The sequence below is a fragment of the Paenibacillus sp. F411 genome (genome assembly GCF_017582705.1).
Classification (GTDB): domain Bacteria; phylum Bacillota; class Bacilli; order Paenibacillales; family Paenibacillaceae; genus Paenibacillus_AQ; species Paenibacillus_AQ algicola.
Genome location: NZ_JAGFIP010000001.1, coordinates 461,372 through 512,415, shown reverse-complemented (window position 1 = coordinate 512,415; position 51,044 = coordinate 461,372). Strand labels below are relative to the sequence as shown.

61 protein-coding genes and 1 pseudogene (1 of these 62 cut by a window edge) are annotated in these 51,044 nt (G+C 45.6%); 7 read left to right on the top strand and 55 right to left on the bottom strand.

Going from position 1 to position 51,044, the window contains the following annotated elements; all coding sequences use genetic code 11:
- The 31 genes from JJQ72_RS02365 to JJQ72_RS02215 all read right to left on the bottom strand — a co-directional run.
- Positions 1-475, bottom strand: a 475-nt coding sequence (locus JJQ72_RS02365) for an SMI1/KNR4 family protein (RefSeq protein WP_243895833.1), incomplete at its 3' end; no start/stop codon positions are given.
- A 36-nt stretch (positions 476-511) separates the two neighbouring features.
- Positions 512-1,357 (bottom strand): hypothetical protein, encoded by an 846-nt coding sequence (locus tag JJQ72_RS02360; RefSeq protein WP_208202613.1) that lies wholly within the window; start codon positions 1,355-1,357, stop codon positions 512-514.
- Positions 1,358-1,748: 391 nt separating this feature from the next.
- Positions 1,749-2,480, bottom strand: coding sequence for an N-acetylmuramoyl-L-alanine amidase (locus JJQ72_RS02355; protein WP_208202612.1), 732 nt, complete (start codon positions 2,478-2,480; stop codon positions 1,749-1,751).
- Positions 2,477-2,746 (bottom strand): phage holin family protein, encoded by a 270-nt coding sequence (locus tag JJQ72_RS02350; protein ID WP_208202611.1) that lies wholly within the window; start codon positions 2,744-2,746, stop codon positions 2,477-2,479. The genes JJQ72_RS02355 and JJQ72_RS02350 overlap by 4 nt, the downstream gene beginning before the upstream one ends.
- 22 nt (positions 2,747-2,768) lie before the next feature.
- Positions 2,769-3,080: a hypothetical protein gene (locus tag JJQ72_RS02345; protein WP_243895803.1), complete on the bottom strand. Its 312-nt coding sequence runs from the start codon at positions 3,078-3,080 to the stop codon at positions 2,769-2,771.
- Positions 3,081-3,093: 13 nt separating this feature from the next.
- Positions 3,094-3,315 (bottom strand): hypothetical protein, encoded by a 222-nt coding sequence (locus JJQ72_RS02340; RefSeq protein WP_208202610.1) that lies wholly within the window; start codon positions 3,313-3,315, stop codon positions 3,094-3,096.
- 63 nt (positions 3,316-3,378) lie between these two features.
- On the bottom strand, positions 3,379-3,948 hold the full coding sequence (locus JJQ72_RS02335; RefSeq protein WP_208202609.1) for a stalk domain-containing protein: 570 nt from the start codon (positions 3,946-3,948) through the stop codon (positions 3,379-3,381).
- A 47-nt stretch (positions 3,949-3,995) separates the two neighbouring features.
- On the bottom strand, positions 3,996-6,203 hold the full coding sequence (locus tag JJQ72_RS02330; protein WP_208202608.1) for a phage tail protein: 2,208 nt from the start codon (positions 6,201-6,203) through the stop codon (positions 3,996-3,998).
- 11 nt (positions 6,204-6,214) lie between these two features.
- Positions 6,215-6,733, bottom strand: coding sequence for a phage distal tail protein (locus tag JJQ72_RS02325; protein ID WP_208202607.1), 519 nt, complete (start codon positions 6,731-6,733; stop codon positions 6,215-6,217).
- A 24-nt stretch (positions 6,734-6,757) separates the two neighbouring features.
- Positions 6,758-6,901: an XkdX family protein gene (locus JJQ72_RS02320; protein ID WP_208202606.1), complete on the bottom strand. Its 144-nt coding sequence runs from the start codon at positions 6,899-6,901 to the stop codon at positions 6,758-6,760.
- The gene (locus JJQ72_RS02315) at positions 6,888-7,670 is read right to left on the bottom strand and encodes a hypothetical protein (protein WP_208202605.1); all 783 of its coding nucleotides are present in this window, start codon (positions 7,668-7,670) and stop codon (positions 6,888-6,890) included. The genes JJQ72_RS02320 and JJQ72_RS02315 overlap by 14 nt, the downstream gene beginning before the upstream one ends.
- Before the next feature lie 13 nt (positions 7,671-7,683).
- Positions 7,684-10,374: a hypothetical protein gene (locus tag JJQ72_RS02310; protein WP_208202604.1), complete on the bottom strand. Its 2,691-nt coding sequence runs from the start codon at positions 10,372-10,374 to the stop codon at positions 7,684-7,686.
- Positions 10,375-10,387: 13 nt separating this feature from the next.
- Positions 10,388-10,825, bottom strand: coding sequence for a phage tail fiber protein (locus JJQ72_RS02305; RefSeq protein WP_208202603.1), 438 nt, complete (start codon positions 10,823-10,825; stop codon positions 10,388-10,390).
- Positions 10,826-10,832: 7 nt separating this feature from the next.
- On the bottom strand, positions 10,833-11,369 hold the full coding sequence (locus JJQ72_RS02300; protein WP_208202602.1) for a phage tail domain-containing protein: 537 nt from the start codon (positions 11,367-11,369) through the stop codon (positions 10,833-10,835).
- Complete coding sequence (locus JJQ72_RS02295; RefSeq protein ID WP_208202601.1) at positions 11,370-15,869, bottom strand: hypothetical protein; 4,500 nt, start codon at positions 15,867-15,869, stop codon at positions 11,370-11,372. It lies immediately after the preceding gene.
- Between the two features lie 4 nt (positions 15,870-15,873).
- A complete protein-coding gene (locus tag JJQ72_RS02290) occupies positions 15,874-16,071 on the bottom strand; it encodes a hypothetical protein (protein ID WP_243895802.1) in 198 nt (65 codons plus the stop codon).
- Between the two features lie 101 nt (positions 16,072-16,172).
- Positions 16,173-16,580, bottom strand: a complete 408-nt coding sequence (locus tag JJQ72_RS02285) for a hypothetical protein (RefSeq protein WP_208202599.1) — start codon at positions 16,578-16,580, stop codon at positions 16,173-16,175.
- A 69-nt stretch (positions 16,581-16,649) separates the two neighbouring features.
- Positions 16,650-17,201, bottom strand: a complete 552-nt coding sequence (locus JJQ72_RS02280) for a hypothetical protein (RefSeq protein ID WP_208202598.1) — start codon at positions 17,199-17,201, stop codon at positions 16,650-16,652.
- A gap of 2 nt (positions 17,202-17,203) precedes the next feature.
- A complete protein-coding gene (locus JJQ72_RS02275; RefSeq protein ID WP_208202597.1) occupies positions 17,204-17,611 on the bottom strand; it encodes a minor capsid protein in 408 nt (135 codons plus the stop codon).
- Positions 17,612-18,064 (bottom strand): HK97 gp10 family phage protein, encoded by a 453-nt coding sequence (locus tag JJQ72_RS02270; RefSeq protein ID WP_208202596.1) that lies wholly within the window; start codon positions 18,062-18,064, stop codon positions 17,612-17,614.
- Complete coding sequence (locus JJQ72_RS02265) at positions 18,042-18,374, bottom strand: hypothetical protein (RefSeq protein WP_208202595.1); 333 nt, start codon at positions 18,372-18,374, stop codon at positions 18,042-18,044. Before JJQ72_RS02265 ends, JJQ72_RS02270 begins: the two co-directional genes overlap by 23 nt.
- A complete protein-coding gene (locus tag JJQ72_RS02260; protein ID WP_208202594.1) occupies positions 18,371-18,760 on the bottom strand; it encodes a hypothetical protein in 390 nt (129 codons plus the stop codon). Before JJQ72_RS02260 ends, JJQ72_RS02265 begins: the two co-directional genes overlap by 4 nt.
- 8 nt (positions 18,761-18,768) lie before the next feature.
- Entirely contained in the window at positions 18,769-19,131 is a 363-nt protein-coding gene (locus JJQ72_RS02255) for a hypothetical protein (RefSeq protein WP_208202593.1), read from the bottom strand.
- 51 nt (positions 19,132-19,182) lie between these two features.
- Positions 19,183-20,322, bottom strand: a complete 1,140-nt coding sequence (locus JJQ72_RS02250; protein WP_208202592.1) for a major capsid protein — start codon at positions 20,320-20,322, stop codon at positions 19,183-19,185.
- Positions 20,323-20,350: 28 nt separating this feature from the next.
- Positions 20,351-20,728, bottom strand: coding sequence for a head decoration protein (locus JJQ72_RS02245; protein WP_208202591.1), 378 nt, complete (start codon positions 20,726-20,728; stop codon positions 20,351-20,353).
- A 15-nt stretch (positions 20,729-20,743) separates the two neighbouring features.
- Positions 20,744-21,463: a scaffolding protein gene (locus tag JJQ72_RS02240; protein ID WP_208202590.1), complete on the bottom strand. Its 720-nt coding sequence runs from the start codon at positions 21,461-21,463 to the stop codon at positions 20,744-20,746.
- Positions 21,464-21,601: 138 nt separating this feature from the next.
- Positions 21,602-21,937 carry a hypothetical protein gene (locus JJQ72_RS02235; protein ID WP_208202589.1) on the bottom strand — a complete coding sequence of 112 codons (336 nt, stop codon included), beginning with the start codon at positions 21,935-21,937 and terminating at the stop codon, positions 21,602-21,604.
- Positions 21,927-23,390, bottom strand: coding sequence for a phage minor capsid protein (locus JJQ72_RS02230; RefSeq protein ID WP_243895801.1), 1,464 nt, complete (start codon positions 23,388-23,390; stop codon positions 21,927-21,929). Before JJQ72_RS02230 ends, JJQ72_RS02235 begins: the two co-directional genes overlap by 11 nt.
- A complete protein-coding gene (locus tag JJQ72_RS02225; protein WP_347880712.1) occupies positions 23,390-24,889 on the bottom strand; it encodes a phage portal protein in 1,500 nt (499 codons plus the stop codon). The genes JJQ72_RS02230 and JJQ72_RS02225 overlap by 1 nt, the downstream gene beginning before the upstream one ends.
- Before the next feature lie 16 nt (positions 24,890-24,905).
- On the bottom strand, positions 24,906-26,168 hold the full coding sequence (locus tag JJQ72_RS02220) for a PBSX family phage terminase large subunit (RefSeq protein WP_208202587.1): 1,263 nt from the start codon (positions 26,166-26,168) through the stop codon (positions 24,906-24,908).
- Positions 26,165-27,001 (bottom strand): phage terminase small subunit-related protein, encoded by an 837-nt coding sequence (locus JJQ72_RS02215; protein WP_347880715.1) that lies wholly within the window; start codon positions 26,999-27,001, stop codon positions 26,165-26,167. The genes JJQ72_RS02220 and JJQ72_RS02215 overlap by 4 nt, the downstream gene beginning before the upstream one ends.
- 88 nt (positions 27,002-27,089) lie before the next feature.
- On the opposite strand from JJQ72_RS02215, the gene JJQ72_RS02210 reads away from it, so the two are divergent.
- On the top strand, positions 27,090-27,521 hold the full coding sequence (locus JJQ72_RS02210) for a hypothetical protein (RefSeq protein WP_208202585.1): 432 nt from the start codon (positions 27,090-27,092) through the stop codon (positions 27,519-27,521).
- 6 nt (positions 27,522-27,527) lie between these two features.
- Here the strand turns inward: JJQ72_RS02210 and JJQ72_RS02205 are convergent, their stop codons facing one another.
- The 5 genes from JJQ72_RS02205 to JJQ72_RS02185 all read right to left on the bottom strand — a co-directional run bounded on the left by JJQ72_RS02205 (position 27,528) and on the right by JJQ72_RS02185 (position 32,612).
- Complete coding sequence (locus JJQ72_RS02205; protein WP_208202584.1) at positions 27,528-27,737, bottom strand: hypothetical protein; 210 nt, start codon at positions 27,735-27,737, stop codon at positions 27,528-27,530.
- A 156-nt stretch (positions 27,738-27,893) separates the two neighbouring features.
- A complete protein-coding gene (locus tag JJQ72_RS02200) occupies positions 27,894-28,814 on the bottom strand; it encodes an HNH endonuclease (protein WP_208202583.1) in 921 nt (306 codons plus the stop codon).
- A gap of 76 nt (positions 28,815-28,890) precedes the next feature.
- Positions 28,891-30,177, bottom strand: coding sequence for a site-specific DNA-methyltransferase (locus JJQ72_RS02195; protein ID WP_208202644.1), 1,287 nt, complete (start codon positions 30,175-30,177; stop codon positions 28,891-28,893).
- A gap of 609 nt (positions 30,178-30,786) precedes the next feature.
- A complete protein-coding gene (locus JJQ72_RS02190) occupies positions 30,787-31,272 on the bottom strand; it encodes a hypothetical protein (protein ID WP_208202582.1) in 486 nt (161 codons plus the stop codon).
- Between the two features lie 728 nt (positions 31,273-32,000).
- Positions 32,001-32,612 (bottom strand): restriction endonuclease, encoded by a 612-nt coding sequence (locus JJQ72_RS02185; protein WP_347880711.1) that lies wholly within the window; start codon positions 32,610-32,612, stop codon positions 32,001-32,003.
- A gap of 384 nt (positions 32,613-32,996) precedes the next feature.
- On the opposite strand from JJQ72_RS02185, the gene JJQ72_RS02180 reads away from it, so the two are divergent.
- On the top strand, positions 32,997-33,983 hold the full coding sequence (locus JJQ72_RS02180; RefSeq protein WP_208202581.1) for a DUF4238 domain-containing protein: 987 nt from the start codon (positions 32,997-32,999) through the stop codon (positions 33,981-33,983).
- A 154-nt stretch (positions 33,984-34,137) separates the two neighbouring features.
- The gene (locus tag JJQ72_RS02175) at positions 34,138-36,051 is read left to right on the top strand and encodes a hypothetical protein (RefSeq protein WP_208202580.1); all 1,914 of its coding nucleotides are present in this window, start codon (positions 34,138-34,140) and stop codon (positions 36,049-36,051) included.
- Between the two features lie 105 nt (positions 36,052-36,156).
- Here the strand turns inward: JJQ72_RS02175 and JJQ72_RS02170 are convergent, their stop codons facing one another.
- On the bottom strand, positions 36,157-36,648 hold the full coding sequence (locus tag JJQ72_RS02170) for a hypothetical protein (RefSeq protein WP_243895800.1): 492 nt from the start codon (positions 36,646-36,648) through the stop codon (positions 36,157-36,159).
- Between the two features lie 105 nt (positions 36,649-36,753).
- Between JJQ72_RS02170 and JJQ72_RS02165 the strand changes: the two genes are divergently transcribed.
- A complete protein-coding gene (locus JJQ72_RS02165; protein WP_208202579.1) occupies positions 36,754-37,497 on the top strand; it encodes a hypothetical protein in 744 nt (247 codons plus the stop codon).
- Between the two features lie 16 nt (positions 37,498-37,513).
- On the opposite strand, the gene JJQ72_RS02160 is transcribed toward JJQ72_RS02165, so the two are convergent.
- The 18 genes from JJQ72_RS02160 to JJQ72_RS02075 form a co-directional block, all read right to left on the bottom strand.
- On the bottom strand, positions 37,514-38,335 hold the full coding sequence (locus JJQ72_RS02160; RefSeq protein ID WP_208202578.1) for a hypothetical protein: 822 nt from the start codon (positions 38,333-38,335) through the stop codon (positions 37,514-37,516).
- 27 nt (positions 38,336-38,362) lie between these two features.
- Positions 38,363-38,776 carry a RusA family crossover junction endodeoxyribonuclease gene (locus tag JJQ72_RS02155; protein ID WP_208202577.1) on the bottom strand — a complete coding sequence of 138 codons (414 nt, stop codon included), beginning with the start codon at positions 38,774-38,776 and terminating at the stop codon, positions 38,363-38,365.
- A gap of 122 nt (positions 38,777-38,898) precedes the next feature.
- Positions 38,899-39,084 carry a hypothetical protein gene (locus tag JJQ72_RS02150; protein WP_208202646.1) on the bottom strand — a complete coding sequence of 62 codons (186 nt, stop codon included), beginning with the start codon at positions 39,082-39,084 and terminating at the stop codon, positions 38,899-38,901.
- 15 nt (positions 39,085-39,099) lie between these two features.
- On the bottom strand, positions 39,100-40,518 hold the full coding sequence (dnaB, locus tag JJQ72_RS02145; protein WP_208202576.1) for a replicative DNA helicase: 1,419 nt from the start codon (positions 40,516-40,518) through the stop codon (positions 39,100-39,102).
- Positions 40,496-40,831, bottom strand: a complete 336-nt coding sequence (locus JJQ72_RS02140; RefSeq protein WP_208202575.1) for a replicative helicase loader/inhibitor — start codon at positions 40,829-40,831, stop codon at positions 40,496-40,498. The genes dnaB and JJQ72_RS02140 overlap by 23 nt, the downstream gene beginning before the upstream one ends.
- Positions 40,809-41,702: a hypothetical protein gene (locus JJQ72_RS02135; protein ID WP_208202574.1), complete on the bottom strand. Its 894-nt coding sequence runs from the start codon at positions 41,700-41,702 to the stop codon at positions 40,809-40,811. Before JJQ72_RS02135 ends, JJQ72_RS02140 begins: the two co-directional genes overlap by 23 nt.
- A 22-nt stretch (positions 41,703-41,724) precedes the next feature.
- Positions 41,725-42,006 carry a hypothetical protein gene (locus JJQ72_RS02130; protein ID WP_208202573.1) on the bottom strand — a complete coding sequence of 94 codons (282 nt, stop codon included), beginning with the start codon at positions 42,004-42,006 and terminating at the stop codon, positions 41,725-41,727.
- Positions 42,003-42,203: a hypothetical protein gene (locus tag JJQ72_RS02125; RefSeq protein WP_208202572.1), complete on the bottom strand. Its 201-nt coding sequence runs from the start codon at positions 42,201-42,203 to the stop codon at positions 42,003-42,005. Before JJQ72_RS02125 ends, JJQ72_RS02130 begins: the two co-directional genes overlap by 4 nt.
- Before the next feature lie 181 nt (positions 42,204-42,384).
- The gene (locus tag JJQ72_RS02120) at positions 42,385-43,092 is read right to left on the bottom strand and encodes an MBL fold metallo-hydrolase (protein WP_208202571.1); all 708 of its coding nucleotides are present in this window, start codon (positions 43,090-43,092) and stop codon (positions 42,385-42,387) included.
- The gene (locus tag JJQ72_RS02115; protein ID WP_243895797.1) at positions 43,089-44,135 is read right to left on the bottom strand and encodes a recombinase RecT; all 1,047 of its coding nucleotides are present in this window, start codon (positions 44,133-44,135) and stop codon (positions 43,089-43,091) included. Before JJQ72_RS02115 ends, JJQ72_RS02120 begins: the two co-directional genes overlap by 4 nt.
- A 1-nt stretch (position 44,136) precedes the next feature.
- A complete protein-coding gene (locus tag JJQ72_RS02110) occupies positions 44,137-46,131 on the bottom strand; it encodes an ATP-binding protein (protein WP_208202570.1) in 1,995 nt (664 codons plus the stop codon).
- Positions 46,128-46,394, bottom strand: coding sequence for a hypothetical protein (locus tag JJQ72_RS02105; protein ID WP_208202569.1), 267 nt, complete (start codon positions 46,392-46,394; stop codon positions 46,128-46,130). The genes JJQ72_RS02110 and JJQ72_RS02105 overlap by 4 nt, the downstream gene beginning before the upstream one ends.
- 57 nt (positions 46,395-46,451) lie before the next feature.
- Positions 46,452-46,715, bottom strand: a complete 264-nt coding sequence (locus tag JJQ72_RS02100; RefSeq protein ID WP_208202568.1) for a hypothetical protein — start codon at positions 46,713-46,715, stop codon at positions 46,452-46,454.
- A gap of 141 nt (positions 46,716-46,856) precedes the next feature.
- Entirely contained in the window at positions 46,857-47,108 is a 252-nt protein-coding gene (locus JJQ72_RS02095; RefSeq protein WP_208202567.1) for a hypothetical protein, read from the bottom strand.
- Entirely contained in the window at positions 47,105-47,383 is a 279-nt protein-coding gene (locus JJQ72_RS02090) for a hypothetical protein (RefSeq protein WP_208202566.1), read from the bottom strand. Before JJQ72_RS02090 ends, JJQ72_RS02095 begins: the two co-directional genes overlap by 4 nt.
- A 9-nt stretch (positions 47,384-47,392) precedes the next feature.
- Complete coding sequence (locus JJQ72_RS02085; protein ID WP_208202565.1) at positions 47,393-47,908, bottom strand: XRE family transcriptional regulator; 516 nt, start codon at positions 47,906-47,908, stop codon at positions 47,393-47,395.
- Between the two features lie 338 nt (positions 47,909-48,246).
- Entirely contained in the window at positions 48,247-48,384 is a 138-nt protein-coding gene (locus JJQ72_RS02080; protein ID WP_208202564.1) for a hypothetical protein, read from the bottom strand.
- A 135-nt stretch (positions 48,385-48,519) separates the two neighbouring features.
- Positions 48,520-48,768, bottom strand: a complete 249-nt coding sequence (locus tag JJQ72_RS02075) for a helix-turn-helix domain-containing protein (RefSeq protein WP_208202563.1) — start codon at positions 48,766-48,768, stop codon at positions 48,520-48,522.
- A 173-nt stretch (positions 48,769-48,941) separates the two neighbouring features.
- Here JJQ72_RS02075 and JJQ72_RS02070 point away from each other — a divergent pair, with 173 nt between their 5' ends.
- From JJQ72_RS02070 to JJQ72_RS02060, 3 genes and pseudogenes are all read left to right on the top strand, one after another.
- The gene (locus tag JJQ72_RS02070; protein WP_243895796.1) at positions 48,942-49,295 is read left to right on the top strand and encodes a helix-turn-helix domain-containing protein; all 354 of its coding nucleotides are present in this window, start codon (positions 48,942-48,944) and stop codon (positions 49,293-49,295) included.
- Positions 49,296-49,414: 119 nt separating this feature from the next.
- On the top strand, positions 49,415-50,275 hold the full coding sequence (locus JJQ72_RS02065) for an ImmA/IrrE family metallo-endopeptidase (protein ID WP_208202561.1): 861 nt from the start codon (positions 49,415-49,417) through the stop codon (positions 50,273-50,275).
- 13 nt (positions 50,276-50,288) lie between these two features.
- Positions 50,289-51,044: pseudogene (locus JJQ72_RS02060) on the top strand (recombinase family protein); its annotated part runs 366 nt beyond the window's last position; the annotation flags it as partial.

Sequence of the window (51,044 nt, the reverse complement as noted above, 5' to 3'; positions counted from 1 at the left end):
TGTTCCAAAATACTGTTAACCATTCTTCAAAGTTTGGTAAAGTTTTGACAATGACATTAGTAGCCTGGCTAATGAACCCTAGTCTATACTCATGATTATAAATTCCATCCTCACAGATAAAGACCCAATGATGATTTGAACTTTCTCCAGCATCGAACATGGTTAAGGATATAAGACGATTTGAGTCGATCAGCTCACCCGTCTCACGAATCAAGATTTGATCAGGCAAATCAGGCAGAATCACTTTGGTTTGGCATAACCTCCCACAAGGTGATTCATTAGAAACCCCACCAATTGGTTCAATATCGAGTAGAAATATACCATTTGAAAACTCAGTTAGAAAAGTAAGTAATGAAGATGGTAAATTCACCCCTAAGCTGTCTTCTATAACTGAAATGTCTTCATAGTTTCTGAGCTCAAATCTATCAACATCGGGAAACTTTTTATTAAACTGATTTATAAACTCTCTAATCATAAACACAATCACGATCCCCTTATATCTTTTTGACATTTACTTTCTTGGTGCAAACTGCCCTACCTCAATAAAATCTGCCATGAATTTAAAAAAATAATCATTGGTTTCTAAGTACATCTGCTGGTACAAGTATTTAGTGTTATTCTTTACATATGTACTTGTATAACTAGAAGCTGGCCCTGGAAAAAATGAATTAAAACGTGCAGTAATCGCTGTGTGTGTTGTTGGGTCTACAGCAATAGAGAACATTTCACTAGGATTTACGTTGAAATTATTAGCAAATTTCTGAGGCATAATATGATGAGCATGTAACCCACTTCCTGAAAGTTCTCTACTTAGAGTATTGTATGGCTTTATTCCTTTTTCAACTGCAGTTGTCATTCTTGCACTTGATTTAATGGCACTTACAGTCAAATTTCCAACTGCTGGAACAAAAGGTAGTGCTAAAGCTAAACCATCCAATACTACAGATACACCACTCCAAAAGGAAGGATTACTAATGTATTCATTTATGGATATTGTGAAAGCTCCGATATCAAATAAGGTATCAACTGCGAAGATTGAATAATCGGACTCAACTTTCACATAGTTAGGATTAATTTCCACATCAAAATCTAATATTTCTAAATTTCCAGGTAGATTTGTCCTGAATAATTCCTCGTTTACATCACTACTATTTATAGCCGGTATATGTAATTGTATTTCAGCTCCAGTGCTATTATCAAATATTTTTAAATTAATTTTTTTCTCCCAACCATCTCCATTCAATACCTCTTCATATTTGCTCGAAATCCAGCGCTTTTCACTAGTATTAATTGTATCATCTGCTGCAAATACCCCAGGTGTAAGAACAGAAAAAACCAAAGCTACTGATAAAATCAACGATAAAATCCTCTTCAAACTGACCATCTCCATTTCATATAATATGTATTTCATAAATATTTTATTAAATTATTAATAATTTGTAAAGTTATAATTTACCATTATTATTATTATTTAAGAAATAACCTTAAGTTACCAAGTTTGTTTCTGTGAGCGGATTGAGTAATAAGTAATACTCTACTCACAAAGGATTTAGGCTTCGTAATTGATGGATGTTAGTTTTGTTTCTACAAGCTAGCTGGTTATCGTACAAAAAAAGGAACCCCTTTAACTTTAATCGGTGAGGTTCCTTCTATAAATGCTAGTATTACATCAGGATGTTACCATTAATCTTAGTTTTGAGTATGATCTATTTGGATTGATTAGTGGACTGTACTAGCAATTTTCAGCTTTATTTCTGCAAGTTTTTCTTAAGACGACCTATAATTACGGCCATCTCCTCACGTGTGATTGGCGCACCTGGACGGCTACCATCCACGTAACCCTGCTCAGTCATTGCCTTCCATACTGATGCAGCCCATGGGCTCACGACATTGATATTACGTTCTGTCTTGGCCACTGCTGATCCCTCCTTTTTCTTGAGATCCAAATGCTTCGCTATCCCTACGACATGCCCTGCAATCAATGCGACAATAATTTCCTGTCGTTCCATCAGGCCTGCATCCTTGGCAACATCAACAAACAGGTTTTCGGTCAGGACAGCCGGCATCTTACTTTCTCGGACCATGTGCAGGTTCTTAGACTTCTGCCCACGATCAGTGATGCCATACGGCTTTAGTGCCGCCATGATCTCCTGATGAAGTAAACTCTGGAAGCTTACAGATTCAGAGAGGGCATTCGTGTATCTGAAGCTTTCAAAGCCACCGGCTCCTCCACCTGCATTACAGTGGATAGATACCAGAATATCAGCTCCAGCCTTATTAGCTGCTGCTGTCCGTTCTGAAAGCTCGAGGAAGACATCACTCCCTCGTGACATCAGCACCTGAACTCCTTCATACTCAGCTTCCAGCTGCTTTTTGACGCCCAATGCAATTTTTAACACGATGTCTTTTTCTCGCAATCCATTTGCCACTGCCCCTGGGTCTTTACCGCCATGACCTGCATCGATCCATACCTTCTTCATTCGTGGTCAACTCCGATCTTGGTTTGTTTAACGACCTGATGACCAAACACGGCAAAGGCACCTGCAAGAATGCCTTGAATCACTGATTCCACGCTCCAGCCAATGACACCAATGGTAAAAAGGACAGCCAAACCCAAAACAATATAAACAATGGACCAGTCCGGTACCTTCGGGGTTTTCTTTAAAATAGCTCCAATCACCCAGCATGCGGCGACAACAATCAGCAGCCGTGGATCAATCAATTCAAAAATCATACTCCATTCCATTTTCAATCATCCTCTCATTGTTCTATTCTTCAATTCGGTCAATCCGCTTGTGTGCTTGCTTTGTCGACTCTTCGACTCGAGTCAGGCGCTCAGAGAAGTCATCCATACGTCTACCTAAGTCTCTCAGATCCACACGAATGTCCAGAATTCCCGTCTTGATATAAGCTACATCCGAATGCAGCGAAGCATCGGCTGTTGCCTCTTGAGCAACTTCATCTTTGAAGGCCTTGGTCCTACCGATCCACCCGAGCAGCATGCCGCTGATCGCACAGATGGCACCAATTAGTGTCACCATCACATTCATATCCACCCTTCTTCCCCCTTGAATTAGCATGTTATAGACCCCATTAAGATTCTGAATTTTTGTCCAGACCCGCTGCATCTTGATCGTCCTTCACCGCTTCGCGTTCCAACTTCGCAAGTGCCGCTCCGATCTCCTCATCGACTTGTTTTAAAATCGCCAGTTGTTGTCCTGGATGTGAGTTAATAATTAAGGAAATTACATCTGCGATCTCGCGAACGGGTTGATTCAAATCAAGTGAAACATCAATTCTTGTAACGATGGCCAAGTGCTCACCTCCTTTCAGGGAATAAAAAAGAGCCCAGGGTTACCGGACTCTTTTGAATGATAGTTATCTAATTGCTGCAAGGGCTTCCTCGACCAGACCTAGTTCCTCTGTGGCTTTTCTGATAATCTCGTCGTACTCAGCCAGTTGTTTTTGTTTAACCTCAAGATTGGGTGCTGATTGACCGAAAGCATCAGGTTTTTTAAGTATTTCAATTTCCTGAAGAATATGTTCTCTTTCTTCAACTGCTGGTTTAATCCTGTTTTTTTCAATACTTTGCTTCAATTCTTCTAGACTTTCTTTAGAACTACCAGCATACTTATTCCCGCTGCTTGATGTTGGTTTGGCGGGCGAGATGTCCGTAGTTTTTGCTTTTGATGTTGTTACCGTGATCGTCTTTCCTTTCACTGTAATATCCGCCTCCAATGCTTCGGAGATGCCTCGAATCGGAACGTTAGCACGACCATCAATGATCCCACCTTTGTCCGCAATCATTTCCCCGTTAACTATAACCGTGTACTCACCTGTTACTTTCTTTCCTATAAGAGACTTTACTGAATCGGCGAATGCCCCCGTAGACGTTGCGAATACGAACCCAATCAATATACCTCCAATCACGTATGCTGACTTTTTCATAGACATTACCTCCATGTATTTACTGGTATGATATTCCTATCCTATCATCATGGAGCTGATGTCGTAAACGATCTGTCACCCCAATTCTGGTTCTGAGGATTGCCGTGGTTGTGACTTGGAATGTATACGGAATGCGAATGGGAGTTGTAGGAGTTTCGTAAGTAATCGATTTGCGATTGAAGTAAATCCAATTGCAATCTAAGGCTTGAAATATCACTAATTCCAAGAGAAAGACCGCTGACAATACTCCTAAATTGAACTGGACCCGCAAAAGTAGCCGCGCCCTGCATCCTGATTGGGTTAGCTGTATTATTAGAGCCGATGGTAATATTATTGCTGAAGACAGTCAATCCACCATCTTGGTACGAGTTGATCTCACCGGCGTAACCACCACTTGCTCCATTGAACACAATAGCAGCTACACCGCTGTCAGACCCAGTGTTTATCAATATCCGATTACGTCCATTACCATCGTAAGTTCTCAGCCCCCCGGCATCTTGCTCTATGCGCCGACCACTTACGGCTGTACGAATTAGTGCGCCTGTAATTGTTCCTCCATCAAAAGTAGATGCTCTAATGTTGCCTCTGAATTCACCGCTCTCTGAAACCATGTGTCCACCTGAGCTAACCGTGAACATCCCGTTCCCCACATTTATAGATGACCCTAAGATGGCCCCATTCATAAAGTTCGAGGAATAGATATTCGCCGAATTTGCAGTCAGCCGATTTGCTACCACATTCCCCTGCATGTCCACACGAAAAGGAGCGCTGTTAAAGTTTGCATGCCCTGCAGCAATGCCATTGGTATTAATCTGAGTTATGTTATTGCCGCTGCCAATCAACATGGATACGAAGCTTCCGAGCTGGCCGATAATTGTTTCCGCCAGGATGCCGCGGGCCGTTATAGCTGATCGCACCGTTCGCCAGCCGTCTGTGGAGATCCCTAAACCTTTAGATGTAAGGCGGACCTGCTCCAGTGGATTTGTCTTCTCCTGAGCCAGAATGCCACCTTCTGGCGGATAAATCAGTTCCGTCTTGCTGTTATTGATGTCCACGATCGCCTGCCTGGCTGCAGCTTCAAAAGCTTCTGTCCGAATCCGGCCTCCGGAAAGCAGGTTATCCATGACCTTCCGGGATCGCTCAAGGTCCGCAATCAGATCGATGTCATCTTTCAGTGCAAAGTTAGCCAGCGTCACTTTGGAATGCTGATCAATCGAATACGGATATTCCGACAGCTCCACGATACGGACAGCAATCCGCTGCAAGCCCAACTGTGGATCAAATACGGTTGCGGCATCTCCAAGGTCCGGCGAAGACTCCTCACGGTCGATCTTATGCAGGTCCGCCGCAGTTAAGTTTACCTCAAGCTCCGGCATTTCCTTCTTCCGCAGCTCTTCCCGCGTGGACTTTAACAACTCCACCGGATCCTCAATGTTCTGCTGGATGTTTTCCCCATCGAAGTACGGTACCGAATTACTGCCCCAATAATTGACGTATGGGGACAGCAGGTAATTGACCATGACCTTCCCATTCTGGATAGCATCGGGTACTGACTGCAGGAGGCTTCGTTCATCTGCAGTCAGGTTATCTGCAGACATTCCAATCCAGGTTCGACCATCTTTCATGTGAGCATACATCCGGGTTACAAGGTTGGTACTATCGTCTTTAAATGAATCGGCGATGATATTTTTCTTCGTTCGATATTCGTAGCGATCACTTTGATAACCGATCTTCTTATGGATATGAATCACAAAGTTATCCGGCCGGATCTCCGCTTTATATGTGTTGATTACCTGATTAAGTGCAGCAAGAGCTGTCGTCCGGCCGAAGTCTTTTATATCCCAGAGGTCGAAGGTATCATGCAGTTGGAATGTGAAACGGCCACCGGTCCACATACTGATCTTGTTCAGCAGCATCGAGATGTGGATCCCGTAAGCCTCATCGATATATTCATTATAAGGCACCTTATAATCGTTCAGTTTGAACATGACATGCGTGCAAGTGATTTGCGCCGTCAGCTTCTTCTTATCCCGCTGCCGCTGACTTGTGTTAATCACGTAATATTGCCCTTGCTCATCTTTGATATGGCCCTTAATTTGAATCTTTTCAACATAATCCTCGCTGCTCATAGGCACAAAAAAAGACAGCTCATAATCGGAATTGAGCCGTCTTCGACGTTCGATACCATAAGCGTCAATCAATGTGCCGGTTCGCTGCAGGTTCTTGTCAAACACTTGTAATGTTGGGTTAGGCAATAGATCGCCTCCTAATACAAAAACTTGTCCCGGTGAGTGATTCGAAATAGGATGGTCCGTCCCGTCGCCGGATCCGTCCAGGTGAGATTGTTCGTCCCCAGGTTCAGATCGAAGAAATTACCATTATATAAATGAGAGGCATTTTCCCCGTTCTTTGTGATCTTGAACTTCTGGCTGTCGATGACTATGATGTCACCGGGAACGAAAAGACCAGTAAATTCGATTTCATCAACATGGTACCGGCTTGCCTTTCCATGTAGAGACGAAATACCGTGCATGATGGCTTGCTGCAGTCGCTCCCGGACAAAACCGATGCTCATCCCGCTGTCCGCGTCCATCTGAGCTCCAAAGGAAATTTCACGAGTGAAGTCGGCGGCCATCCTTCCTTCTCCATTCATCAGTGCTTGACCGGTGATCTCGACTGAGGAAGTAACCATAATCTCCGCGCACCCACTGAGGACAGCCCGACCAAATACAAACATTGTCACGGGACGATTAAACGGCAGCCGGTTAAATGGTCCTCCGAACATACACCCCTCCTATCCGGTCAAGAATCAACCCTTATATTCTTTTCCAGTGATTACCTTAAATTCCGCCGTGGAGATTACATTAAATTGAACGTAAAGCCGAAGCTGAACATCGGACACCCATTTCTTCTCGTAGTAATAGGACAACCTTTCAAAATCACTGTTGAACATCCGACTCTCCTCCTGTTCCATTAGCTAATAATTTCAATTCCAGTGCTGCCAGCATCTGACCCAGCACTTGATTTTGCATGAAAAGATCCAGAATTGAAATATCCTTTTTAACAAGCTCTCCACCAATGACATCATTCTGCTGTTTAAGATCCAAGGTAGACAGGTCCTGTTTGACCTGTTCGGAACCCAGCGCCAATATGGTCTGCAATTGCTCTGTGTTGGCAGTCATTAATTCCTCTATCCCTAACTCTGAGTTCTCAATTGCTTCCTGTTGTCCTGCGTTTTGCTGTCGGATTTCCTCCAGCTTAGCCGAGAGTAATTCCACCTCCGTTGGCTCCTCAGGCTGTGGTCGCGTTATCTCCTCTATCTCCTCCGGCGTTAATCCTTCAATCCATAAATTCGGCAGTTCAGGAAGGGTTTGCTGCGGTGGCTCGCCTCGTTCTTCTTCAGGAAGTGATGCCCATTCCGAGTAAGCCGCTGAGTACTTTTTTTCCTCGGCAATCAGATCGTCTTGATATGCTTGCCATGCAACTATGTCGAAGCGCGGACGAAAGAACCCAGGCGCAAGAGGTACTCCGACGATATAGCCTGCGATTTCTGTCTCTGTAGATTTTTCCAATTCCTCATCCTCTGTCAGGTTCTGCGCCGGATCCGCGGGCGGCTTTGGATTAATTGGGGTATAAATAGGGACGACACCGGTAAAGGCATCATCCGCAATCACATCCTCAATATAGAGACAGTCAGTACTTACTTTGGGTACGGCTTTCATATTTTACCTCCCTTTATTGGTCGGCTAAGAACGTTAGACCATCGATATTGATTTCACTGTTGTAATCAGTAACGTATACTATTCCATCGGTATCGATTACGCATGTAGTCGTTGTATTAGTAGACGTATAAGCTCTGGCAACAAGGAAAAGTGGCTGGGCAGGACGGTATCCCTTGGGGAGGACAAACATCACTGATGCAATCGCTCCCGCTTTAAGTCGACCTCTTAGATGGACAAATCCGTTATTATCTTTAAAGTAGGCAGGGGTTGCACCTCCGCCAAAATATACCCATCCATTAAGTAGCGTTGGCACAATCCACCCGGGAGCCTCTTTATCCGCTTTTATATTCATTAGAACGGATACAGCGGCAGCATTCTGCTGTATGGCGTCGGTGAGATCTTGGAACATCGCCTTTTCGTTTGCCGCACAAGTTCCCATAAACGGAACGATAGGCGATTTGTTGAGCATTAAGTAAGAAGCAGAATACGCTGCTGAAACGTCGTTAAATTCAGCTCTAAGCTCAGCATTTTGAACCCCGTAATCAAGAGAATAATCGCTATTGTACACGTTCCAAGTTCTATCCGGTTTATTGTTTTTGTATAGTGCCATTATTTTACCAACATCGTAAGCTAACCGAACTCCCGCTCCTCTCGAATGAAGGTAATAAAAATTGGGGCTGACCGGGGACTTGAAGGGTTTCACACTCTCCCTCAGCACAATACCAGTCCCCACCTCGATCTGGTTATCTCCTTCATGAAAAGTTACCATCCCCTCAAAAATGACTGGTTCGGCTGACGGTGTAGCAAGCTGATACACGAGCTGGTAAGGCGTCCACTCAAAGTATGATGATACCGGAAGAACATTAGACGCTTGGGTTTTTATTTTTTGCTTGACCCATCTTTTTGTACCCGTGCCGTTATAAATGGCCGCGGCTTCTACCCCTGTAAAGGTAGAAGCATCAAACATCTTCCAGCCCATAAAATATGCTTTTATCTCACCGGCTGTTGGCGTATAGTTATCTCCCCATCCGCTGTCCGAGTTGGACACACTGATTAATATCAATTTTGTATCGGAAGTGCTGCCGTTAAGTTTATCTGGACCGGTTGCTACACGCTTTAAAATTTGACCATCAAATTTAACCCCTGTAGGATTCCAGGTTGCTGGATTGTATGGTGCGGCCAAGTGAAAATAAACTACTTTATGACCGGTTTCGGAAGAACTAAACGCCCACGCAAGTTGCCCATCCATAACAACATTCTTCCATTTTGCCAGCTTATAATACTGACCATCTTTTTCGAATAGTTCGTCAGCAGACTCTCCTGTAACGGGATCGGCATAAAGGTCTGTCTGTAGCGCGAGCATGGCGTCTTCACGGGATTTAAATGGTTGGTCTTCGGTTCCGATTGTAAGCATTGGGCTATTAAACTTATAGTCACCGTTTCCTAATGATGCATTGCCTAACAAAACGTGTATAAATTTATCGGAGGCTGTAGTCGTTACGCTCAACTTCTGAGTTAGCTGATAACCGCTGTTATTCAGCAAAGCACCTTTTTCATCCATTGTCTGGAGAGCCATTGCACCGTTATGCTGAGCCGAGAAAGTATATATTTCATTAGGAACGCAAGGTATCTTATACCCAAAAGCAAAGTTAATTGCCGTTGCTTTGATAACACCCGTATAAGGAGTTACTACCGTACATCCACTGCCGTAGGTGCTCCACTCATAAAACGGTGGTAGCAGATTCTTCCCGTATCGGATCGCGTATGGATTCTTAACAGGTTGAGCACTGTCGACGTATGGATACTTTGCAATTAAATAAGCGTCCGGAGCTACATAGTCATCATTGGAAACTTTGTAAATCCGAATCCCATCCAGGTATAAGATGTTGGATGTAGCGTTATTGTTCCATAAGTGTAAGCCCCCGCCCCCATCCCGGCCAACACATCTGAGTACTACTGTTTTCCAGGAAGCAGTAATGTCACAGTTAAGCACGTTGCCACGAGTCCCGTATAATTCACCATGTAGTTGGGTAGAAGTATCCGCTTTAGCGTTAAGCATAATAATATAATTTGAACCATCTTCAAATGCAGTATCAGTCACACGAACAAAATTGTTACTGCCTCCTGCACCTGTAGTCACAATTTTCAAAGAATTGTCCCCGTCTACTCTATAGTTTGAAGAAAGAGACGCGCTGTGATTCCCGTAACTGGACACCTCAGACAGATCTGTAAAGCGGCCTGCACGACCCAGTAAATTTACCAGCATCTGTCCTTTAATACTGCTTAGTGAAAAAGGTGCTTCCCTTTCTGCATTAAGGATCTGCACACCTGCGCTAAGAACGACGTCTTTCCTATGCTCTGTATCTAGACGACTACTTAATCCGTTAACTCCATATGAAAGTTTTTCAATGTTATCGACTGTTGAATTATGGTCGTATGCTGTAAAGTAGCGAGCGACCTTTGTTCCCGCCACCCAAGACTGCGCTGTTCCCTGGAACCCCCTTGTCACATTCGTAAGTTCATTGCCGCTTTTTCCTGTATACATAATTGTCTCAGCAGCTTCATCCGTTCCTATTGTAAGTAAGTTGGGGGCAGCCGGAAGGATGGATCCATCGACGACTTGAATTACGCTTTGCACGTCATCAACTGCCATTGCTAGCTCGGTACCCGGGCTATTTGTCTGGGCTGGATACATTGTCTTCATTACAAAGCCCTCCTTACGCTAAAGTACATACAATTTGACCGGTCAGCATTTTAAAAATGTCGTTGGACAGGATACTGCGCGGTGTCTCCAATGCTCCAAAGTACAGCAGATTCCCGCCAGTGGCAGCATCACGAAGGCCGATATGGGATACCTGCCCCCAGTCGGCTGTCGCCGTGGGCATAGCAATATCTGCATTATTCTTAATCGTCGGTTTGGTGACCGTCACCTGTTGGCCCGTGGTCGGGTGAGAAATAGTATAATTCTCGCTTGTCGGCGCGCCGAACGTTACTTCCTGACGGGCGTATCCACCACTACTCACTTCCTGCCCGGTGTCAGCTGCCGTGGGATTGCTGGTATACAGTGCCAAGAAAACTTTCGACGGCCTGGTATAGGCCGTATTGCGAAATACCTGGTTCAGCAGCTCCGAAGCCAAATAGTTGGACATGTTCATCCTTCATTCATCCTTCCATGAGGTATTCATTGCGAATTTTAAAGTTCTGCAGTGTAGTCGTTCCGACATTGGTTAGTACGATAACGGGGCTGGCCCTCTCATCGCCAAGAGATTGGACAGATATCACCTGCTGCGACCGAGTGATATTCAATTCCGTAATCTTTTCATCACTTTCTGGAAAGGGATTATACATCTTCAAAGGAATATCAATCACCCTGTTCCCCGTCGATTCGTCCCATCCCATCGTTCCACGATATTGAGCAAAATAGTGTTTACTGGGCCGATCAGAAAAAACAAGATCCAAAACACCGCGGCGCGTATTGAATTGTCTCATGAGCAGCGAAACCGTGGTGTCATAATCGCCAGTAATAAAAAAAGCCAGGCCAACAGGCCGGGCTCCGTACGTAGTTCCAAAATCAATTTCTCCATCCCGCTCGGCGATCTCAACGGTATGCTCCGTTGCTTCCGGCAGTCCAGGGATATACCGGCGGACCAACACTGCGCCTGTTCTCGAGATCCATTCTCCATTAACTGAGACGTCCACCTACTTTCCACCTCCAGTTGTTGCTAGGCGCCGAAATGTCCGTTCACGTTCAGTATAAAGAATTTTAGCATCTGCCTGGTCCTGAACCTCCACATGTTCAATGGACATGTCGATATGATTCACCGTCTGCATAACCACCGGATCGGTTTTACTTGCCGTAGGTACTGCAGCTTGCCCGCTGATCAGTTTCCAGAGCGTACTCTGCTGTGACTCGTTCAAGTACATTTCGCCTGCATGAGCTATGACCGGCACCGCATCTCCGGAACGCCCTTGCACGATCCCTCCATCTTTAAATGCCTGAAGCTTGCCTGTATCCTTTTCAATGCCATACATCTTGCGAAGCTCTTCATTTCGAGCTGTCAGCCGAGCCATCTCCGCCGTATCTCCACGGGTTTTGGCTGCAGACCATGCATTCTTGTTCGCGTTATACTCCTGTAAATTAGCATTTGAAGCGATGGAGGGCTCTGACACCTTGGCGATATGGGACAGCTTCGCATTGTAAGCAGAGACAAATTGATCGAGGTCATTCAGGATTTGTTGATTGGCCGTTTCGTTGGCGCCAATCCTGAAATCTTTGATTGCATTCTCGATGAATTGAACATCGTCTTTATGATTCTCAAAGGCATCCTTTAATGCGTTGTAACGTGCTTCCGTATCCCGTCTTTCGTCATCGTACGCCTTCTCTTTCTCATCCTTTTCATCAACCAGTTTCTGTTTCTGATCTTCCAAATCTCGCTTGCGGAGTTCCCGGCTGCGTTCGAGCTGCATGCGCTCGATCTCCTCCGTAATGTCGGCCAAAGCCTTTCGACCTTCCGGCGATACCGCAGTGCTTAATTCTTGTTGCCGAGCCAGCTTCTTGGCGAGCTGGGTTTCATAGTCCTCGTCGACGTTAAGCTCCTGCTCTTTCGCAATTAAATCATCAATCGCTTTGATTTTTTCATTCTGAGCATCGACGTAAGCTTTCTTAAGGGATTCGATCGATTCAAGTTCAGCTTTATGTGATTCATCCAGTCTCTTTTTCTGAATATTAAAGAAGTCCTCGGTCTCTTTCTTCATATCACGAATCAATGCTTTACGAGCCCGATATACTTCCTCATCCGCACGTTTAAATTCATCCGAATCTTTATGGTAACGGTCACGAACCCGAGTCCAGGCAGCCAGCTTCATCTGTGTAATCTCATTTTCGGTTTTGCCGGCTTCCTCCATGCGCCGCTCTTCCTTCGCGATCCACTCCTCTGAGTCGGAGAACTGCGAGCGGATCAGATCCTTTCGAGCACGGTATAATTCTTCATCCGCTTTCTTGAACTCTTCACTGTCCTTGTGGTACCTATCACGAACCCGGGTCCATGCATCAACCTTCATCTGGGCCAAAGCTGTCTCACTCTTGTAGGCTTCCTCCATTCGGCGTTCTTCTTTGCTGATCCAGCCCGAAGACGCTTCAAACTGTGCTTTGGCGAGTTCCTTACGGGCGCGGTATACCTCTTCATCAGCAGCCTTGTAGAGTTCACTGTCCTTTTTATAACGGGCACGAACCTTCTCCCATGAGTTCACCTTCATTTGAGAGATCTGGACTTCACTCTTATAGGAGTCCTGCATTTTACGCTCTTGCCGGTCGATCCAAGTAGCCGACGCTTCGAAGTTCGATTTTGCACTATCTTCCTGCAGGCGTTTCATCTGAAGTTTGAGTTCCCGCTGATCCTCCAAGCTCTCTTTAAGATGCTGTTTATGATCGGCTCGGATCTTCTGTAACGCCTTTAGCTGCTTCTCTGGACTTTGATCATAAAACTCGGCATTGTACCGAGCTGTAGCCATATCTGCATCATAAGCCGCTTGGCGCCGTTCCCTCGCAATTTCGGCGGCAGATTTCCCGGAATTCTTGGACTCTTTGTTTTTTTTGTCTGATCCGGTTTTTTTGCTACCGCCAGGTTTATTGGGTTCTGGTCCACCAGCAGAACCTCCGCCGCGATTATACGTAAATGCATCCAGATTACCGGTTGTTAAATTATTCAAAGCACGATCAATCTCGATTTCACTGCTAGCGTACTTATTTTGTTCTTCCGATCTCGCTGCTGCCTCTTCAATAGCTTTTCCAGCAAGACCTCCGGTAACTAAACCAGCAAATATGGCTCCTACTCTTTTCGTTGTGGATTCACCTTTCGTAGTCCCGATCTTTAGCATTTTCCCTGAGATCTGCCCCATGACATCGGCAAGCTGCTGATAGTTCTTGATCTGCGCTTCCACCATAGATTTCTGAGCTGCTGTTTCTTGCTTCCAATTTTCCAGTTTTGTTTTGGTAGCTTCTACGGTTGCAGAAAGCAAGCTTTTTTCCACGCCAATTTGATCTTCAACCGTTCCAATATTCTCTATCCGTATCCGACCCTCTTCATCCATTTTGGCAATAAGGTCAGGATATTGATTTTTCAGCGTATTGGTAATTTGGACAAGCTCGGCCTTCTGTAATTCATCCAACTTTTGAACGGCATTTAATTCCTTATATCGCTCGGCCATGCGCTCCATTTCAAGGATTTTTCTGTTCTTGGCGGCCAAGTCTTGCAATTCGGCTTTTTCCATTTCGTAAAGTGCCGGTATCGACTTCTCCGCTTCTTCTTTCATTTTCTTCAAAGCTTCAGCAGCCTTTTCAGGTGTTTCAAAATCCATATCACTCAGCTGTTTGTCGATTGCATTAAGAGCCTTTCTGGCTTCGTTCATTTCTCTGATAGTCTCTTGGGAAATGTCAATCCGGGTTCCCGCTGAAGCATGCTTTGGCATAGCCTTTTGAGCTTCGTTCACCCGCTCTTGAGCCTTAGCCCTCTCTTCCAGCAACTCGCTCAGCTTCTCGGTATCCTGCTGTAGTAGCTTCAATTCCTCCACTGATCTATTAACAGGAGACTCGCTTAAGCGCTGGTTTAGTTCCTCTTGATTCTTAGCGAATTGAAGCACGGACCCTGCTGCAGCGTCTGATGCCAACTTGTAAGCAGTGACTCCTGCTGTCGCAATCGACAGCGCAGTAATAATCCATCCTACAGGGCCCATTGCTATGTTCATCGCTCTCAGCGCTGCCGTAACCGCTCCAATACTTACCGCCAAGGTTCCTAGAACCGTTATCAACCCCAACACGGAAACAGATCCAGCAGCTAAGCCTGCAATGACCTCCTCATTTTCGCTAGCCCATTCTACAAAGCTTTTAATCATCGGAGTCAGGGTTCCCATCACTTCTTCCAGTACCGGCAACAACGCTTCACCCAGCTCTACCCGTGCTTGTTCCATGGTTTGATTAAAGGTAGCCTGAGTTCCGATAAAGCCCGTCATGGCAGAGTCTGCATTCCCTGCGAACATAGCCGATTCCTGCAGGATACCGTTATATGCAGCTTGGATTTTTTGGGCCTCTGTTAACTTGGCAGCAGATGTGCCAATCGATTGAGCATACCGGTCATACATCACGGATAAATTGGTCGTGACACCTGCAGCGTCCGTCAGCTCAGAGTTCCCCATCTTGACCCCTTGTGCCACCTGCCGGATGGCCTCGTCCCATGTCAGGTGCGCTTCACGGTTATAAGCGGCAGCATCAGCGGTTGCAATCATGATTTCTCTTGTCTGATCTAAGGTCAGTCCGGCGGTAAGATAGGTTTTCACAGTGTCTGCCATGGCCGTACGGCTCAGGCCCCAGCGATCAGACAGTTCCTCAGCTAATCCAATCGTTTTCTCGGTGCTGAGATGATAGGACTTGGAAACCTCGGAGAGGCCTTGATAGGAAACAGCCAAATCTTGCGCTTCCTGGGCTAGGGTTTTAAAGGTTTGAATGAGCTGCCTGGTCGCCAAGCCTGCTCCCAGTGCAGTCAATCCTGAGGCTACACCATCGATTCCTTTTTTAGTCTGCTTTGCCTCAGCAGCTGCTTCCTTTAACTCTTTTTCAATCTTATCGATATGCTTAGCATCCAGGCCGACCATTCGGAGTTGTTCCCTGACCTGCCTCAGTTGTGTTTCCAACGCCCCAGGATTTGCCCTTCGAATTTCTTGATTGATTTTCTCGATCTGTCCGGAGCTCAGTCCGATTTCTTTCAAGGCCACGTTTAAATTTTGAAACCCGCCAGCAGCCTGCGAAGCCTTGTCCTCCAAATCCCAGATCTTCTTCGATGTTTGATCAGAGGTTTGGGTAAGCCGAAGCAGCGTGGCCTCTGTGTTCAGGATCTGCTCCTGCAGCTTATTTCTCCTTTGTTCGTTGAAGGTGTTTTCATAGGATTGCTTCAGCTCGCTGAGTTTCTTACGCTGGACTTCAATTTTAGCGTTGACGTTGTCAAGGACGGAGGTGAGCCGGGCAATTTTGTCCTTGGATGCACCTATCTGATCAAAGGCTGAATCCATGCTTTTAATGTCACCTGCAGCCTTTTTCCCTTGGTCACCTAAACCCGCAATCTCGTTTTTGACCGCTTTGATTTCAGCCTTAAGATTTTGTGCATCTGCGGTCATCCGCGCCCGTAATTCACCAACCTCTACAGCCATATTCTCACCGTCCCTTCATCCGCGCCAGCTGCGCTTGATACTGTTCTTCTGCCGATTTTGGTGGTTCTGCCGGCGGCTTCGGAAGCATGTTCGTAATTCGCTTGATGATCGATTCCCTGGCTTTTTTGTCCATGGTATGGGGATAGGAAACGATGTCGATCTGCATGAGCAGTTCTTTGGCCCAGACTTCGTCCTGGATCATTAGCAATCCCGGAAGGTCTACGAAAAAGTATTCATGCTCGATCTCATACTGGGTTTTCCCAAGTACCGCGCAGCATCGAAGCACAAAATCATCTTGGGTAATTAATCGTCGGCCCGATCCATCCGCTTGACGATGCTTTGGATGAACTGCTGCGCTATGGGTGGAATCAGGCCGTTCAAGTTTTTTAAAGCTTCATTCATGTCGTTCTTTTCCCAGGTCAAACGGAGAAACTCCGTGCATTCTCCGAATGCCGCATGCTCGTCCAGGTAATCAATGGGTACCTCGCTGAGCAGAGAGGTTAATTCGTAAATCTCATCTATAGAAACGTCCGCGGCCGCTACAATGAAAACCGCACGATCTTTTTCAGGAGTCAGGAACAGCTTTACCAGGTAATCGCCGATGGCTCCAATATGCTCCGTCAGCTTTTTCAAACGGCTACGGGTCAATTTGGGAATAGTGACTCGTTTACTGCCGAGTGTGACGTAGTCCTTCTTCGCAAAGGTAAACATCCTTCATCATTCCTCTCAGGGAAAGTAAAAGAGAGAAGGCCAATGCCCTCTCTCTTACAAATAAATCAATTACGTCGTAGCTGTGATGTCGCCCCAGGTGTACAGCAACCCGCGCGGTGTAGCACTGAGATCCGGATAGGCCGTCGCGTTGATCGTAAACTTCTGGTTGTCGTCGAGCATGAATTGGGCATTTGCATCGAATTTGATGCCGCAGGATTCGAGGTAAATGAACCGGGATGGATCCGTTACACCTTGCGGCTGAATCATGGCCCGCTTGCGTGGCAGCTCTTTGCCGGCCAAACCCGTCACCTGATACTTCACTTTGTCCGGATCGCTTGAATCTGTCACCTTAGATGCATTCGCATTGAATTTGACGACTTTGTCAAAATCCGTATCGGGGGTATCAAATTCAACCCTCCCTACCGTACCGGTAGATAATGACTTCACTGGCGCGGTTCCCGTCTGGTCCGTGGTTGGCTCAAAATAGGTAGTCTCAGTGAAGAACCGGATACCACCTTGTGTAAGATCGAAGACGACTGAATCGGCTGTCGGCAAGCCGTCTTCGTCCACTCCCCACGTGAAGATTCCTGGACCTGCGTAAATTTTATCCACGTCTGCCATGGTTATACCTCCTCCTTCGTATAAAACATAAAATTGGTTGAGTACATCGGCCGATCCTTATCATCCAGACCGAGGGGGATCGGACTGGACTGAATGGCCACACTTGAAAAAACGTGTACGCTGCCGGCTGTATAATTGGATCGCCGATGCAGGTGCTTAATCAGCTGCTTGGCAAGTGATTCAGTTCTCGCCATGTTCCCAGGCAGAGCTTTGTATGATTTGCCTTTGACAATGACTTGGAAGGTGGGCTTTTCGGTCGGTACGTATTCATGCGGAGCATAACCGCCGGTACCGAAGACGAACAAGCAGGGAAGTTTGGCTTCCGGCAGCTCGGCCGGGATGAAGTTGGAATCCGGATAAACGGTGAAGCCGGCGTCCGTCAGGTAAGCGATAAGGTCACTTGCGAGCATTTATCCTCCCTCCAAAACACTTTTCAGTTCCTGCAAAATGAGCTCTTCATTCATTTTCAACGCATTCTCCAGAAACTTTTTCCCGGGGAGATACCCACCATGTGACGGCTTGCTCCTTGTTTTTTCTCCTGGCATCATCACGGCAATTGCACCGCTTTTGGTCTTCCGAAATCCTTCATGCTGCACGACGGCGTAATCGTCAACTTCCGGGCTTGTACCCATATCAATGTACATGCCGGCCAGAGCCTGTTTCACTTCCCCAACGACTAAAGCTGCTTCCAAATCCCCTTCATCGATGGGTGCAAGCCTCTTCGCATCAGCGATAACCTTTAATGCCAGCCGGGTCAACACGGCTTCCAGGCGACGATCAAAATTGCTCTCCATTTGCTCCAACCGGTCGACCATGGCCTCAATCCCTTCGAGACTAAAGCTAAACACTTTGCGGTCGGCCATAGATGATCACCTTCTTTACGTTGTCAGTCCCCAAATATTTTTTGACCTCGATATGGGCAACATCGCAGCGGACAAGCATGCCGAGTTCATTGGTATATTCAAAATAATCCTCGAAGGAAACGGCTTGCGGTCCTTCCAAATGAATCTCGTAGGCAATCTGAATTTCCTCGCCGCGGGCATTCCGGATCAAGCGTTGATCTTCTACCACTTTGGCCGGCTTAATGGCACTGGTCGGAGGAAGAGGACGGCCCCAATCATCCATTTTGGCATGCCAATGCACCACCGTTGCCGGATATCCGAAGAGACTCATACCAGAGCCCCTCCGTACTGCAGTTGTGCCACTGCCTCAGCTTCCTCCTCAGCCAGTTCGTCTGCGGTAGGGCCAAGCAAGGAACGGACGTCAGGAGCTACGTCAGGGCGCTCTCCCTCCTTGTAGCTGATCGACTCTCCGTTATCAGACACCGTTTTAACGTTATGCTTTTGATATTTAAGCGCCGGATCGACTCCCTCCAGCTCCCAAACGGTTTGAGAAGCAACGATCGAGACGGCCATCGGATCAATCTCGGGATACCAACGCGCAAGATTCCGCTCAGCCTGGACGACCGCCACAACCTGTTTTTGCTCCGTAGCACGATCCCAGGCTTCGGTATCCAGCATATTTTCAGATATCCATACACCAACCTCTTGAGGATCCATACGCTCACCTACTTCCCTTCGGCAGCTTCGATCTCTTTAGCGAGCGTCTCTGCATCCTTCTCGTAGGCATCCTCGATGCCAAGCTCGAATGCTTTCTCCTGAAGGGTCTTTAACTCCGCTTCCTTCTCAGCGATACCCTCTTTCAGCTTGGCTTCACCGAGCCGGCCGGCGTTCGGCACCCCTAGTTCTTTTGCCCGATCCCGAAGCGTCTGCAGCTCAGTTTCTGACTCTTCTGCTTGTTCTTCAATTTCATCAGCAACATCCGCATCAAGAATCGCCTGCCCGATTTTATCATCTACTTTGCGGATAATGGTCCCGGGCTGTTTCCAATTCCCTTCGTACTTCACGACGCCGGTAAGTTTCAGGTCCATATTGATCACCCTTTCATATAAAAATGAAAAAGGAGCCCGTGTAATGAGCTCCTACAATACTTTTGCCGATACTACAGAGTCCGCCCAAGCAAATGCCGGGAAGTTCAATGCCACTCCGGCGGTCCGCAGCCGGATCGGATTCTTTGTCACGTCGCGGAATACGTAAAGCCCCATGTCACCCGTTTGCTCAGCATCAATCTCGGCCATCATCTCTTCCGTTGTCTTGGCCCAAAGGTAGTTGCCGAGTGGTCCATCCGGCAAGAGAACAAAACGATCCTCTGGCAGCATGCGTACGGTCGTAAAGGACAGTTTCCCGCCGGTCAGCGCGCGGTCCTCCGTGCGGGCCTGTGTGTCATAAGCAATCAAAGCAGGGAACTCGAGCTCTTCGAACACCGCATTAAGCTGAGCTTTCGTCAGCTGTGGCGGCTGTGCATTCCCGCTCGGATTGCCATGATAATGCTGCCGGATAGAGAGGTTACGACGAAGCAGCGTGATAATCTTCTGGCTGGTCATCGCTCGTCGCAGACGAATGCCTCGTGCTCTCCACTGATCCACCCACAACTGGATATCATCGAGCGGTGTAGAATTGACGATATCACTCCACAAGTCTGTGCCAGTCAGGACAGGTTTTTGTTCAGCTGTGTAGCCAAAGTCAACGTCTACCTTGACGTTCCCTTCTGTATAAACCACCTTACCGCTCCAGATGCTAGTCATAGCGATCCACTCCCGGCGGGCCCGGATCGCATCTACGGCATATTGAGCATCGTTCAGTTGGCGGCTACGCAGCTGGTTTCGCTCTTCATTGCGAAGCCCGTAGCTTTGAGACGCTTGGAGTGCCATGCGGACCAGCTTCTCATCCATGTACCGGCCGCGCTGAATTTTCGGAATCTCAATGCGCGATCCCTTCATGCCTTCCCGAGAACCGTATTCCACCTCAGTGCCCAGCTCAGCAATCTGCGCCATGACCGGTAACCGCGGTGATTCTTCTTGAATTACATCGACCGTCAGCTCAGCGGTTTCCCGTGGCGGGAAGAACAGAGGATGAAGATACTCATTGGACACGTCAAGATTCCGGGAGTAAACCAGCAGGTCCTCACCTGTTAGTGCTTCTTCCAAAGTCAGATCAATTGGGTCATCTCCCGCAAAAGTCTGCAGGTCCAATTTGAAACGCAACTTGTATGGCTTGGTCATATATTTTCAATCCTTTCGGTGTTTTACTTTAAGCAAAGACGATGTGCGGCATCTTCTGACGCAGCATATCGTCTACGGTGACGGGGATCCGCTCCGTGATAAACTTACCGACTTCATAACCGCCTACGACATGGTCTCCGTCTTTGACATTCACGGTGCGCTTAAGAATAACGGTCGGGTTCTCGCTGCCGTCGGTACCTGCCGGATCGTACGGCACAAACTTGCCCGAGGCGGTGAGCTTCGCCATCGGCATCCCTTTCTTAATAATCTTGTCGCCATTCGCATCCGCAGTAACGGCTGCTGAATCGATCGTGATTCCGTTGGTTACTTCACGGATCACCTCAAAGGATGCCAGGATTTCATAATCATCCTGAACAGTTACCCGCGTTCTTGGCTGCAGTCTCATTGAATAGTCCTCCTTCTAATTCTGAGCCCAAGGGTTGTACACGGCTTGTTGGCCAGTCACCCCGCGGCTTTTTGCTAAATTGATGATTTCCTCTTGTCGTTTCTTCTTTTCACCTGGAGCTCCACCACCGATGTCAGCACCGATCCGGCTGCCCCTCTGCTTTGTTTTGAGTAGGTGAGGCTTCTTCTGGGCTAATTCCTCGAGTGCTTCCTTTACGCCTTCCAGCTCGCCCTTGTCGTTCTCCTTAACAGCAGACAGATCAGCGAGTGCTGCAGCGTCCTCCCAGTCCGCGAACCCGAGTTCATTCGCCATCACCTTAACCTCAGCATTGAGTAATCGTTTGAAGGTCTTATCGTTCTGTTCCTTCTCACGTGCCTTGATTTTCTCATCGACCAGTCGATCGACTTCAGCGGGATCAAGTTTCCCTTCTTGGTTCCCCTTATCCTTTGGCTTCAGGGTGGCTTGCATCGCCTCTAGGGAGTCAAAACCTAAATCCTTAGCCAGCTGCTTCTGTGCGGCCTTTTCAGCACGGGAAAGACGTGACTGGACATGTTGGTCCAGCTCCGCCTGGGTGAAAGTTTTTTCACTGCTGCTGGCGCCGCCCTCTCCGCCAGTTTCCCTTGTGTCGTCTCCGTTACCGCTCCCATCGCCGGATCCTCCACTTGAACCACCGTCAGCTGCAAAAAGCTGCAGATTCATTTTCAGTGGAAATCGACTAGCAATATATTCGTACATTTTGGCCTCCTGTTTTACGTCCGGGTGGACAGCCTCGAATAGCAGTTTTGTGTCATACCACGGTTTGGACAAAAGAAAAAGCCGTCCACATTTGGCCAGCTTAGAAAACAAAACGCCCTCGTTTAATGCGAGGACGTTTCAATATTTATATGTTTGACCTTCGTATACTACCTTCCGCTGTGCTAAGTCAACTGACACCTTGCCAGATGCGATCCTAGCAATATGCCACCACCAATTCTCTGGAGGTTTATCGCTAAAGATTTTTTCAGGATCGCCGTTTTCAGAAAAAAAACGTTCGAACTCACCAGCTCGTCTTAGCAATGTCGCGTCATGTCTTGAAAGCATTTCTGCTTCTTCATTAGTCAGTTTAGCTCCGGCCAACTCGTCCCTAATTTTGAACCCTTCCATTGTTTCAAAAATACTTAAGAGTTTATCCGAGACCTCAACACCATATGACTCGATATCATCCTTCAATTTCATACACCTCCTTCACCGTTCCCATGTAATTATAGCCACCATCGACGTTTAAATAATTCCTGTACTTCTGTTCAGATTTGAAGGGAAATGATGTTGTCATCAACCCATCATCCTCGACCATAACGATCCATAGTTCCCCGTCACCGAAAACAAATGTATCTTGTTTGAATTCTGGCTTCGAATACCGATACATTTCACTATCAAGATTCGAAACGATCTCCTTAATTTTGCTCTCATAATCCGTGGTTGTCCAGTCCTCAGGTATATGTTTTCTCTTCTTTCTTTTCAGAAGATGATCATCCAGTTTCCCCTCATTCCAGACAAGTCCTTTGCTAAGAATCTGCTCCCGTATTCTAATGACGTTTTCACCATATCGTTTTATCAAAATAGGGTTTTTAGGTAAACCGGTCCTTTTATTTATTACGTTGGCCTTCCGGTAAAGTTCCTGCAACTCTTTGTATGCCTGCCCACCGCTTGCCTTCAGACGGGCGAATCTGCGCAGATCCGGCATGTCGTTCGGCAGAACTGCCTTGTATCGCATCCATTGCTTACGTGTCTCATTCTTCCGTGCCTTGTCCCGCTGAATTTCGTTGTAACGCTGAATATTTGCCTCAGTCCGATTATCGGTGAAGGGCCGGTTCGATGCAGAAAACATTCGCTTAACCTCATCTGGTGTTTGATATTCTTCAATCCAGGCACTAATGGAATGAACACAATGTGCATGGTATGGCGGGCGAATCTCCAGCTTGGGGAACCGCGCATCATTGCCGCTGATGCTGTACACACGCCCCTGGTATTTAGCGCAATATTCACAAGTGATTCCTACATAGTTCACATAGACCAAGTCGAGGCCGTTTTGAACGATCGTATTCTCTGCCCCTGTAACATGAGCTTTCCGGAGATTGTATTGCACGACTCCATTCATGTACTTATCCGCCGGGATTCGGGCTCCATTCTTGGCTACAATACCTGTGATCCCCTGCTCGGTCATTCTTGCGACCGCTTCTTTGGTCGCCTCCCGCCTGCTCAATCCTTCGGTAAGCAACTGCTCCGTTGCCGTTCGTACAACTTCCTCCACCCGTCGCTTTGCGTCCTGGGACATGTTATCGGTGGCCTCAAGAATTCGAAAGAAGGTGTCGTCCATGATCGCCTGTACGGCTTGTTGGTGAACGATCGATTGTACGGATGGGTTAAGCTGGTTCTCCGCCATTCCTTGGACCACCATGCTGCTAACTGCTTCTTGGGAGCCGGCTCTATAAGCGTCTGCCAAAACTTCAGACATACTTTGTGCCGCTCCATTGGTCAAATCCGCAAGGATTTCATCGATCTGCTTCAGTATCTGCTCTTTGCGGCGCCTACTATAGCTGCCTGCCTCGAGGGATCGGATCAATTGGAGCAACCGCTCACCTGCCTGAGTGTAAAGAGCGGTCAACTTTTCCGCGCTGGCCATCAGCTGCTACCTAAGTTCACCCGCGGCGGTTGGGTAAATGTTGGGTTCATTGAATCCACTGCTTGTTCATCCTCAATCTTCTGAATCTCAGCTGCTATGGCTTCCTCGGACCAATCCGGATGCATGCGGCGGACCGTGGTTTCTAGGGACTGCACACCACCGGAATATTTCTCAATTTCCTCTGTGTCCTTTTCGCTTTCTGCTTTCGGCAGCAGGTCGCCCCATTCAACCACGGGATCACTAATCTGAAGCGACTTTCCACTGATCGAATTTTCTAGGATCATACACTTCCGGATAGCAGCCTTAATGGCTGCGTCGAACTTGTCCTTGATCGCCTCCGCTTTAATTACCGACTGAATCCAAAGATAAAGAAGTGCGACGCCAGAATCACCTTTACCTTCCTCCAACCCGGCAGCCTGCGGGGAAGTTTTACTGATGGCCAGCATGTACTTGATCAACCGTGTAACATGCTCAAAACTCTGGGCCGTCTTAGCATCCCAGGTAATGTACATTGGAACAGCACCGGATTTCTCATCATATGAAACCACCTCGAGATCCGCGTTTCGCACAAACCGCCCGCCGTAATCCCGTTGATTTTGCGTAGCGACGCTATCCCAGAGGGCCCGGGGAATTGCCAGCTTTGGCTTGCCGTGCTTATCAAAAACGACGCTGTCTCGTGTAATGGTCCAGTTAATCTCTTCTTGCAGCCCATCGATGTTCCGGAGAGCCGATCTCCCTCGAGGAAAGGTGAGCGTCTCATCATTGGCGACCATCCCGCAAAGTAACTCGGTCACGCCTGACAATTCAACATCCTCGGGAATATCAAGCTCATATTCAGCCGCATATTGGTCGATTTCCAACTGCTCAGCTACATTGTCGCCATCCATCCTGTATACCAGCTGATGAATGGATAGCCCACCGTCCTCTAAGCGCTGCCGCTCCACCCTAAGAAATTGATCTTTTCGGTCATCGTCTCCCCACTCCTCCAGCCACACAATATCCGCGCCGCGGTCATCATCATGAGGGAGATACTGATCGCCCAAAATCCATTCAAACCAGACTGTTCCTGCTGCATTTCGACGAATACGATATGCTACTCTGCCGTCAACCTGATGCTGTGTTATGGCTGACCAAACCTTTTCATTCGGTTTGCTGGCGGTTACAACGGAGGATACAAACTCCAACTCCGGGCCTTCTTCAACATCAGCGGAGATATTCCCGAGCGATCGGTTCAGCAGATCGGCTGGCACCTCAGCAACCAGGCTGCTGAAGTTAGCCACGATATATTGATGGTCTGCGCTGAATATCTTCTCGACCTGGCGCCATGATCGGATGCCATTTCGACGGCGAACAACCCGGGTTTCTTTCACGACGGTCTTTGCCCTGGGGAAGATCGCGGCATGCTCTCCCTCGTACAGCAATCGATAATACATCATCATACCGACCTCTTGGTCAAATGGCGGCGGGGGAAAAGCCTTCTTGGAATAAATGATCGTCACTATATTCACCTTCTTTCTACCAGCCTGCCGGCCGTTGATGGCTGTGATGCATCTCTGGACGTCTCAGCGGCTCTGCTGCATAACGCAGCGCAGCCATTGCATCATCCATAAAGTTGACCGGCTCGTCCAGGTAAAGCCCCGTCTTCTTGTCCTTCTTCCATGACCACTGCTGAATTTCTTTGATCGTATTGACGCAATCCGGGTGGATGTGGATCTTCCGCTGCTTCAGGTAATCGATCTGAGCCTGTACGCTTCCTGGCTCCTTTACAACCGCTGTCGCATTGTACCCAGCATTCTGCCACATCTGAATGCGGTCCGGCTCAGCGGAATCACAATACATGGCAAGATACTTACTCAATCCTCTGCGGTCAGCAATCTCAATAATCTGATCCGTCGGCATCTCATGTACGTAAATCTCGTCACAAATAAAAAACTCACCATCTTTGACACCGACGGTGAGTATTGCATTTGCGTGATTGAAGCCAAAATCTTGGCCGTGATGCATGCTGTCAAACATATCAAATGACGTATCAAAATCATGAATGATAAAGTTCTTGAATATCAGGCCGCCGAGCTCACCCCAGTTACCAAGTCCGTATACCTCATATCCTTCTGGATCCTCTTCCTTCCTTCGCATCATCCGCCGGTGATATGCCGGGTCGATGAAACGATTCTGCAGGAAAGTGGAGTGGTGTGCCAGTACGTCCGGACTTTCGCGATCGAAGTATTTCCGCTTGATCCAGTGCTGTGCAGATACCGGATTAAACGAGAATGTGATCTGGTAATAGAGATTGGGATTCAGTAGAATACCGCGCAGCCGGTCATCAAGAATATCGACGTCTGACTCCTGCAGCTCCGTTGCTTCCTCTACCCAAATCCATACCAGCTTGCCGTGCGCGAAGTTGATGGACTTTACCTTTTCCCGGTCCCGAACATCGTTCATGCCTCGGAAGATGACCTCGTTCCCGGTTACCCTGCTCCGGATCGTCAGCGGTGAGCGCAGGATCTCCCAATATTCTTCGGCCCGCTCCCCATATATCCGGTTGATTGCGCCTGTTAACTCGGCGAATGTACTGTTTCGGTTCGTTTCATTTACCTTCCGAACACATAGAAGGTTGGCCCCGGCGTACTTTGGATCTCCAAGTTTCATAATGTAATCTTGGGCAATGTTAACCGACTTCCCAGATCCGGCGCTGCCCCTCAGAGCTCGGTACCGTCGCTTTGACCGGTTTACCGGTTTAAAATGAGCATTGAACTGCACCTTAACCGCTGCGGTCATAACTCACCGTCTCCATAATCCACGATAATCTGCAATGGTTGCCTATTATCCGTTCCGCCGGCTTTATCAATCTCACGTTGAAGCTTTTTCATCCGAAGCTGCCGTTCTTCATCTTGGATTTCATACTTCAGCTTAATGGCTTTCAGCTTTTTCTCCTGGACTCGGGTCAGAGCTTCTTCTAGAGCGAGGATGTCATCGATTTGCCGATATGTCTTCTCCTCGATTTCAGACTCAACCAACTCTTGCTTGGTAACAGGGATTGACTTGGCCTGTCCTGACTTTTCATCATGGACTGTCATAACCTCCTTCATCGCTTTGAGCTCATACAGGACGCGGCGCTCTTTCTCCGTCAGTCCTTCGGTTAATCGTTTGATTCGAAGCAGCATCCGGCGTTCGCGTATTTCGAATTTTAGGATAGCCTCGTTCGCCTGTTGCAGTGGATCCGTATCGATCTGATCGATCAATTCGAGCTCTTCATCATCCAGAGCATCCAACCAAATGGTTTCATACTCTCCCGTCGTGACCGCTTTTTTGTTTCGGAGAGGTCCGCCCTGACCACCACGATTTCCCTTGGCATTGTGGTTACCCCGGGGAGCGCCGCCACGATTACCAACTGCATTTTTGTTCCCTTTGGGCGCGCCGCGATTAGTAACGTTACCTTTAAATTCATTGGTAACGTTACCTTTCAAATCGGCAGCCCACTTGTCCTGGGACTTCCACTTCCGGACCTGTGTCTCCCCAATAAAAAGAGCGGCGGCGATGTCTTTAAGCTTCATCGTCCCACCGCTCTCCAGCCATATTTGCTTTGCCTTGTCCCGGTCGGGACTTCTCACTCTGGCCACTACACTATCACCACCCCCATATTATTAACTTTTGACTTTGAGAAGCCGATAAGAGACTTAACACAACAGGAGGTAATTTATGACTAATACACAAATACAAATAAAAGAAATTGAAGATTATTTAAATTCGAAAAAGATTAAGACCCCCGAAGATGTTAAATTCGCAAAAAAACACCTATTACTTATAAAGAAAGAAGCTGATGAGAAAGGCGAGAACATAGAAGAAGAGTTCAGTTTTGTTAAAACACACTATCATGGTCAGTTAGCTAGTTCACCTGCAGCGGGAAATTACATAGCAATTATGGCTATTTTAACTTCAATAATAATTGGGATCTTTGGTTTAATACCTTTGGTAGATACAAGTACAAACCTCTTTCTCTTTATTATTATATTAATACTTCTTGTTTTTCTGTGTTTTATAATCATCAGCAACGGATGGATTTACAAAAAATGCGCCACTTATACAATCATCGTAAATCTTATCGAAGAAATATTAATAAAATATAAATGAATTAAATCATAGGATATCCTTCTGTAGCTCAATATCTATTTCAATCAGTTTCTTTAAATCATCCACCGTTTTAATTTCGATGCGGCCATCCTGAAAGTCCTTAACCCACTTGGCGATCCCAGCTTTTACAATCTTGCGATACTGCTCTTTGGACTCCATGATACCTTCCATCACCGCAAGCTCATGCTTCAATAAAAGTTCATCTTGTGTTCTCATGTGTACCCCTCGGCTTTCCTTTATAATGGAATGCGAGATAGCGGATTTCTGCAAAATGCCACGCGTGGCGGGCCGCTATCTCAGCCGGGGGATACCCTGGATGAAGGGGAGGACGTTGCTGCGTCCTCCTTTTATTTTTTAATAATAAAAAGCCGCCTAATTGGCGACCTCTCTTTTGAAAATATTGTCCCTATGGTATTTCATATAAACCTTGTGACCTTCTAATAAAGTTATCTTCATAGCTTCATGTACGTTCATTAACATCTTGATATGGTCCTCCAACAAAGGAGAAACCAATATAGCGCCATCATCTGCGAAACCAATTAAACCTTTATCAAAAAGAATATCATGAGCAGGACACAGCAAGAATCCATTATATTGATCGAGTCGCTCACTGTTGTTTGATACGCTCCATGGCTTTGCGTGGCTTGCCTTCAGAAGATCAGGATTATCGATGCCACAAAGCTTGCATTTATTCTCGAGTGCGCGCAGCCTCTGTTTGAATATCCCCTGCCCAATTCTACTCTTGACAACTTGTTCTCTGACTGTGTCAACTGGTTCACTTTCAACCTCAGTAATTGCCTCTTGTATTAATTGCTCATCATCTTTTTTAATAGCCAGAAAGTCTGCAGGATTCATTTTCACTAATGAAAACAGATAATTAGCGATTTCCTCATTTAGTTGAAATAGATAGCCCGTATTTCCTCGTCCTATCCCGTTAAACGGAGCATACTTCTCACCTTGTAAAGCAAGAATATCATCCATGTAGTCCTTGTACCTTATGGGATGTGGAACGTCGATATACTTTGCCTCAACTTTCCAGCCGTCCTTCTCCCAAAGGTCAACAGTCTCGAGCCCCGCAGGCTTAACCGCTTCTTTGCAGTCTTCATTCGCAACAATAACAGACAACATTTCGCCGTTATAACTATTGAATATAACATCACCTTTTGAAACCAGCATCATAGATGTCCAGTGATGAAACGTTTTTCCTTCTTTATTTACCTTTGGTGCCCAAAGAAACCCTCCCGCCTTCTCTTCTTTGTACGTCTTGTTCTGGAATACGAAAAAATACTTCATTCAGCCTCTCACATCTCCATTGCTAATGTTTTGAGGTATTATTTCAACGAAAGATGTCGAATTCCTTCATCAACTTTTATAGTCTCTGAAGCAATACTGGTTCAATGCCGGTTGCTTCCTTGTATCGTTTCTTAATCACATCGCAGAATATCGGATCCAGCTCTAATGTCCGGCAGCTGCGACTCATCTGATCACAGGTCATAAGAGTGCTCCCTGATCCTCCAAAAAAGTCTAAAACGACGTCGCCTCGCTGGCTGCTGTTCTTAATTGGTATAGCCAGTAGCTGAAGTGGCTTCTGAGTCGGGTGGACATACTTTGTAACGTCACCCCGTGAAACTTCCCATACTGACTCCGGCAACGGTTCTTCAGCAGGCAGCCCAGCCTTCCAGACGGTCGTCTGCGATCGATCCCCGTACCATGCTGGCGCCTTCTTCTTCAGATGTGCGTAGAACACAGGCTCGTGCTTCCATCGATATTGAGACCAGCCGAATGAAGCTGCGTTTTTTACCCACACACACTGGCTCCGAACTACGATGCCAGCGGCGTTCATCGCATCCTCGAACTCGCGCTGGTATGAAGATGGGTGAAATACATAAATTGCAGCAGTGGCCTCCATAACTTCTGCATAGTTCTGAAAAACGGCATGCAAAAAGCCCGCAAATTCCTCTGCGGGCATATCGTCATTCATTATGGAGCTGCATCCGTCTGCAGCCAAGCGTTCTGAATCACTTTCAACAGCAACATTGTACGGCGGATCAGTAACCACCAGCGCGGCCTTACAGCCCTCCATTAACCGAGTTACGTCTTCCAAATCAGTTGCATCTCCACACACCAACCGGTGCGGACCAAGCTGCCACACGTCACCCCGGCGGGTCTCTGCCTCCGTAATGCTATCAAGTGCCTGCTGAACATCAAATCCATCCTCAACTACCGGGTTCTCAACTTCAGGGACATCGGGGAGAGAGCCGATAAGGTCTGTAATCTCTTCCTGGTCGAAACCTGAGAGGGAAAGATCCACGTCAGTATCCTGCAGCTCTTCAAGCAACCTCGCCAGTGCTTCTTCATCCCATCGGCCGGAAACCTTATTCAGGGCAAGATTGAGCAGCCGCTCTTGTTGATCGTCCATATCAACGACGCTGACAGCCAATTCTGTATACCCCTGCTCATGAACCATAATTTTATAGCGCTGATGCCCGCCGACCATGTTGCCGGTGCGCTCATTCCAAACGATCGGCTCTACATAACCGAATTTTTGAATGCTACGCCGGAGTTTCTCGTATTCCGGGTCACCTTGCTGAAGGTCAGCCCGGGGGTTATAAGCAGCTGCGTTAATCCGATCTATAGGTAGGACTCTGATATCTATTTAAAAAACCTCCAATATAAAGTTATAAATTTTGAAACTTTTTCTTAGATAATCCGTTTATCCTATTAACCTCGAAAGAGGGGAGAGAGGAGTGTGGTCTTTTGTCCACATTTTTGAGCTCTCCTTGCTCCGAATTCTAGAATATTCTCTAGCATGCCATGAGCTATAAGGGGAACTTTCCTGCAGGTTCACGTCTGCATAAGTCATGGCCAGTCCTAAGAAGTTAGATAGGCACTAACGGGTTGGAAAATCCGCACTTGGTAGCAAGTAACTTGCGTGAAACGAAGAAGACGTCACGTTAACACTAAAGCGCCACAGCTACGGACCCAATTCTGCAAGACTGATTCGGTAAACAAGTGTGACACAAAGCCCAGGAAACTTGCCTAGTTCCTGGGCTCTGCTGTTTATTAAATGAATTGATTACACTTAATTGAGTTGAGTTGGTTTCTAATATAGATGTACTACAAATAGGAGCACACGCCAACGCGTTGCCCCACCTCTGCTGTTTTCCTGACTTGCTCCTCTATTGTCCATGATCAGTCATAGTTGTCTTAAATCAGCTTAGATTTCATATTTGAGAGCGAAAGAAAAGCGCCCTAAAACAGTGCCTTATTCCGCCGGGATCTTTATTAAGGTTTTCAAATCAAAAAACTGTATAAAATGTTCCCCGAAATCTGTCAGCACTACTTTTTCACCTAAGGACTCTGTTACTTCTTTAGTAGTTAATCCTAAAGTTTCGAGTTGATTGTCGATATACGACAAATACCCTTGATTTTCATTGTACTTCTTCCTTCCTTCCTTATCGTTTGGAGGAAACAGAAGAAGTGGTTTAAGTTCTAACGACCAGTATTTCATATAGAAATCCGTATATGTTATCAATTTTTTTATCACTTCTACTCTTAACTCACGGAGCACGTCAAAATATACAAGGATTTTACTTTCATCTCTAATGTCCTCCTTGTAAGTATACTCTAAACCATTCAGAACAAGATCGATCTTTTCTTCTTCATGCTCAGCCAGGAGTTCATCTAATACAATTGGGAAAGCCTTTTGCCGAATAAAATCATTTAACAACTTGTTATCATTTTCATACATCGTTATAGATAATCTTGAAAGCCTTCCTTCCATTCTGTGTATTCGCTTTTGCAGGCGCATCATTTTTACGGAGTTTAGAAATTTGCCTATAATAGGTATCGCCTCTGAAGTACCTTCGATTAACCCGTAAAGTCAGAATCAATCCCTAAAAACTGAGCTAGTCCATCAATATTATCTTGTTTCCAGTTCATCATAATCCCCCCTATGCCTCATGATTCGACATCAGGATGGATTTCCCTGCTTTACACATGTTCGTCTGCTGCAGAACTGCTTCGTACCAGTCCATTCACCCCAAACACATCGTTTACACTTATCCGGCTGTTTTATCTTATAACGTGGTCGCTTCAGACTATTACGTTTTCCGGCCATGTCGTCTTTCCTCCCGATTTCGTGGTAAGTTGCCCGCTGTCACTTTAACCAACCATTCAATCCATTTCATAATATCGAGCTCCTTCAATGAAATAAAAAGAAGCCGCTCCAGAAAGGAACGACTTCGAGTTATATATTCAGTTCTTATCTGCAGAGAGATTCGTCAGATCATTGCGACCTACCGGCCGCAGCAAAAACGCTGCGCTCTTTGCTTAAAGGCATCTGTACTTTGTAACTAGAGAGGAAGAACAAGACCATTTTACAGTCTTTCAAAAAAGACAGTCAAAGACAAAATCGTAGATATATTTCCGATTATCAGGCCTTATATGCAAAAAGCTCTCATTTTGAGACTATTTCATTTATGCGCTTGTCTTTACATCTTTTGCTTTCTTACTAGCACTCATTTTCTCTTTCATCTGGATAAGCATTTCAATCAGCTCATCCCGATTAACAAGTCTGACTCCGTTGGACTTTGCCAGTTTGTAGGCTGGCTCAGTATATCCACTGTTTGAGACAACCCAAGCTTCACTTGCCTTGTAGAGAGCAATAGCTCCATAAGCCTCTTGTACAGCTTTCAAACCGACATTCTTACTGTATCTTTTTGCCTGAACAACAATTCTCTTGCCATCTTTTGAAAGGACCAAATCTGCGCCATAGTCTCCAGCTGCTTGAGTGACCTCTGCCTTGTAACCTTGTGATCGAAACAAATGGCCGAGATACCTTTCGAACTGTACTCCATCCATTTTATCAATCTCAGCGATTCCAGATCTTTTCAGCCTTTGAGCTTTAGCGATACTAATGTTAATTAAGATAGCGATTGCTATGACGATACCGACGCCTCCAGCAACAAGTGAAGCCTCTACGGATTTTGTCATCGAGAAGACTAAAAAACCTGGAACGATAAACGCGAGACCCATTACACCCTTCAAGAATTCTTCCTGTTGTTTTGCTTTACTCTTCCTTCTAGCCACTCCCAACGACCCCCATTTGTAAACTTTCAGTTCCTTAGTTCGACACAAAAGGAGGAAATTCCTCCTAAATGTAGAACTTTAGACCTTGGGGAAAAACGGTTACAAGTTTTATATTGTTTTGAAGGTGGCTTTATTTTCTTACAGGTACAGAAAAAACAAGAAGAGGTGCGCCCTCCTCAAATATTGCTTTCTTATCGGCATGCGGGTTATTCTCGCCTTTTTCTATGGATACATCCTATCACGGGGAAACTGTCATGTGGTGCTCAACTTTATGTCATGTTGTGGTCAAATCCCGCTCATTTTACGTTCTAAATAAGCAAGACAAAACACAACCAGAATCGAAATTAGTTCCAAAGTATAATAATTATTAGGAGTGAGATTATTTTGACAAAGGTTAAACATCACTTCATTCCCGCATTTCATTTAGCTATGTTTACTCAGGGAGGGACTAAGGAAAGCATACTATGGGTTTTCGATCAAACAAATGGGAAGCAAAGAGACGCTGTTCCTAAAAGTGTAGGATATCAAAAGCATCTTTATAGTGTTGACCTACCTAACATAGAACCAGATGTAATTGAGGATGTATTCAAAGTAATCGAAGACAAAGTAGCGCCAATCATTAAAGAAATATGTAATACCAAACAGATACCTGCATCGGTTGAAGATTATAATTGGCTTATTAACTACATAGCGTTACTTGCAGAAAGAACACCAGTAAGACTCGAACACGTTACTAAGCCGATAAAGGAGATAAGCAAACTTATCTCGCAGATGACGCTTGCAACCCCAGAGAAATTTGAAGCATTGAAGAAAAAGATTGGGAGGGACGGAGTTGAATTCGATGAAAATGTCTCGTATAAAGAGCTAAAGGAATTTATATTCGGGGACAACTACACAATTTCAGTTGATAATAATACGCGAATCCGGGGTCTTTTTAATGCAATCGATGCGATTATCCCTTTTCTCGGGGCTAGAAATTGGACTGTAGTCTATTCGCCTCCCGAGATTGGAGATTTTGTATGCTCTGATAATCCAGTGTCCCTTCATTGGATAGTAAAAGAAAATCGAGGTGTTTGGTCATCACCTGGCCACGGTCTTAAAGAGACAGAAGTGAGCGTACCTTTAAGCAGCCGAGTTATGCTACTAGGAAGATTCGAAGAAGTTCCACCTATTATTGTAATTTCTTCAAAAATAGATTTGGCAAATCTTAACAGCTACACCGGTTTGCACTCTGATCGTTTTGTTTTCTCTAGAGAGAATGATTTCATCTGGTATAGACAAGACAATGCCATAGGCAATGTAGCTGATTTTCAACGTTTGATTTTCGAAAGGGAACATCAGATTGATGAATCTGTAGATAACGACGAATAGATGCTATTGACACCATATGAGTCATCGGCAAAAAGACTCTTTAACAGACGTTTGTTTTATTATCATTCAAAATTCCAGCGTTCTTCAATTCAAATAAACCATTAACTTCAATGTGTTGGCCATAGTTTTTCAATTTTTTTTAGGAGTGGTAAGTGTGGTTTTTCAGGATCCAGACAATTATAATTTTTACAAATTTGAGAACGAACTAAAAAAAGGCTCCGGTAATTTCATGAAATATATATCAGGCATATTGGAATCTCAAGGAACTGATAAGGTAATAATGATTATTAAAGCTTCAGGTATTGCTGTGAGTTTGTATGGAAGTACAAAAACAAAGGATGTTTATAATCAATTAATTGATAAGCTTTTGATAATAACAAATGGTAGTGAAAAACAAAAAATAAAAAAATTAATGGCTGAAGTAGATATTTTTGAAGACATTGTTGCTAAATTTAATCAAAAGCGTTCAGCATATTTTAATAAACTAGGAAAAGAACAAAACAAATATCAAGTGATTTCTTATCTACTTTCTCTTGAAAGATTCTTGGATTCCTTAAATAGGGATACAGATACAAGTAAGCATTTCAATGAAAAGATTGCTTTGTGGGATTCAGCAATTGAATCAACAGGGATGATTCTAAAATACTTTCTGTTCAATAAACACGAGTTTTCTGGCAGTAATAAAGCATTAGAGTCCAAAGAACTCGATTTATCAAGCAAACATTTATATTTTAGTACATACTGGAACGAAATAAACGATATAATTGAATATTGGAAATACTCAGAAGTAAATATTATCGATAAAACTAAAATAACATTTGAAATAGTTGATAATGGTTTTGAGTTGAATAATATGATTTCAAATGAACGATTTATTAACCTTCGTCAAGGTTGGCAAATGAGTTCTATAGGAGAAATAATTAATGAAGAATCAACTTCTGAATTGTCTGATCAATTAGAAAAATTAACTTTTCTATTCTCCACATTGTATTTCGGCTCGCCAACTTTAGAAGAGAAAGTAGAGAATATTAAACTAACCAAATGGATTAAAGCCTATCAATTACTTATTCATGAGAGTAAAAGATATATTAATAGAACCAGAAGAAATGATTTTAGAATTAAAAAATATTGTATTAGTAAAACAAAGAAAATGTGGAAAGAATTTTATAAGAGGAACGGCTTTTCGAGTGTAGAATTTGAAACTATTTTCAATTTCTTTATGTTTAATAGCAAATCACAAGATATCTTAGATTGCCCACTAATAAATATTGATGATCAGTTTATAATTTTGCCTTCATTAATAGCCCATTCTGACCCAGCTAGAGCGCTTGCTTCGAATTTTTTAAATAGGAATTGTAATCTTGATTTTAAAGGTCCTGGCTTTGAAGATAGAGTGAAAGCAGGTTTCAAGATAAATAATATAAGGCATTCTCCTTTGTACAAACGTGTAAAGGACACTGAATATGAATGTGATGTAGCTTTTGCAGTAGAGAATGATATATTCTTTGTCGAGTGCAAAGCTCATGTTCAGCCATACACGACTAGGCAACATGCAAACCATTTATATAAATTATATAAAGAGACAGCCCAAATTAATAGGATAGCTGACTTTTTTAGTAAAAATCCCGCTCTAATCAAAGAGCAATTAAAATTAGCTGATGATTTTCAGATTGAAAATTATCATCAAATATTAATAACAACTTCTATGGTTGGCACTCCACTATACGTTAATGGTGTATATATAATAGATGAGTCGTCATTTAGTATGTTTGTGGACAGAACTCCTCCTTCATTAATGTCGATTAGAGAAGGATCATACAAACAACAATTCACTCAAAATTTTGGCGTTTATAATGGAAACATTACAGTAGAAAAAGTACTAGACTTCTTAAAGTCTCCTCCTCAAATAGAAATGATGAAATCATTCTACTCTCAGCAGGTCATAGAACGTGATCTATATCGTATTTGTCGGCAATTAAAAACAAATAAAACAATATACATGGGAGAAGAGTTTGACGATCTAGATATTGAATTGCTTAATAAATATTATTCAGGGCAAATTGAATAATGAAAAAGTTTTTCACATTTATTTGTCCTAAATATAGTTAGGACAAATAAAAGAAGATCGGAAAGATTGAGACACATTTAGTCGTCTTTCCTCTCTTCTTTTATTTCAAAATTCTTCATTGTCCTGTTCAAAAACCCCCAGTAGTTTTAATGTGTTGGCCATGCTTTCAGTCCCTTCAATAATCTTCCGCCGAATGGTGCTATCAGACAAACCATGTCTGAAGAACAACAATGTTTCCTTATAGGAGTACCCTTGCAGGTACCTGTAGTTAACAGCCTTCCTTGCCTCCTCGTCACGGACCAATCCATATGCCCTCTCAAGCTGCTGAGTGTAAAATTGATACTGCTGATATACCCAACGCTGCTTTTCAATCAGAATCGTGGCATTCGCCGTCTTATCAGCGTGTAAATCATCCTGATCAATACGACGAGCAGCCTCGCCATCAATAGCAACTTGCTTCAAATCCTGCTCGAAGCGCTCAAAGTCCTGCATGAGCATCGTCATCTCTTTGTATTTACTGAGCAGGAACTTTGTCCGCTGGATCTCCGCTTCGTTTGCTCGTGGAAAGAGTTCACCTTGTCCCCATGCCATCGCCATTCCCCTCATTCCCCTTTATGCTATAATATTGAGAGAGGAAATATTTAGTTTATACCCTTGCTGCCCGCCAAAGTTGCAAGGGTATTAATTTTAGGAGTGAGCATTTTGAAAGATAACACTTCATACTATATGGAATCGAATTATACGAACAGAGAAAAATTATTTACTCACTTTAAATCCAATTTAACTACGAAAAAACTGCTCTTCGATAATAAATCCTATCGTTACTTTATAACTTCGATTATTTTATTAATGTTAGCTGTTCTTTTTATTATTTCGGCTGCATCACTTTCTTGGCTAAATAAACCTTCCTATGTTTTGGTTTTATTATTTGTTAGTGGTATATCATTGTTTATAATTTCGCTGGCTTTAACTACTTTTTCAGTAAAAGAGTCAAATAAATATATAGCTGAAAGATATCCTTTTTACAAAAATTTATTTAATGATAAAACAACCAAGGCTTTAAACGAAGAAGTATTAACTGCCTTGCGTTGTGATTTAATATACGAGAGTATCAGCACATGGAGCATCGACTTAAAGAATCTTGAAGAATTAATAGATTATTATGAGCTTAAAGGACAAGAACTAAAAAACACAAAATGGTATCCCATTACTTTATGGGCTTTAATTATCTTTCCAGTCTACGCAGAATTTATTGCAACCTTATACAACCCAACAAATACCTTCCTTGAGAAAGTATTGTTGCTCCTAGCACTTCTTTTAGGAGGAACGCTTCTCTTTTGGTATATCAACAAATTCAGACTTATACTCAACGCTGTACTTTTATTTGAAGCCGACAAATACAAGGAACTTGCTCGTGTGCTCAGGATAATTAAAACATTTCCATAGAATGATAGAGAGCAGCTTACGCTGCTCCTCCATCATTCATTTTCTTCCGGACCTCTTCTTTATACTTGGACACCTTGGTGCTCAACTGACCGGATGTCATACCCACATCCCTCGCGATCTCTCGCCAGGTAACACCATCGTTCCGCTTACGCTCGAACATTCCAGGAAAATCAAGCGGCAGATCTGGGAAGGAAGGACGCTGTGAAAGAATATATTCCTCCAGGGCTTCCGGGCTGATTTCATCATGTACCGTGACTTCTTGATCACCCTCTTTATCCTCAGCAGCAGGTTCAGACTGCTCACGCTCTCCTACCTCGAAGCTCATTACCTTGTCTTCACCTAAGCTCTTTTGCTGTGCCTTCATCCATTCCGGAAGGTCGCTGCCTTGCTCAGCTGTTCCATCACCCATGACTTCTTTTTCATAGTCATCCAGCTCGCCTTGGCCAGGCTCTGCCGGCTGAGCCTCTTCTTTACTTTCCCCAGGTTGTTCTTGAGTTTCTTCCGGAACATCAGCTTGTTCTGGATCATCGATTGGCAGCTCAGCCTGGTTTTCATCTTTGGTCTCCTCAACTGAAATCACCACACCAGAAGCATCAGCAGTAACTCGGTGGCCGCGTTGATAAAGCCTGTAAGCATCGTCAGCATCCTCCTCAAAATCGAATGCCATTTGCGGATCACCAACAAAGATGTTCACTTCATTACCCTGACTATTGCTGAGAAAATTCAGGTAAGGTTGAGCAGCCTTCAACGGAATTAATAATTTCATTTCCACATCTGAACCCTTGATGTTGATCCCTTTTTGAATTTCTGCCGTAAATTTCGCGTAGTGCTTATCCATCCAAATCACTTTCCCCTCGTTATATTTTTAGGATAATTCCTTGATCTTGACCTCGATGCGCGGCCGGCCACTGTACTTCTTCTGAGTGAACACTTCAACGACTTGGCTGTCGTCTTTCCAGATAACACCTTTCAATGCATCCTTTACACCCTTCAGATAATTGTCCACATCCGGTTTGGTGGTCGGTCGTATATCCCCCGCCTCAGCTGCTGCTGACTTCTTCTTGCTGAAGCTTTTAGGAATCGATCGGTAAACGGTAAGCATCATACCAACCGGACCTTCTAGAAGACTATCTGGCGCATGCTCTGCTGCAGCCAGGCGGACATAATCTTTGTAGTCCCGTGACTTTGCCGGGTCATAGGCCTTTACGAAGCCGCCGGCGGTGCTGAACTTTGGCCTTCCCTGCGCGACCGGCTCGCCGTATACGGTGAACTGGATCATAAGGCGTCGCCTCCCTTCTAGCTATGCCAGTTAAGACAAAAACTTCTCCTATCTGTTGACCGTTATCGTCGTAGATAATATCCCAGGGTGTGTCTTGATAAAACGGGTCGATCACGGCCTCATTACGCATGCTTTCTGCCTCCGATCGACATGGAAGCGCTGAATTCTTTAACACCCTCTTCGATTTCAGCCGGTGCCATATCCGAGAATTCAGCGAGTAGTTCCTTCTCGTCTGGTACCTGGCCGGTATGCAACAACCGCTGCCGCATGTACTCGTAAACATGCCAGTGACTCCACCTGCTGCTCATGTTCCACCTGCTCCCTTACGCCCAGCGGCGTTTATTCATCTCGGTCACCTTGTTCTGGCGCGGTCCCTGTGCGCCGGATTCTGTATGTGACCGTTCATAATTAACAAATTTATTGAACTGCTTTAGGAAGACCAGTTCCACGGTCCCTACCGGACCATTCCGCTGCTTTGCAATGATGATCTCGATGATGTTCTTCTTCTCGGTATCCTGGTTGTAATAATCATCCCGGTACAAGAAAGCTACAATGTCGGCATCCTGCTCAATCGAGCCCGATTCGCGCAGGTCACTCATCATCGGCCGCTTGTCTTGTCGCTGTTCTACGCCGCGGCTGAGCTGGGAAAGGGCAATAATCGGAACGTCCAGTTCCCGGGCCAGGTGCTTCAGTGTCCGGGAAATCTCGGAAACTTCCTGCTGCCGGTTTTCCGGACCTCGTCCCTTGCTTACGCTTGCGATCAGCTGCAGGTAATCAATCACGATCATTCCAAGCCCTTCTTGCTTTTTCAGGCGGCGACATTTCGACCGGATATCGTGTACGGTAATCCCCGGGGAGTCATCAATCACAATGTTCGTTGCGCCAAGGACGCCGGCCGCTTCGGCCATCTTGCTCCAGTCCTCTGAAGCCATATCCCCCATCCTCAGCTTGCTGGCCTCCAGGTTTCCCTCTGCGCTGACCATCCGCGTGACCAGCTGCGGTGCCGACATTTCGAGACTAAAGATGGCCACCGTGTCATCAATCCGACAGGCCACGTTCTGAGCAATGTTGAGAGCAAAGGCCGTCTTACCCACCGAGGGACGCGCGGCCACGATAATGAGATCGCTCTTCTGCAGACCGCCGAGAATGGCGTCCAAGTCTGTGTAACCCGTTTCAATCCCCGTCACTTTGCCGGTCTTGTAGACCTCCGACTTCGTTTCAGTGGTCTCGATGACTTCAACCAGCACATCGTTAATCCGCTTAAAATCCTGCTTCGGAGCTGCGCGATCCGTCAGTTTTGCTGTGGCCGACTGCATCTCCGTCAGCAAGCCTTGGACGTTACCTCCTGCAGCGGCTGCTGCGATCTGTGACTGCGCCGTCCGGATGACCTCACGCAGCAGATGTTTCTCTTGGACGGTCGCGACATAACTCTCCATGTTGGCCGTCGTCGGTACCGCACGTGCCAGCTTCGAAAGATAGCTTACACTGCCGATCTCCTTCAGCTCCCCATTGCTCTGCAGGAGAGAAGCCAGCGTGACCATATCAATGGGCTTCGCTTCCTCCCTGAGTTCTTTCATCCGTCCGAAAATGATCTGATGCTCCTTGCGATAAAACGCCATCGGATCCAATGACTCGGCATGCTCATAAACATCAGGCTGTACCAGAATCGCACCAAGAACAGAGCATTCGGCTGCTAGGTCATGTGGCAGCGCGAACTCTTCAGAAGCGTCCCAGTTTTGCATACACGGACTCCTTCCAACCTGGCGGCGGCGGACACGCTTCTTCTCGAGCACGGGCACGTTCGGCAAAATACTCCTCTGTGAAGGTCTTCATGCGATCACGCTCGATTTGCTCCCCCAAGCTCCCCCGAATCTCGGCAATGTTGGGCGGATATTTACTTGTCCGGATGTGATCGTCTACGTTTTGCACGGCCCGGTCGAATGGAAAGTCATGCAGGTATTTAAAATGGCGCTCCACGCTGTCAGCGCTGGTATCAAAGGCTGGATAGTTCTCTTTGATGATGATGAGCAAATCAATAACCTCCGCTCTGTCCACGTTCGCGTTCCTCCTTCGCTCGTCTGCGTAATTCTTCGAGTTCGCGCTGCTGCTTGTTCATTCGTTTCGGCGGCTCCAGCGGCACATTGTTTGTCTTGGGATCCTTGGGTTTATCCAGTGATGCCAAGTGATTTTGCCATGCCTCCTGAATGCCCTCCACGTAGTACAAAAAGCTCTTCGGCAGTTTGAAACGGGCTCCCTCACGAATTCGCTTGGCCTCAAGGAGGCTCTCCATAGTTCGGATGGTAAAAGGGTTAGGCGTACCTCCGGCGACCATCTTACCCATGGCTTCACGTTCGTTAGGAGTGACGTGGATGTCGAACTTGTGATGCAGTTTGCAATAAGCGTTCAAAATCTCAATCATTCCACCTGAATGCGGTTCTTCATGTTCATTGTCCTCAGTAGTAGTAGCAGTAAGATCTTTTATAATATCTTTTAGATCAGACATATTTGTCTGTTCACTCCTCGACTGATCGGACATTTTTGTCTGTTCACTAATGCTGTGATCGGACAATTTTGTCTTATCACTTCGGGGTGATCGGACATTTTTGTCCGACCACTTTTTAGAGTTTTTCACAGTCAAGATCAAACCTCGTGGAGCCCTGGTCACTCGTATGTAATGGTGTTCCTCTAAGGTGTCTAACCAGCGACTCACCGTCTTATCGTTTACTCCATACCGTCCGCTGATTTCTGACAGCTTCAGTGGCTTATTCCCTAGGACGATGCCCCAGACGGTTCCCCCCTCCTCAATCTCCGCTGTCGTGGAGCTCACGCACCAGAGGAAAAGCCATATCGCGCTGCCTATTTTCTTGTAGTGTTCTGGCTCCAGCAGTCCGGAGTACATCGGAAACGGGTAACTGCCTTCGGGCATTCTCTCATCCCCTTACTTGCTTTCAATCACGCACAATTTTAATGAACGTTGCTTCTACTCCCTTGGCCTGAGCTCCCACTTGCAGCCCATCTGTAAGGGATTCAAGAATTGTAGCGAACATCGGGCCGTATCCCACTGGCTTAAAATCAAGACCGATCAAAGAGCCAAGTGTGTAGGCTACCGTAGTATAAAAATGAGCACTCTGGTCGATACCGGCCTCCGTGGCTTGTGCATTAAGATCTGTAAGAAAATCGACGATCACCTTAGATCGTTGCGTAACCTCTTCTTCTGTCATTTGGCTCATATTGCACGCTCCCTCATCATTCGTTCTTTCCATTCCTTGTCCCCAAGGCACCGGCAAGGCGTTACCTCAAAATGACGCCGACCGAGAACGTAGGAGACAAACTTCCCTGAAGTTCGTTCATAATACATACCGTTTAAAATGGAATCTTCCGGCTGCTGATGATCTTCAAAAAGATCCAGCTGTATGGGTTCGTTCATGTTTTGTGCCCCCTGTCGTCCCGAAGAAAGACTATCGGGTATTTGACTCTTGTTACCGTCCATCCAGGATATCCCCGGGCGAAGTAGGCCCGGGTCTCTCGCTTGAATTCATCCGGATCCGAGGACATCAATTGCCATATCCGATTGCCCATCATGCTTCGCATTAAAGGTTTGCCGTCGATCATCGCCCGGCCACCTGGACCAACTTACCTGTCGTCTCTTGAATCTCACGTTTGAACCGCTCCTCATCGCTGTTACCGTCCGATAAGTGCAGCAGCCAGATTTCTTGGACTTTTCGGGTATCATTGGCTTTCAAGAAATCCTTTACATGCTCCAAACCAAAGTGAGACTTCAGCAACCGCTTCACTTGTGCCGGATGCAGGCTGCCGGATGACACTCGTTCTTTAATAATATCCATCGAATAATTGCATTCCACCATGATGTGGGTTAGATCCCGGAAGCGATGACGGCAGTAATAGGTATCAGTTAGAAAGACAAGCTTGTCCCCGGCCGAATTAGCCAGAAGAAACCCTAATGGCTCCTCAACGTCGTGTTGTATGTCAAAGGGTAGGATCGACCAAGTGCCAATTTGAAACGACTCCATTGCCTTGATGATCTTCAAACGATGTCCTGCCAACCCTCTGGCATCTGCTGTTCCCTGGCTGGTATAAACATTGATCCCTGCCTTCATAACATCACCAGCAGCCTTGCTGTGGTCCAGGTGCTCGTGAGTGATAAGGCAGCCGGCAATATCCGTCATACGAAAGCTCAGCGCCCGCTGCAGGGCTTTGTAAGGAAAGCCGGCTTCCAGCAGGAGAGCCGTGTGCCCGTCCGTTATCCGGTAGGCATTTCCCGCGCTGCTGGAGCCCAAACATTGAATAACGATCACCAGGAATCAGGGCTGGAATCAGCCTTCTCCCCAGGAGGTACATCACCACTGAAGTCCTCGAAGCTCATTTCTTGTGGTTCTTCATTCTCCTGGTGAGGAGGAGACTCGTCATCTCCCGTCCCTGCTGAAGTAGGCGGTGTGATATCAATAACTTTTTTATTGGCCTTGACGCTGATTTCCTGCTCAACTTCGGCTTCAGCAAAGTCGCTTTCCATCTGTTTGAGACGAAGATAATCATCATCAATCTTCTGGCTGTCAATTGTGATATCACTATGTGCGGCCCGGTATACCGTCTTCCAGCACATCTTGTCGTACCAACCCTCTATCGTTTCCTTGCCAACCTTTTTCCCGTTTTCCCATTTATCCTTTTCGCCACCCCAAAATTCAGGGCTCGCATGATCAGGTTTTCGCTTCTCAATTTCTTTGAGTGTCATCATGACTAACTTGTTCTTTTCAGGTGTTTTTGTGAAGGAGTGAAAGTAGAAACCTCCAAGGATCTTCCCTCGGTCAAAGGGGTTCTTGATCTCAAATTCGTAGCTCTCATGGGGATGATTTGCATCCTTTTTGATGGGCACGAAATAATCGTTGGAGTATACCAGTTCAACCGTTACATGGTCCGGAACATCCAAACCGTATTTGACGGACTTTAATTCAAGCCCCCGGTACCCTTCGATAAATCCAATGTCGTACTTGCCAGTATTGTTGTTTTTAAATGGAATCAGGCTGATATGGTTTGGCTGAGCTGGATCAAATCCGATTCTTGCGTAAGCCACAACGTCTCGGGACAATTTGTCCATGTTCACGTTAGTCCAGGTTACCGGCAAGGAATCGCGGTACTTTTCGGATTTCTTTAGTCGCTTTTCCTCCGTCGTCTTCAGTACGCTATCCAGTGCAATGAAATAGTTTTGTGCAAGCCGTTTCTGAAAATTTGTAAGAGCAACTTCCCCTACGCTGGATCCAAACTCTGCAATTACCTTCGTCATGAAGCGTTCTGATTGAGTCGGCTCTTTCTTCGTCACTGCCTGCTGATTTTGATCGCTCAAATTAGATCGCCTCCTTCATCTTGTTATGAATTACAACGCGCAGCTGCTTGTCTTCTTCGGACACAACCAGGCGAATAATTTGGGCATCCGTCTGAATCAGCTGCGTTACCGATTCAGCATTATCAATGAAGATGGGAGCCGAGAAGCCATAGTGCTCGCTGAGCGTATTAATGATGTCCAGCCCTACATTGATCCTTGCTGCATTATTCAAACCTCCGTCGTAAGGAACGCCGTTATAAAGCGTCTTGCAGACATCATTCAAGCCGCCATTGAGCTGTTCCTCGAAAAGACGAAATCGTGCATATTTGAATTGGCTGTTAATTTTTGATTCCAGCAAGGAGACCTTTGTCCGAGTAAACTCTTCCGTCAAAAACAGCTCGTGCTCCAGTTGTTCGTATTCAGCAGCGAGTCTCCGCTCTTGTTCAGCGAGTTCTGCGATCCGTTTATTAGTAGCGGCCGCATTCATAATCTTGACCTTGTCCGCCTCCAGCTCGCTAACCTGGTCACGAAGCATTCGAATTTCCGCTTGCACCTTAGCGGCCGCATCTGAAGTTGAGATACGAAGCTGTTCAATCTCATTCCCGATCAGTTCTGCTTCTTTTTGCTTAGCTTGATATTCGGAATTCTCTGCAGGATCAGCTACAGCTGCCTGCAAATCAGACAATCTCACTTCTGCTGTCGATACTTCCACTTGCTTTAAAGACAGTTGTTTTTCAAGCTCTACTAGGCTTTCTTCCAAATCGAACATCGAGTGCTTCAGTTTCCTGACTTCTTCAGCAGCTGCCTTGCCATCAGAACTAATACGTTCCAGCCGCTGGGACTTGGAAAGATTAAAATCGGCAAGTGCCTTGTCTTGGGCAGCCTGCACCTGGTCTGCGGGAAGGGCTTGTCCGCATGTCGGACAACTTTCATCATGGGGATGCTCGTGAATCAGAAACTCCAATGCATTCGTAGCATGCCATTCTTCTCTGAGCCGGTTCGCTTGGCCCTCCGCTCTAGAGATTTGTCGTTGGTATTGCTCAACCTCTCGCTGACCTGCTGAAATGCGCGCCTTCAAATCGGACGCTTCTCCCTTGAGGTTTAGTAGCAGCTTGCTCTGTTCATTCGATGCCCTCACGCTGTCTGCCTGAATGGAATGCTTGATTTCTATCCGCTCAGTATTGATTTCACGTAGGCGCAGCTCCTTTGCAGCCAGTTCCCCGCCGGAATGAGTGTGCTGCAGTTCTGCCGTTTTGGCGTCGATCCTGCGGTGCAAGGTGTCGATGTCCTCCTGCAGCAGTTCTTCATCCAAGTCGGATACGTCCGGCATACTACGGCGGACCTCGTCAATCCGGGTCGGGATCTTCTCCAGTTCCTTGTTAATTTCCGATCGACGGCTTGCAATGACTTTTTTGTGGCTGTCGATACTACGTTCGCCCAAGATTTCCGTAAGTGGTGCCAGTTGCTCGTTGCTGCTGATGATCTCGTTATCCGTCAGATTACCGCAGACTTCTAGCAGCACCTTTCTTCTCGCGTCTGGTTTTAATACTTCGTTAAAATAGGATGGGCTTGTCAGTAGTTTGAAGATGTCCTCACTGATCAGGGCATCAACCTCAGTTTTGTACTGGTTTTGTTTGACTGGGACCCCATCAACAAAGTAATTCGTCGTATGCCCGTTGAACTCGGAAGTTGCCGCTCCGCGTTTCCGAGTCCATTTTTCCGTGAACACCTTCCGGAATGTCCGGCGGCGGCGGTCCACCATAAGGACGGCCTCCACCTCATGTTCCAGACCGTGCTGTACAACTTTCCCCGCCTGATCCAGCTCCTTGATTTCAAACTCTGAACGATTGCTGCTATCCTTTCCGAAGAGAAGCCAGATAAAAGCGTCAAATAATGTCGTCTTCCCTGTTGCGTTATCACCAAAAGCGTCCACGTCCCCGCCATTGGCAGCAAGGACAAACTCTCGAAATCCTTTAAAATTGCGGAGCTTCAGGTCCTCCAATGTAATTCTTTTCAAGCGATTCCCTCCTCTTTAATGGAATATTGAAGTTGAACATCACAGACCGATGAATCAATCACACCCGATTGATGAGCCTTCTTAAAGTGCTGGCGAATCGCAGATTCAATTTCAATGAGCTGGTCGTCTGAAGCAACGATCTGTACGCTGCCGAAGCTGCCGCTGATTTCGAGCGCAGCCGGGTTATATGGAGTTGCAGGCAATACCTTTGATTCGGTGTTCTGCTGGCTCAAATCCACTGTGTAGGCTGAATGTGCCCCCAAGTCGGTCACTCCCTCTTGTTTGATTTGCCCCCATCTGTTATAGTGGGGGCATCAAAATTAAATTTTGGCACCAGACGAGACCCGTACCCGCGGGTCATTTTCTTTTTGATCATGTTCAGCAATGTTTTGCCACTCTACGATGACTGGGCAATTTTCAATACTGGCAATAATCTGTTCGTTCTCATCGATCACCCAGAATTCTGAAATGTTGTCATCACCCACTTGCTTGATCTCAATAATCTCCCGGTTATTGACCTCAGTGCCGACTTCAAAAAATCTCGTCGGATTACTGACAACGGTCAGCTTTTGAATTACTTGCATGCTTCTTCCTCCCTTCGTATGTAGTTATCAAGCTGGTCCAGATAAGCACCATCTTGGATGCGTCAGCCGCATCTCCCGACACCAGACAGGAGTAAGGTTATGATACTGTCCGATGTCGGGAGACAAAGCCGAAGCTCTGTCTTATATATTCAGTTCTTGCTCGATCCGGTTCAGGACTACCGCCATTTCAGGTGCAGGCAAGGTTTTTAATAAATACGCTGCATTTGCCCAGTTAAGATAGGCTTCCTCGCGTTGACTTTTGAGCTCATTTAAACGCTGGATGTTATCTGGATCCTGCATAATTAGTTGCGAAATGGAGACTGTACTGGCCCTGAGTGCTTGTGTGGTAGCAATATATACATCTGCAGGTGATCGGGAAACTGGGGTATTCATAGCTCCAAACCCTTGCGCTTCTGACGTTCAACAATTAAAATAGATGACAAGAGACTCTTAAGACGTGTTCTCAAACGGGACTGCCCTGGCCGGCGGTCTTTTTTCATTTCCACTTCATTTTCTGCGAATCGGATCATGGTGTTTAGATAGGTAATTCCATCAATCAACTTGTTAGGATGTATCATTTTATCCGGATTACGAACAATGATATGCAGGTTATGTTCAGCATTTCTTCCCGCCTGCAAAGCTTGTCTTACCAAATCACTTCTCAACATACAGAAACCTCATTTCATATACTTTTTCGATTTCATGACTGAGCGGTGCTCTTTCCAAGTAGCGAGCCATGAAAAGGAATATTCTTTACACAGCACCGCCGCTAGATGGGTCAGCGCGGTGATCGCCTCGACCGTTTCCATAAGCAGCCGCTTAATCTGCTGGCGTTCCGACTCATCGATCTGCTCATTTGTCTTGCTAATAGGAGCTTGTCCGGATGCAGTAAGCACTTCTTTGATCTCTTCCACGCTCTTGATTAATACACTCGCCCTATGTAAATCCACATTGTTGAGCCAAGGTGCAAAGGCGCCACCGGTCACTTCTCCGGCTGCCGCAATGTATAACTGACCGTCATCGTAATACTGGGTGGTAGATGCCATAACTTCTTTGGATGGCTTCCTTGTGCCCTTTATGACTTTTCCAATGAGTGAGGCATCTACATGTGCTGCAGTCCCGGCATTCCCTCTTGTGTCTCCTTTGCGTTTTAATACTTCATCGAGTGCTGATCCGAATTGTCCGATTGCCATATCTCGATCTTCTCCTTTGTCCGATTATTGGGATGATGACGGACAAGGAAATGCTGTAATATGAAGTTGTTAGTAAGACTTTCCCCTCTCGTCATCCCCTTCGCCGCTGGCAGCTGGTACCGCTCCAGCGGCTTTCTTCTATCCTCTTCAAGTTTTCATGCGCTTCCTTCAGCACCCGTTTCCGCTCAAGCTTTGATATACTTTCGTGATTTATAGAATAATGTGGGAGCGACATGTTCAATGCGATCTCAGTATCGATGTTTTTTAGCAACCTTCTGGTAACAATGGCTGATACACAGGCGGATCGAGATGTTTGACGTACCCATCTAAATCGCATCCTAGGCTCCTTCCTCGAGCTCAACATCTTCCTTTTTCTCTGGATGAGGAGCCTCGTGTACGATTCTTAGGGCTTCGACCATCCTCTCCATGTCTGGCTCATATTCAGCTCGATAAGTTATTCCCGATGGATTACCCATGTTCTTCTCCTCCTAATTCAAATTCCAAAAGGACATAGCAACTTCAGCTCGGCTCAAGATTGACTTCTTAAGAATCAGGCGTTCCACGTACTTCTTATATGTCCTGGATGTTATTCCACTTTTCACACCACTTCTCTATTTTGCTATTTTAGCAAATCCGAGACCAAAAAAATTTTCAATTCTACATTCTAATTTATTTGCAAGTGCAGGCAACTGGTTCGCTTTGAAAGAGTAACTCCCCTCCTCATACTTCATATATGTTGATGCATTCTTAAAACCTAACGATTCAGCCAAGTCCTGTAATGATAATCCCAGCTCAAGTCTCCGCTGCTTTACAAACTCCAGATTTACTTCACTGGTGAATTGCTCTGACTTTTTACCCACTTTACACCTCCTCGCTAATTTGCTGTTTCAGCAAACCTTCTTGCTTTAATATACATTGCTGTTTTAGCAAAGTCAATCACTTTTTTGTTGTTTTAGCAAAATAGTTTTTTCTGTTTTAGAAAAATGTTAGAATATCATTGCCATATTAGAAAACAATGAGGAGAGTGGCATACTTGTCCGTTGCTGGAGACCGTATTAAAAAATTAAGAGAACGCGAAGGTCTCACTCAACTTGATCTGGCAAATAAAATTGGGATTAATAATAGTGTTCTTTCGCGTATCGAAGCAGGCAAACGTCCTGTTGAGGATGTTGAAATGAATGCATTTGCTGATTTCTTTGATGTCACTACCGATTATTTACTTGGTAGAACAGACTACCCTAAGGGTTACCAGACGAATATGTCATTTTACGGTGGACCAGAACAATACACACAGGATGAAATAGAGGAAATGGAGGCAGCCCTTGAGAGATATCGCGATATGAAACGCCGGGCAGCTGAACAAGCAAAGAAAGACTCGAAGAAATAACAAGCACTCCAGCCTATGGGAATATATAAGGATTATAAGTAACTTTCTGCTTAACAGCCCTATCGGGCTTTTCTTTTACATCAATAAACGAACATACATTCCCTTTTCGAGGTGTATACATGATTTTTCCTAACTATTACGAAACTACACTGGAGCAGTGGGTATCTAATCGTTACCGTGCAAGTCGTATCCTTCAACCAGAGGATATGGATTTAGATCGGATCAGTGAGGTATTTCTTGTTGATCTACGTTATGATCAATGCCTGCCATTTTCTGATAATGAAGAGAGAGTTATCTTCTTAAACAAGAGGGACCCCCATCCTATTGCACGGATGGTATACTTCCATGAACTCTGCCATGTGCTTAGACATGCCGGAGATCAACGAAGAATGAACAAACTCTTTAGAGATGGCCAGGAAGCTGATGCAAAAGCCTTCCTGTTATACGCGTCAATGCCTTTCTTTATGATTTCTCAACTTGACATCCCCGAAAACCAAAAGGGCGCAACATATTATCTAGCGAAATTGTTTAGTGTACCTCCAAAACTTGCTAAGCAGCGACTCCTTCAAATTCAAAGAAGAGAGCTCCAAAGCACCCTGATGTTGTCTAGGTTACCTATTGCAGGTGATGAGCCGGTTAACGTCCCGACAGAAACACAAATCTATGCATATTACGATCCAGCGGGCAATCTGGAGTGCCCATCACAGTTGATACTGCATATTGATGAACAAACTTTACATACATGTGATGTGCTTCAGTTTTCTTTAGACGATTCCCTTGCTCATATTGATGAGAGTGAACTACATGTTTTTGCTGCTTGCCTACCTGTATTAAGCGATGACCTAGATTACAAAGATGGCAAAATCAGCTTAAAACTTCGTCATCTCACAAACAGATACAATTATGCTTCACAAAGCTTTGTGATTCAGATGAAAGAACTCAAAACTGTTATGGAATTTAACGGAGCATATTGCAAATAAGGAGGATTTTCCTATGATAAATTTTGCCTCAGATAATGAAATCAAAGATGTTGCCATATACCCTCGGGTCTCCAGTGACGATCAACAAGAACGTGAAACCATCCAGAGCCAGATTGAATTTGCAATCAAATATTGTGAGCTTCATGGTTTAAATATTGTTGATTGGTATAAAGATGATGGAGTCTCAGGAACCGTCCCTCTTAATGAACGGCCGGAAGGCAAACGACTTTTAGAGGATGCTATGGCTGGTAAGTTCAAAAGCGTCCTTATATATAATATGAAACGTCTTGGTAGGAAGGCTCGAGTGACACTTGATGCCATCTATGAGCTCGAAGAATACGGAGTTACTATCAAATCCATGACCGAACCTTTTGATACCAGTACGCCAATGGGTAGATTCGTCATTACTGTCCTGGCTGGTCAAGCTGAGTTTGATCGAGATACCCTCCTCGAAACCCTCTGGCATGGTGCGAATCGAGTTGCTCGCCAAGGTCAATGGCTGGGGGGGATCGTACCATATGGATATGTGGTTGTAGATAAATTTCTTCAAGTGAACGAGGATATGCTACCAGGCAAAAAAGATTTATCTGAAGCCGGAGTTATTCGGCTGATGTATCACCTTGTTGGAAATGAAAAATGGTCAACTGTACAGGTAGCAGACTATTTTAATTCATTAAAGATTCCGCCTTCTTATGTCAAAGATGGTCGGAAGTTGAAAAGGGGAAAAAGGAAAGAAAACACGGCTGGGGTTTGGACCCCAGGGCGAATC

What these genes read in the sequence shown, in the direction of transcription:
- JJQ72_RS02355 (WP_208202612.1), bottom strand. Translation starts at nt 2,480, where the DNA reads ATGAAGAAGGTATGGATCGATGCAGGTCATGGCGGTAAAGACCCAGGG.
- JJQ72_RS02350 (WP_208202611.1), bottom strand. Translation starts at nt 2,746, where the DNA reads ATGGAATGGAGTATGATTTTTGAATTGATTGATCCACGGCTGCTGATT.
- JJQ72_RS02345 (WP_243895803.1), bottom strand. Translation starts at nt 3,080, where the DNA reads ATGCTAATTCAAGGGGGAAGAAGGGTGGATATGAATGTGATGGTGACA.
- JJQ72_RS02335 (WP_208202609.1), bottom strand. Translation starts at nt 3,948, where the DNA reads ATGAAAAAGTCAGCATACGTGATTGGAGGTATATTGATTGGGTTCGTA.
- JJQ72_RS02325 (WP_208202607.1), bottom strand. Translation starts at nt 6,733, where the DNA reads ATGTTCGGAGGACCATTTAACCGGCTGCCGTTTAATCGTCCCGTGACA.
- JJQ72_RS02320 (WP_208202606.1), bottom strand. Translation starts at nt 6,901, where the DNA reads ATGTTCAACAGTGATTTTGAAAGGTTGTCCTATTACTACGAGAAGAAA.
- JJQ72_RS02315 (WP_208202605.1), bottom strand. Translation starts at nt 7,670, where the DNA reads ATGAAAGCCGTACCCAAAGTAAGTACTGACTGTCTCTATATTGAGGAT.
- JJQ72_RS02310 (WP_208202604.1), bottom strand. Translation starts at nt 10,374, where the DNA reads ATGAAGACAATGTATCCAGCCCAGACAAATAGCCCGGGTACCGAGCTA.
- JJQ72_RS02305 (WP_208202603.1), bottom strand. Translation starts at nt 10,825, where the DNA reads ATGAACATGTCCAACTATTTGGCTTCGGAGCTGCTGAACCAGGTATTT.
- JJQ72_RS02295 (WP_208202601.1), bottom strand. Translation starts at nt 15,869, where the DNA reads ATGGCTGTAGAGGTTGGTGAATTACGGGCGCGGATGACCGCAGATGCA.
- JJQ72_RS02290 (WP_243895802.1), bottom strand. Translation starts at nt 16,071, where the DNA reads ATGATCCAGGACGAAGTCTGGGCCAAAGAACTGCTCATGCAGATCGAC.
- JJQ72_RS02285 (WP_208202599.1), bottom strand. Translation starts at nt 16,580, where the DNA reads ATGTTTACCTTTGCGAAGAAGGACTACGTCACACTCGGCAGTAAACGA.
- JJQ72_RS02280 (WP_208202598.1), bottom strand. Translation starts at nt 17,201, where the DNA reads ATGGCAGACGTGGATAAAATTTACGCAGGTCCAGGAATCTTCACGTGG.
- JJQ72_RS02275 (WP_208202597.1), bottom strand. Translation starts at nt 17,611, where the DNA reads ATGCTCGCAAGTGACCTTATCGCTTACCTGACGGACGCCGGCTTCACC.
- JJQ72_RS02270 (WP_208202596.1), bottom strand. Translation starts at nt 18,064, where the DNA reads ATGGCCGACCGCAAAGTGTTTAGCTTTAGTCTCGAAGGGATTGAGGCC.
- JJQ72_RS02265 (WP_208202595.1), bottom strand. Translation starts at nt 18,374, where the DNA reads ATGAGTCTCTTCGGATATCCGGCAACGGTGGTGCATTGGCATGCCAAA.
- JJQ72_RS02260 (WP_208202594.1), bottom strand. Translation starts at nt 18,760, where the DNA reads ATGGATCCTCAAGAGGTTGGTGTATGGATATCTGAAAATATGCTGGAT.
- JJQ72_RS02255 (WP_208202593.1), bottom strand. Translation starts at nt 19,131, where the DNA reads ATGGACCTGAAACTTACCGGCGTCGTGAAGTACGAAGGGAATTGGAAA.
- JJQ72_RS02250 (WP_208202592.1), bottom strand. Translation starts at nt 20,322, where the DNA reads ATGACCAAGCCATACAAGTTGCGTTTCAAATTGGACCTGCAGACTTTT.
- JJQ72_RS02245 (WP_208202591.1), bottom strand. Translation starts at nt 20,728, where the DNA reads ATGAGACTGCAGCCAAGAACGCGGGTAACTGTTCAGGATGATTATGAA.
- JJQ72_RS02240 (WP_208202590.1), bottom strand. Translation starts at nt 21,463, where the DNA reads ATGTACGAATATATTGCTAGTCGATTTCCACTGAAAATGAATCTGCAG.
- JJQ72_RS02230 (WP_243895801.1), bottom strand. Translation starts at nt 23,390, where the DNA reads ATGGCCAGCGCGGAAAAGTTGACCGCTCTTTACACTCAGGCAGGTGAG.
- JJQ72_RS02220 (WP_208202587.1), bottom strand. Translation starts at nt 26,168, where the DNA reads ATGACCGCAGCGGTTAAGGTGCAGTTCAATGCTCATTTTAAACCGGTA.
- JJQ72_RS02210 (WP_208202585.1), top strand. Translation starts at nt 27,090, where the DNA reads ATGACTAATACACAAATACAAATAAAAGAAATTGAAGATTATTTAAAT.
- JJQ72_RS02205 (WP_208202584.1), bottom strand. Translation starts at nt 27,737, where the DNA reads ATGAGAACACAAGATGAACTTTTATTGAAGCATGAGCTTGCGGTGATG.
- JJQ72_RS02200 (WP_208202583.1), bottom strand. Translation starts at nt 28,814, where the DNA reads ATGAAGTATTTTTTCGTATTCCAGAACAAGACGTACAAAGAAGAGAAG.
- JJQ72_RS02190 (WP_208202582.1), bottom strand. Translation starts at nt 31,272, where the DNA reads ATGTATGAAAATGATAACAAGTTGTTAAATGATTTTATTCGGCAAAAG.
- JJQ72_RS02170 (WP_243895800.1), bottom strand. Translation starts at nt 36,648, where the DNA reads ATGGCGATGGCATGGGGACAAGGTGAACTCTTTCCACGAGCAAACGAA.
- JJQ72_RS02160 (WP_208202578.1), bottom strand. Translation starts at nt 38,335, where the DNA reads ATGGATAAGCACTACGCGAAATTTACGGCAGAAATTCAAAAAGGGATC.
- JJQ72_RS02155 (WP_208202577.1), bottom strand. Translation starts at nt 38,776, where the DNA reads ATGATCCAGTTCACCGTATACGGCGAGCCGGTCGCGCAGGGAAGGCCA.
- JJQ72_RS02150 (WP_208202646.1), bottom strand. Translation starts at nt 39,084, where the DNA reads ATGAGCAGCAGGTGGAGTCACTGGCATGTTTACGAGTACATGCGGCAG.
- dnaB (WP_208202576.1), bottom strand. Translation starts at nt 40,518, where the DNA reads ATGCAAAACTGGGACGCTTCTGAAGAGTTCGCGCTGCCACATGACCTA.
- JJQ72_RS02135 (WP_208202574.1), bottom strand. Translation starts at nt 41,702, where the DNA reads ATGCCCGAAGGCAGTTACCCGTTTCCGATGTACTCCGGACTGCTGGAG.
- JJQ72_RS02130 (WP_208202573.1), bottom strand. Translation starts at nt 42,006, where the DNA reads ATGAGCCAAATGACAGAAGAAGAGGTTACGCAACGATCTAAGGTGATC.
- JJQ72_RS02125 (WP_208202572.1), bottom strand. Translation starts at nt 42,203, where the DNA reads ATGAACGAACCCATACAGCTGGATCTTTTTGAAGATCATCAGCAGCCG.
- JJQ72_RS02100 (WP_208202568.1), bottom strand. Translation starts at nt 46,715, where the DNA reads ATGCAAGTAATTCAAAAGCTGACCGTTGTCAGTAATCCGACGAGATTT.
- JJQ72_RS02095 (WP_208202567.1), bottom strand. Translation starts at nt 47,108, where the DNA reads ATGAATACCCCAGTTTCCCGATCACCTGCAGATGTATATATTGCTACC.
- JJQ72_RS02090 (WP_208202566.1), bottom strand. Translation starts at nt 47,383, where the DNA reads ATGTTGAGAAGTGATTTGGTAAGACAAGCTTTGCAGGCGGGAAGAAAT.
- JJQ72_RS02085 (WP_208202565.1), bottom strand. Translation starts at nt 47,908, where the DNA reads ATGGCAATCGGACAATTCGGATCAGCACTCGATGAAGTATTAAAACGC.
- JJQ72_RS02080 (WP_208202564.1), bottom strand. Translation starts at nt 48,384, where the DNA reads ATGGGTAATCCATCGGGAATAACTTATCGAGCTGAATATGAGCCAGAC.
- JJQ72_RS02065 (WP_208202561.1), top strand. Translation starts at nt 49,415, where the DNA reads ATGATTTTTCCTAACTATTACGAAACTACACTGGAGCAGTGGGTATCT.